At 65.1% G+C, this 54,979-nt stretch carries 57 protein-coding genes and 1 tRNA gene (1 of these 58 only partly in view); 27 read left to right on the forward strand and 31 right to left on the reverse strand.

Annotation, left to right across the window (positions count from 1 at the left end; genetic code table 11):
* From DM806_RS03555 to DM806_RS03590, 8 genes are all read right to left on the reverse strand, one after another.
* A protein-coding gene (locus DM806_RS03555) for a hypothetical protein (RefSeq protein ID WP_179041864.1) crosses the window boundary here: on the reverse strand, positions 1 to 979 show its beginning. 1,001 nt of this gene lie to the left of the window's left edge; 979 of the gene's 1,980 nt are visible here — the first part of the coding sequence; the start codon lies at positions 977 to 979; its stop codon lies beyond the left edge, outside the window.
* A 178-nt stretch (positions 980 to 1,157) separates the two neighbouring features.
* Positions 1,158 to 1,412 (reverse strand): ATP synthase F1 subunit epsilon, encoded by a 255-nt coding sequence (locus DM806_RS03560; protein WP_179041865.1) that lies wholly within the window; start codon positions 1,410 to 1,412, stop codon positions 1,158 to 1,160.
* A gap of 118 nt (positions 1,413 to 1,530) precedes the next feature.
* Complete coding sequence (atpD, locus tag DM806_RS03565; protein ID WP_179041866.1) at positions 1,531 to 2,976, reverse strand: F0F1 ATP synthase subunit beta; 1,446 nt, start codon at positions 2,974 to 2,976, stop codon at positions 1,531 to 1,533.
* A gap of 21 nt (positions 2,977 to 2,997) precedes the next feature.
* The gene (locus tag DM806_RS03570) at positions 2,998 to 3,882 is read right to left on the reverse strand and encodes a F0F1 ATP synthase subunit gamma (RefSeq protein WP_179041867.1); all 885 of its coding nucleotides are present in this window, start codon (positions 3,880 to 3,882) and stop codon (positions 2,998 to 3,000) included.
* A gap of 3 nt (positions 3,883 to 3,885) precedes the next feature.
* Complete coding sequence (locus tag DM806_RS03575; RefSeq protein WP_372859223.1) at positions 3,886 to 4,512, reverse strand: LysE family translocator; 627 nt, start codon at positions 4,510 to 4,512, stop codon at positions 3,886 to 3,888.
* 7 nt (positions 4,513 to 4,519) lie between these two features.
* On the reverse strand, positions 4,520 to 6,049 hold the full coding sequence (gene atpA / locus DM806_RS03580) for a F0F1 ATP synthase subunit alpha (RefSeq protein ID WP_179041868.1): 1,530 nt from the start codon (positions 6,047 to 6,049) through the stop codon (positions 4,520 to 4,522).
* Between the two features lie 10 nt (positions 6,050 to 6,059).
* Positions 6,060 to 6,614: a F0F1 ATP synthase subunit delta gene (locus DM806_RS03585; protein WP_179041869.1), complete on the reverse strand. Its 555-nt coding sequence runs from the start codon at positions 6,612 to 6,614 to the stop codon at positions 6,060 to 6,062.
* A gap of 188 nt (positions 6,615 to 6,802) precedes the next feature.
* Positions 6,803 to 8,362: a S1C family serine protease gene (locus DM806_RS03590; protein ID WP_179041870.1), complete on the reverse strand. Its 1,560-nt coding sequence runs from the start codon at positions 8,360 to 8,362 to the stop codon at positions 6,803 to 6,805.
* A gap of 112 nt (positions 8,363 to 8,474) precedes the next feature.
* Between DM806_RS03590 and ada the strand changes: the two genes are divergently transcribed.
* Together ada and DM806_RS03600 are read left to right on the forward strand one after the other, a co-directional pair.
* Positions 8,475 to 9,572: a bifunctional DNA-binding transcriptional regulator/O6-methylguanine-DNA methyltransferase Ada gene (ada, locus tag DM806_RS03595; protein ID WP_179041956.1), complete on the forward strand. Its 1,098-nt coding sequence runs from the start codon at positions 8,475 to 8,477 to the stop codon at positions 9,570 to 9,572.
* Between the two features lie 68 nt (positions 9,573 to 9,640).
* A complete protein-coding gene (locus DM806_RS03600) occupies positions 9,641 to 11,167 on the forward strand; it encodes a hypothetical protein (protein ID WP_256869083.1) in 1,527 nt (508 codons plus the stop codon).
* On the opposite strand, the gene DM806_RS03605 is transcribed toward DM806_RS03600, so the two are convergent.
* Positions 11,088 to 11,291 carry a DUF1289 domain-containing protein gene (locus DM806_RS03605; RefSeq protein WP_179041871.1) on the reverse strand — a complete coding sequence of 68 codons (204 nt, stop codon included), beginning with the start codon at positions 11,289 to 11,291 and terminating at the stop codon, positions 11,088 to 11,090. The genes DM806_RS03600 and DM806_RS03605 overlap by 80 nt on opposite strands.
* A gap of 178 nt (positions 11,292 to 11,469) precedes the next feature.
* Between DM806_RS03605 and DM806_RS03610 the strand changes: the two genes are divergently transcribed.
* Genes DM806_RS03610 through DM806_RS03620 form a run of 3 tightly spaced genes read left to right on the forward strand, consistent with a single transcriptional unit; the run spans position 11,470 to position 13,720 of the window.
* Positions 11,470 to 11,982, forward strand: a complete 513-nt coding sequence (locus tag DM806_RS03610; protein ID WP_179041872.1) for a YfiR family protein — start codon at positions 11,470 to 11,472, stop codon at positions 11,980 to 11,982.
* Between the two features lie 3 nt (positions 11,983 to 11,985).
* The gene (locus DM806_RS03615; RefSeq protein ID WP_218647344.1) at positions 11,986 to 13,212 is read left to right on the forward strand and encodes a diguanylate cyclase domain-containing protein; all 1,227 of its coding nucleotides are present in this window, start codon (positions 11,986 to 11,988) and stop codon (positions 13,210 to 13,212) included.
* A 16-nt stretch (positions 13,213 to 13,228) separates the two neighbouring features.
* Positions 13,229 to 13,720, forward strand: coding sequence for an OmpA family protein (locus DM806_RS03620; RefSeq protein WP_179041873.1), 492 nt, complete (start codon positions 13,229 to 13,231; stop codon positions 13,718 to 13,720).
* A 3-nt stretch (positions 13,721 to 13,723) separates the two neighbouring features.
* Here DM806_RS03620 and DM806_RS03625 read toward each other — a convergent pair whose 3' ends face one another.
* Both DM806_RS03625 and DM806_RS03630 read right to left on the reverse strand, forming a co-directional pair.
* Positions 13,724 to 15,895, reverse strand: a complete 2,172-nt coding sequence (locus DM806_RS03625; RefSeq protein ID WP_179041874.1) for a primosomal protein N' — start codon at positions 15,893 to 15,895, stop codon at positions 13,724 to 13,726.
* Positions 15,896 to 16,077: 182 nt separating this feature from the next.
* Complete coding sequence (locus DM806_RS03630) at positions 16,078 to 16,731, reverse strand: DUF2490 domain-containing protein (protein ID WP_179041875.1); 654 nt, start codon at positions 16,729 to 16,731, stop codon at positions 16,078 to 16,080.
* 233 nt (positions 16,732 to 16,964) lie between these two features.
* On the opposite strand from DM806_RS03630, the gene fsa reads away from it, so the two are divergent.
* Together fsa and DM806_RS03640 are read left to right on the forward strand one after the other, a co-directional pair.
* Positions 16,965 to 17,618 (forward strand): fructose-6-phosphate aldolase, encoded by a 654-nt coding sequence (fsa, locus tag DM806_RS03635; protein WP_179041876.1) that lies wholly within the window; start codon positions 16,965 to 16,967, stop codon positions 17,616 to 17,618.
* A gap of 116 nt (positions 17,619 to 17,734) precedes the next feature.
* Positions 17,735 to 18,070: an antibiotic biosynthesis monooxygenase family protein gene (locus DM806_RS03640; protein ID WP_179041877.1), complete on the forward strand. Its 336-nt coding sequence runs from the start codon at positions 17,735 to 17,737 to the stop codon at positions 18,068 to 18,070.
* A gap of 106 nt (positions 18,071 to 18,176) precedes the next feature.
* Here DM806_RS03640 and DM806_RS03645 read toward each other — a convergent pair.
* A tRNA-Arg gene (locus DM806_RS03645) sits at positions 18,177 to 18,253 on the reverse strand.
* Between the two features lie 84 nt (positions 18,254 to 18,337).
* Between DM806_RS03645 and DM806_RS03650 the strand changes: the two genes are divergently transcribed.
* Positions 18,338 to 19,057: a queuosine precursor transporter gene (locus tag DM806_RS03650; protein ID WP_179041959.1), complete on the forward strand. Its 720-nt coding sequence runs from the start codon at positions 18,338 to 18,340 to the stop codon at positions 19,055 to 19,057.
* A 62-nt stretch (positions 19,058 to 19,119) separates the two neighbouring features.
* On the forward strand, positions 19,120 to 20,088 hold the full coding sequence (locus tag DM806_RS03655; RefSeq protein ID WP_179041878.1) for a GGDEF domain-containing protein: 969 nt from the start codon (positions 19,120 to 19,122) through the stop codon (positions 20,086 to 20,088).
* Positions 20,089 to 20,093: 5 nt separating this feature from the next.
* On the opposite strand, the gene truA is transcribed toward DM806_RS03655, so the two are convergent.
* Both truA and fmt read right to left on the reverse strand, forming a co-directional pair.
* On the reverse strand, positions 20,094 to 20,837 hold the full coding sequence (gene truA / locus DM806_RS03660; RefSeq protein ID WP_179041879.1) for a tRNA pseudouridine(38-40) synthase TruA: 744 nt from the start codon (positions 20,835 to 20,837) through the stop codon (positions 20,094 to 20,096).
* 18 nt (positions 20,838 to 20,855) lie between these two features.
* A complete protein-coding gene (gene fmt / locus DM806_RS03665; RefSeq protein ID WP_179041880.1) occupies positions 20,856 to 21,764 on the reverse strand; it encodes a methionyl-tRNA formyltransferase in 909 nt (302 codons plus the stop codon).
* Positions 21,765 to 21,817: 53 nt separating this feature from the next.
* Between fmt and recR the strand changes: the two genes are divergently transcribed.
* From recR to DM806_RS03680, 3 genes are all read left to right on the forward strand, one after another.
* On the forward strand, positions 21,818 to 22,414 hold the full coding sequence (gene recR, locus DM806_RS03670) for a recombination mediator RecR (RefSeq protein WP_179041881.1): 597 nt from the start codon (positions 21,818 to 21,820) through the stop codon (positions 22,412 to 22,414).
* Between the two features lie 91 nt (positions 22,415 to 22,505).
* Positions 22,506 to 23,036: a peptide deformylase gene (gene def, locus DM806_RS03675; RefSeq protein ID WP_179041882.1), complete on the forward strand. Its 531-nt coding sequence runs from the start codon at positions 22,506 to 22,508 to the stop codon at positions 23,034 to 23,036.
* A 142-nt stretch (positions 23,037 to 23,178) separates the two neighbouring features.
* A complete protein-coding gene (locus tag DM806_RS03680; protein WP_179041883.1) occupies positions 23,179 to 24,120 on the forward strand; it encodes a hypothetical protein in 942 nt (313 codons plus the stop codon).
* A gap of 36 nt (positions 24,121 to 24,156) precedes the next feature.
* On the opposite strand, the gene phoB is transcribed toward DM806_RS03680, so the two are convergent.
* The 7 genes from phoB to DM806_RS03715 form a co-directional block, all read right to left on the reverse strand.
* Complete coding sequence (phoB, locus tag DM806_RS03685) at positions 24,157 to 24,858, reverse strand: phosphate regulon transcriptional regulator PhoB (RefSeq protein ID WP_179041884.1); 702 nt, start codon at positions 24,856 to 24,858, stop codon at positions 24,157 to 24,159.
* A gap of 3 nt (positions 24,859 to 24,861) precedes the next feature.
* Positions 24,862 to 25,557, reverse strand: coding sequence for a phosphate signaling complex protein PhoU (phoU, locus tag DM806_RS03690; protein ID WP_179041885.1), 696 nt, complete (start codon positions 25,555 to 25,557; stop codon positions 24,862 to 24,864).
* Between the two features lie 17 nt (positions 25,558 to 25,574).
* Positions 25,575 to 26,363, reverse strand: coding sequence for a phosphate ABC transporter ATP-binding protein PstB (gene pstB, locus DM806_RS03695; protein WP_179041886.1), 789 nt, complete (start codon positions 26,361 to 26,363; stop codon positions 25,575 to 25,577).
* Positions 26,364 to 26,371: 8 nt separating this feature from the next.
* Complete coding sequence (gene pstA, locus DM806_RS03700) at positions 26,372 to 27,619, reverse strand: phosphate ABC transporter permease PstA (RefSeq protein ID WP_179041887.1); 1,248 nt, start codon at positions 27,617 to 27,619, stop codon at positions 26,372 to 26,374.
* Positions 27,620 to 27,657: 38 nt separating this feature from the next.
* Entirely contained in the window at positions 27,658 to 29,052 is a 1,395-nt protein-coding gene (gene pstC, locus DM806_RS03705; protein ID WP_179041888.1) for a phosphate ABC transporter permease subunit PstC, read from the reverse strand.
* A 7-nt stretch (positions 29,053 to 29,059) separates the two neighbouring features.
* Positions 29,060 to 30,124, reverse strand: coding sequence for a substrate-binding domain-containing protein (locus DM806_RS03710; protein ID WP_179041960.1), 1,065 nt, complete (start codon positions 30,122 to 30,124; stop codon positions 29,060 to 29,062).
* Between the two features lie 89 nt (positions 30,125 to 30,213).
* A complete protein-coding gene (locus DM806_RS03715; protein WP_179041889.1) occupies positions 30,214 to 31,500 on the reverse strand; it encodes a sensor histidine kinase in 1,287 nt (428 codons plus the stop codon).
* A 133-nt stretch (positions 31,501 to 31,633) separates the two neighbouring features.
* Here DM806_RS03715 and DM806_RS03720 point away from each other — a divergent pair, with 133 nt between their 5' ends.
* The 5 genes from DM806_RS03720 to DM806_RS03740 all read left to right on the forward strand — a co-directional run bounded on the left by DM806_RS03720 (position 31,634) and on the right by DM806_RS03740 (position 35,515).
* A complete protein-coding gene (locus tag DM806_RS03720) occupies positions 31,634 to 32,038 on the forward strand; it encodes a hypothetical protein (RefSeq protein WP_179041961.1) in 405 nt (134 codons plus the stop codon).
* A 121-nt stretch (positions 32,039 to 32,159) separates the two neighbouring features.
* Complete coding sequence (locus DM806_RS03725; protein ID WP_179041890.1) at positions 32,160 to 33,320, forward strand: glycosyltransferase; 1,161 nt, start codon at positions 32,160 to 32,162, stop codon at positions 33,318 to 33,320.
* A gap of 61 nt (positions 33,321 to 33,381) precedes the next feature.
* Complete coding sequence (locus tag DM806_RS03730; protein ID WP_179041891.1) at positions 33,382 to 33,669, forward strand: HPr-rel-A system PqqD family peptide chaperone; 288 nt, start codon at positions 33,382 to 33,384, stop codon at positions 33,667 to 33,669.
* Positions 33,666 to 34,529 (forward strand): HprK-related kinase A, encoded by an 864-nt coding sequence (locus tag DM806_RS03735; RefSeq protein WP_179041892.1) that lies wholly within the window; start codon positions 33,666 to 33,668, stop codon positions 34,527 to 34,529. Before DM806_RS03730 ends, DM806_RS03735 begins: the two co-directional genes overlap by 4 nt.
* Positions 34,526 to 35,515 (forward strand): nucleotidyltransferase domain-containing protein, encoded by a 990-nt coding sequence (locus tag DM806_RS03740; RefSeq protein WP_179041893.1) that lies wholly within the window; start codon positions 34,526 to 34,528, stop codon positions 35,513 to 35,515. The genes DM806_RS03735 and DM806_RS03740 overlap by 4 nt, the downstream gene beginning before the upstream one ends.
* A gap of 6 nt (positions 35,516 to 35,521) precedes the next feature.
* Here DM806_RS03740 and DM806_RS03745 read toward each other — a convergent pair whose 3' ends face one another.
* Positions 35,522 to 36,115 (reverse strand): TetR/AcrR family transcriptional regulator, encoded by a 594-nt coding sequence (locus DM806_RS03745; protein ID WP_179041894.1) that lies wholly within the window; start codon positions 36,113 to 36,115, stop codon positions 35,522 to 35,524.
* Between the two features lie 72 nt (positions 36,116 to 36,187).
* Between DM806_RS03745 and bdcA the strand changes: the two genes are divergently transcribed.
* Positions 36,188 to 36,901: an SDR family oxidoreductase gene (bdcA, locus tag DM806_RS03750; RefSeq protein WP_179041895.1), complete on the forward strand. Its 714-nt coding sequence runs from the start codon at positions 36,188 to 36,190 to the stop codon at positions 36,899 to 36,901.
* Positions 36,902 to 37,028: 127 nt separating this feature from the next.
* Here bdcA and DM806_RS03755 read toward each other — a convergent pair whose 3' ends face one another.
* The 6 genes from DM806_RS03755 to DM806_RS03780 all read right to left on the reverse strand — a co-directional run bounded on the left by DM806_RS03755 (position 37,029) and on the right by DM806_RS03780 (position 44,910).
* Positions 37,029 to 38,396, reverse strand: a complete 1,368-nt coding sequence (locus DM806_RS03755) for an amidohydrolase (RefSeq protein ID WP_179041896.1) — start codon at positions 38,394 to 38,396, stop codon at positions 37,029 to 37,031.
* Between the two features lie 92 nt (positions 38,397 to 38,488).
* Positions 38,489 to 39,589 (reverse strand): DUF2279 domain-containing protein, encoded by a 1,101-nt coding sequence (locus DM806_RS03760; protein WP_256869084.1) that lies wholly within the window; start codon positions 39,587 to 39,589, stop codon positions 38,489 to 38,491.
* A gap of 214 nt (positions 39,590 to 39,803) precedes the next feature.
* Positions 39,804 to 41,312, reverse strand: a complete 1,509-nt coding sequence (locus DM806_RS03765) for a S10 family peptidase (protein ID WP_179041897.1) — start codon at positions 41,310 to 41,312, stop codon at positions 39,804 to 39,806.
* 446 nt (positions 41,313 to 41,758) lie between these two features.
* Positions 41,759 to 42,583: a hypothetical protein gene (locus tag DM806_RS03770; protein ID WP_179041898.1), complete on the reverse strand. Its 825-nt coding sequence runs from the start codon at positions 42,581 to 42,583 to the stop codon at positions 41,759 to 41,761.
* Between the two features lie 345 nt (positions 42,584 to 42,928).
* On the reverse strand, positions 42,929 to 43,720 hold the full coding sequence (locus DM806_RS03775) for a 3-hydroxybutyrate dehydrogenase (protein ID WP_179041899.1): 792 nt from the start codon (positions 43,718 to 43,720) through the stop codon (positions 42,929 to 42,931).
* On the reverse strand, positions 43,717 to 44,910 hold the full coding sequence (locus DM806_RS03780; protein WP_179041900.1) for a DUF3734 domain-containing protein: 1,194 nt from the start codon (positions 44,908 to 44,910) through the stop codon (positions 43,717 to 43,719). Before DM806_RS03780 ends, DM806_RS03775 begins: the two co-directional genes overlap by 4 nt.
* A gap of 144 nt (positions 44,911 to 45,054) precedes the next feature.
* Here DM806_RS03780 and ypfJ point away from each other — a divergent pair, with 144 nt between their 5' ends.
* Both ypfJ and DM806_RS03790 read left to right on the forward strand, forming a co-directional pair.
* Complete coding sequence (ypfJ, locus tag DM806_RS03785) at positions 45,055 to 45,936, forward strand: KPN_02809 family neutral zinc metallopeptidase (RefSeq protein ID WP_179041901.1); 882 nt, start codon at positions 45,055 to 45,057, stop codon at positions 45,934 to 45,936.
* A 61-nt stretch (positions 45,937 to 45,997) separates the two neighbouring features.
* Entirely contained in the window at positions 45,998 to 46,273 is a 276-nt protein-coding gene (locus tag DM806_RS03790) for a hypothetical protein (protein WP_179041902.1), read from the forward strand.
* 76 nt (positions 46,274 to 46,349) lie between these two features.
* On the opposite strand, the gene DM806_RS03795 is transcribed toward DM806_RS03790, so the two are convergent.
* Positions 46,350 to 46,535 (reverse strand): hypothetical protein, encoded by a 186-nt coding sequence (locus tag DM806_RS03795; protein WP_256869085.1) that lies wholly within the window; start codon positions 46,533 to 46,535, stop codon positions 46,350 to 46,352.
* Between the two features lie 89 nt (positions 46,536 to 46,624).
* Here DM806_RS03795 and DM806_RS03800 point away from each other — a divergent pair, with 89 nt between their 5' ends.
* The 7 genes from DM806_RS03800 to DM806_RS03830 all read left to right on the forward strand — a co-directional run bounded on the left by DM806_RS03800 (position 46,625) and on the right by DM806_RS03830 (position 53,305).
* A complete protein-coding gene (locus DM806_RS03800; RefSeq protein ID WP_179041904.1) occupies positions 46,625 to 49,330 on the forward strand; it encodes a bifunctional [glutamine synthetase] adenylyltransferase/[glutamine synthetase]-adenylyl-L-tyrosine phosphorylase in 2,706 nt (901 codons plus the stop codon).
* Positions 49,314 to 49,775: a thioredoxin-dependent thiol peroxidase gene (gene bcp, locus DM806_RS03805; protein WP_179041905.1), complete on the forward strand. Its 462-nt coding sequence runs from the start codon at positions 49,314 to 49,316 to the stop codon at positions 49,773 to 49,775. The genes DM806_RS03800 and bcp overlap by 17 nt, the downstream gene beginning before the upstream one ends.
* Positions 49,772 to 50,581, forward strand: a complete 810-nt coding sequence (locus DM806_RS03810; protein ID WP_179041906.1) for a ferritin-like domain-containing protein — start codon at positions 49,772 to 49,774, stop codon at positions 50,579 to 50,581. Before bcp ends, DM806_RS03810 begins: the two co-directional genes overlap by 4 nt.
* Before the next feature lie 108 nt (positions 50,582 to 50,689).
* A complete protein-coding gene (locus tag DM806_RS03815; protein WP_179041907.1) occupies positions 50,690 to 51,418 on the forward strand; it encodes a M23 family metallopeptidase in 729 nt (242 codons plus the stop codon).
* Between the two features lie 82 nt (positions 51,419 to 51,500).
* Positions 51,501 to 51,827 (forward strand): HesB/IscA family protein, encoded by a 327-nt coding sequence (locus tag DM806_RS03820; RefSeq protein ID WP_179041908.1) that lies wholly within the window; start codon positions 51,501 to 51,503, stop codon positions 51,825 to 51,827.
* Positions 51,828 to 51,939: 112 nt separating this feature from the next.
* Entirely contained in the window at positions 51,940 to 52,716 is a 777-nt protein-coding gene (gene xth / locus DM806_RS03825; RefSeq protein WP_179041909.1) for an exodeoxyribonuclease III, read from the forward strand.
* Between the two features lie 67 nt (positions 52,717 to 52,783).
* The gene (locus tag DM806_RS03830; RefSeq protein WP_179041910.1) at positions 52,784 to 53,305 is read left to right on the forward strand and encodes a DUF2239 family protein; all 522 of its coding nucleotides are present in this window, start codon (positions 52,784 to 52,786) and stop codon (positions 53,303 to 53,305) included.
* 196 nt (positions 53,306 to 53,501) lie between these two features.
* Here the strand turns inward: DM806_RS03830 and DM806_RS03835 are convergent, their stop codons facing one another.
* Positions 53,502 to 54,470 carry a diacylglycerol/lipid kinase family protein gene (locus DM806_RS03835; RefSeq protein ID WP_179041911.1) on the reverse strand — a complete coding sequence of 323 codons (969 nt, stop codon included), beginning with the start codon at positions 54,468 to 54,470 and terminating at the stop codon, positions 53,502 to 53,504.
* 9 nt (positions 54,471 to 54,479) lie between these two features.
* Complete coding sequence (locus DM806_RS03840; RefSeq protein ID WP_179041912.1) at positions 54,480 to 54,974, reverse strand: DUF2141 domain-containing protein; 495 nt, start codon at positions 54,972 to 54,974, stop codon at positions 54,480 to 54,482.
* Positions 54,975 to 54,979: the final 5 nt, after the last annotated feature.

Below are 54,979 nucleotides of genomic sequence, written 5' to 3' on the forward strand. Positions count from 1 at the left end.
CCGGCGCGAGGGTGAATGCAACCCATAACGAAGCGCCGAACATGGTCGCGAAGGCTATTCCGGCCCCGGCCACCAGCCGGTTGCGATGAGCCTCTTCGCTTTCGCCCGCGCGCACGGCCAGCAGCATTCCGGTCCATCCGGCGACCAGCGCGGTGACATGATGCGGCACCCACAGGGTGGAGGTGGCAAGGAAGCGGACCTCCTCATTCCACTGGTCCACCATCGGCTTCACCGTGCCGCTGCCGAGGAAGCGAAACAGCATGAACAGCAGATCCGCGCCGGCGACGAAGCAGAACAGAATCGCCAGCAGCGCGACGCGCCGTTCGCGACCCGGATCGATGAATTTCGCTTCAGCCGCGATCCGCCAGAGCAGGGCCGGCACGGCAATGCCGGTCCAGAAGGCAGTCGCTGCGACGGCCATCGGCGCACTGACGTGCGTGCCGCCGATCCAGCGCACCATGGCGGGCCAGATATAGAAATAATGATAATAGCCGGCGATGCCGCCCCGAGCGAAGAAGGGGTCGGGGAAGGGGATGTCGTGCCGCGCGATCTGCTCCGCTACGGCCGCATGCTTGACCATGTCATAGGCGATCAGGCTTTGATAGAGGCGGCCGCCCTGGTCATAATCGGCATAGCTCCAGGCGCAGATGAGCCACCAGAGGAGCGCTATGGCGAGAGCAAGGATCAACCTCCGCCAGCGCGGCGCGTGCGGGCGAAGGAACGGCACGCCATAAGCGGCCAGCAGGACGGCGACGGCCATTGCCGCAGGGATGCCGGCGAATCGGATGACAAGGGCGTTGACGGCGGGGAGGATGGCGATTGCCAACAAGCTCGCCCATCCCGCCCTCTGCCAGAATGAGATGGCAGCGCAGCGGGGCATGATCAGCCGCAGCAGGCCCGCGCCGGGCAGGTAGAAGATGAACGGGGCGATCAGGGTGCCGAGGGCGAAGCCCGTCAGATCCTGAAGCAGATATGTCATAAGGCCTCCCTCGCAACGAGCGGCCTAAGCGACGAAGTTTAACTTTCTGCTAACCACGATGGCAAGGGCGGCCGGGCGCTCTGTTCTGGAGGTCATGCATGTAGGCGCGGAATCGAAAAGGGGCGACTTGCCGTTGCAAGCCGCCCCTTCGATAACCGGACCTGAAAGTCGCGCTGTGTCAGCCCGCCTTTTCGGCCAATACCGTCAGACCCTTTTCATTCACTTCGGCAAAGCCGCCCTCGACCGGAATGATTTCCGGTGCGGCGCCGGCCGTTGCGAAGATCTGGATCGCGCCGTCGCGGATGGTCGACATGAAGGGCGCATGGCCTTCCAGCACGCCGAAGTCGCCGTCGGTGCCGGGGACGACCACCTGATAGACTTCCTCCGAGCGGAAGAGCTTTTCCGGGGTCACGAGTTCGAAATGCAGTGCCATTTTTCTCTATCTCCCCCCTCCCTTTAGGGAGGGGTCGGGGGAGGGGATGTCTGCGGAGAGCTGTGGTTACACGCCCTCCCCTAGCCCCTCCCGCAAGCGGGAGGGGAACAGGTTCAGCTTACGCCGCCTCAGCAGCCAGCTTCTTTGCCTTCGCGACGGCTTCGTCGATGCCGCCGACCATGTAGAAGGCGTTTTCGGGCAGATGGTCATATTCGCCTTCGACCACGGCCTTGAACGACTTCACCGTGTCTTCGATCTGGACGAACTTGCCCGAGATGCCGGTGAAGACTTCCGCGACGTGGAAGGGCTGCGACAGGAACTTCTGGATCTTGCGGGCGCGGGCGACCGTGACCTTATCCTCTTCCGACAGCTCGTCCATGCCCAGAATGGCGATGATGTCCTGCAGCGACTTGTACTTCTGCAGGATCGACTGGACGGCGCGGGCGGTGTCGTAATGTTCCTGACCCACGGTGCGCGGTTCCAGAACGCGGCTGGTCGAATCCAGCGGGTCGACCGCCGGATAGATGCCCAGTTCCGAAATGGCGCGGTTGAGAACGGTCGTCGCGTCCAAGTGCGCGAAGCTGGTCGCCGGCGCCGGGTCGGTAAGATCGTCCGCGGGAACGTACACGGCCTGAACCGAGGTGATCGACCCCTTGTTGGTCGAGGTGATGCGTTCCTGCAGCGCGCCCATGTCGGTCGACAGGGTCGGCTGATAGCCCACCGCTGAAGGAATACGGCCGAGCAGCGCCGACACTTCAGCGCCCGCCTGGGTGAAGCGGAAGATGTTGTCGACGAAGAACAGCACGTCCTGATTTTCGACGTCGCGGAAATATTCGGCGATGGTCAGACCCGACAGGGCGACGCGCGCACGGGCGCCCGGCGGCTCGTTCATCTGGCCATAGACCAGCGCAACCTTGGAGCCTTCGCTGATCGCATTGCCGTCGGCGTCCTTGGCGATAACGCCGGCGTCGAGGAATTCGTGATAGAGGTCGTTGCCCTCGCGGGTACGTTCACCGACGCCCGCGAAGACCGAGGTGCCGCCATGGCCCTTGGCGATGTTGTTGATCAGTTCCTGGATGAGAACGGTCTTGCCGACGCCGGCGCCGCCAAACAGGCCGATCTTGCCGCCCTTGGCGTAGGGGGCCAGAAGGTCGATGACCTTGATGCCCGTAACCAGGATCGAGCTTTCGGTCGACTGGTCGACGAATTCCGGGGCCTTGGCGTGGATGGGCGACTTGAGTTCGGTCAGAACCGGTCCGCGCTCGTCGATCGGCTCGCCGACGACGTTCAGGATGCGGCCGAGCGTGGCCGGGCCGACGGGCACGCTGATCTGCGCGCCGGTGTCGGTGACTTCCTGACCGCGGGTCAGACCCTCGGTCGAGTCCATCGCGATGGTGCGGACGGTGTTTTCACCCAGATGTTGGGCGACTTCCAGCACCAGGCGCTGGCCATTATTGCTGGTTTCCAGCGCCGAAAGGATCGACGGGAGCGCATCGGGGAAGGTCACGTCGACGACGGCGCCGATGACCTGCGAAATGCGGCCTACATTGTTGGTGGTTGCCATGACTTATGTCCTTGCCTGCACTTAAAGGGCTTCGGCGCCCGAAATGATTTCGACGAGTTCGGTGGTGATCGCGGCCTGGCGGCCACGGTTATACTGAATGTTCAGCTTGTTGATGAGGTCGCCAGCATTGCGGGTCGCATTGTCCATGGCGGTCATCGATGCGCCCTGTTCGGACGCGTTGTTTTCCAGCAGCGCCTTGAAAATCTGCACCGTCACGTTGCGCGGCAGCAGGTCGTCCAGAATGGCTTCCTCGCTCGGTTCATATTCCACCGTCGCGGCGATCGCGTTGCGGTCGGCGTCGGCCGGGATCTTCACGGGGATGATCTGCTGTTCGGTCGGGATCTGGGCAAGAGCCGACTTGAAGCGCGAGTAGAAGAGGTGAGCGACGTCGAACTTGCCGTTCAGATACATGTCGGTCAGTTCGTGCGCCACGGCCTGTGCCTGGGCGAAGCCCGGTTCCTTGGTGCCGGTGGTGTCGTAATTGGCGACGATCTGGCCGGGGAAGGTGCGGTTGATGACCGGACGACCCTTGCGGCCGATCAGGTAGAAGATGACCTTCTTGCCTGCTTCTTCCAGCTCGCGCGCCTTGAGGATCGCGGCCTTGACGATGTTGGCGTTAAACGCGCCGGCCAGGCCACGATCGGAGTTGGCGACGACCAGCAGATGGACCTCGTCCTTGCCAGTGCCGGCCAGCAGCGGGGAGGCGCCTTCGCCCGAACCGCCCGCAATCTTCGATGCCAGCGAGGCGACGACCGCTTCCAGACGGCTGCTATAGGGGCGAGCGGCTTCCGCAGCGGCCTGCGCCTTGCGCAGCTTCGCGGCGGCGACCATCTGCTTCGCCTTGGTGATCTTTTGCGTCGACTTCACTGAGTCGCGGCGGATCTTCAGTTCTTTCAAGCTGGGCATAATTCAGACATTCCGAGCAAGGGCCAGACGGCCCGCGAGACCAAAGAAACCGACGCCCATGGCGCCTTCGAACCAGCGCATCGCGCTGCTTTGACCGACCCTGCGTCCGGCCTTTGTGGCAAGCGCCGCCAGCAGCGCGCACCAGACGAAGCCCAGCACATAGACGATCGCGATCAGCAACATGCCCTGCCACGGCGCGTCTGGGCCGGTGCCGACGAACTGCGGCAACGCGGCGAGGAAGAAGATTGCGACCTTCGGGTTCAGCACGGTGCTGATGAACCCCTGCGTGAAGGGCGATCCGCCGATGCGGACCTTCGCCTCAGTCGATGCCGGTGCGGGCTTGATAGCGCCGCGCAGCAGGCCAAGGCCCATCCATGCCAGATAGAGCGCGCCTGCGATCTTCACCGCCATGAACAGCCCCGGCACCGCGTTCAGCACGCTGAGGAAGCCGAAGCCGCACAGCAGCATGTAGAACAGGCCGCCCAGCTGGATGCCGCCAATCGCCGCCATCCCCGCCCTCAGCCCGCGGCGCGCTGCGTGACCGGCCACCAACATGGTGTCCGGTCCCGGCAGCAGCACCAGACCGATCGACATCACGGTCCAGGCAAGAAGGGAATGGGCGGTCAGCACGTCCTGTTTACGCGAAAGTCTTGCCGAACGAGTCCAGCGCAGCCTTCAGCTTGCTCTTCGCATCGTCGCCCAGATCCTTGCTGTCGCGGATGGCGGTCAGCACGTCGGCATGGTCGTGACGCAGATAGGCGAGCATCAGCTCTTCATAACGGGTCACGTCCTTGACCGCGACCTTGTCGAGATAGCCGTTGGTGCCGGCGAAGATCGACGCGGTCTGCTCTTCGAAGGGCAGGGGCGAGAACTGTGCCTGCTTCAGCAGTTCGGTCAGGCGCGCGCCACGGTTCAGCAGCTTCTGGGTCGACGCGTCGAGGTCCGAACCGAACTGGGCGAAGGCCGCCATTTCGCGATACTGAGCCAGCTCCAGCTTGATCGAGCCGGACACCTTCTTCATCGCCTTGGTCTGCGCGGCGGAACCGACGCGCGACACCGACAGGCCGACGTTGATGGCCGGACGGATGCCCTGGTAGAAGAGGTTGGTTTCGAGGAAGATCTGGCCGTCGGTGATCGAGATCACGTTGGTCGGGATGTACGCCGAAACGTCGCCCGCCTGCGTTTCGATGATCGGCAGCGCGGTCAGCGAGCCATTGCCGTTGGCGTCGTTCATCTTGGCCGCACGCTCCAGCAGGCGGCTATGCAGGTAGAAGACGTCGCCCGGATAGGCTTCGCGGCCCGGAGGACGACGCAGCAGCAGCGACATCTGGCGATAGGCGACGGCCTGCTTGGAAAGGTCGTCATAGACGATCACGGCGTGCATGCCGTTGTCGCGGAAGAATTCGCCCATGGTGACGCCGGTATAGGGCGCCAGATACTGAAGCGGAGCCGGCTCCGAAGCGGTCGCGGCGACCACGATCGAATATTCCATCGCGCCATTTTCTTCGAGCTGCTTGACGATCTGCGCGACGGTCGAGCGCTTCTGGCCGACGGCGACGTAGATGCAGTAGAGCTTCTTGCTCTCGTCATCGCCCGCGTTGATGCCCTTCTGGTTGATGAAGGTGTCGATCGCGACGGCGGTCTTGCCGGTCTGGCGGTCGCCGATGATCAGTTCGCGCTGGCCGCGGCCGACGGGCACGAGGGCGTCGATCGCCTTGAGGCCGGTCTGCACGGGTTCATGCACCGACTTGCGGGGGATGATGCCCGGCGCCTTGACTTCGACGCGCTTGCGCTCGGTATACTGGATCGGGCCTTTGCCGTCGATCGGGTTGCCAAGGCCGTCCACGACGCGACCCAGCAGACCCTTGCCGACGGGAACGTCGACGATGGTGCCGGTGCGCTTGACGACATCGCCTTCCTTGATCTCGGCGTCCGAGCCGAAGATCACGACGCCGACATTGTCGGCTTCGAGGTTGAGCGCCATGCCCTGCACGCCATTGGCGAACTCGACCATTTCGCCCGCCTGGACGTTGTCGAGGCCATGGACGCGGGCGATGCCGTCACCCACGGTCAGCACGGAACCGACTTCGCTCACCTGCGCTTCGGTGCCGAAATTGGCGATCTGGTCCTTGATGACCTTCGAAATTTCTGCGGCGTTGATATCCATGTTCAGCCTTTCAGCCTTTCATCGCGTGGGCGAGCGTGTTCAAACGGGTGCGGATAGAGGAATCGATCATCTGGCTGCCGATCTTGACGACCAGCCCGCCCAGGATCGCGGGGTCGACCTTGGCATCGACCGCGACTTCGCGACCGACACGGGCCTTCAGGCTCTTTTGCAGAGCGGTGATCTGGGGCTTGCTGAGCGGGTGGGCGCTCGTCACTTCGGCGCGGGCCTCGCCCTTATGATTCGACAGCAGCGTTTCATAGGCGCGGATAACCGCAGGAAGCTGGGCCAGACGACGGTTCTGGGCGAGCACGCCCAAAAATTTCGCCGTCAGCGCATCGATCCCCATGGAGGATGCGACGGCGGCAATCGTCTTGCCTGCTGCGTCGCGGCTCAGCACGGGGCTGTTGATCAGCCCTTTGAAATCGACCGATTCGGCCACTGCCGCCTTGAGGGCGCGGAGGCTGTCCGCCACCGTGTCGAGCGAATTTGCATCGCGCGCCAGATCGAACAGCGCCACCGCATAGCGGCCGCTGAGGCTGGCCTGAATACCGCCGCTAGTCTCCACGCGCTTACCGTCCTCCACTTGATTTGCAGATCATGCAAAAAAGAGGGGCGCGGTTTGATGCCGTCCCGAGCCCCTGATGTCGGGCCGGTTAGCAGCGCGATTATGACTATGCAAGTCATGTGACGCGATTCCATCGATAGTGTGAAATCGCGGCTATTTGCCTGAGTATTTACGCTGCGACGAATCGGTTATTCGGCAGGATCGGCCGGGGCAAGCCGACCCTTCTGGCAATGATAGATGATCCGTTCATTTGGCTGGGCCGGAAGCAACGCTGTCATGTCGCTCTGGAGCGTCGCGATCCGCGCCAGCAGGTCGGATTCGCTGCCGCAGCCCCTGACCGGCTTATCCTTCAGGAGGGCACGCGCCTTGTCCATGGTGTCGATGTCGGGCAGCCAACGCTGGACGCGCAGCGTGCCGGTCGCCGGGTCGAACTGGCTTGTCGATACATAATTGGCGTCGTCGGGGACGGTGGGGCGCTGCCACTGGGTGCCGACCGACACATATTGGCTGTCGCCATTGACGCAGCCGCCCTCCGACCAGTTGAAGCCGACGTCATTTGGCTGCGACACGGTGAGGCGGCTGCGGTTGATATCGACCTTGCAGACATTGTCGCCGGTCCAGGCGAAGGCGCCATTAGCGGTCACGCCCTTGTCGTCGGGCAGCTTGATCCGCTCGTCGATGCTGGAAAAGCTGGGTTTCAGGAAGAAGAGGCCGAGCGCCAGGAACAGCAGCACGCCGCCGCTCGCCAGGAACCAGGTCGCCTTCTTCTCCTTGCCTTGGGTGTAGAACAGGCCGCCAGCGCCCAGGCCCAGCACCGCGAGCGCCAGGAAGACCGCCGCGCCCGCCATCGCATTTTCGCGGGCGGTGATGACGTCGCGCTCGGCATCGTCGCGCGCCTTGGTCAGCGCCTGTTCGCGCGCATCGGCGCTGGCGCGGGTCTTCTGCTCGCTAGCCTGCGCCTCGCGCTGGGTGAGGGCGGCGTCGGCGGCGTCGGCCTCCGCCATGGAACGGCATCCGACCACGGTGTGGAGCGAGGACACGCCCGCCTGTCGCAGGAAGGAGGCGACCTCGCGCCAGGACACGGCGAAACCGAACTCGGCGTCATTGCCGTCCGACACGGAGCCGAAGCTGTTCACGCCCAGCACCCGGCCGCAATCGTCGACCAGCGGGCCGCCGCTATTGCCTGCGGCGAGCGGTGCGGTGTGGAGAATCGTGTCGAAGCTCTGGCTCGCCCGCCCGGAGGAGATGTTGCCGCTGGTCTTCACCGTCGCCAGCGGCTCGACCAGCTGCTTGAGGCCCAGCCCCTGTGCCCGGTCGACCGTGCCGGGATAGCCGATCGCGGTTACATGCTGCCCGTCGGTGACGGCGCCGGCGTAAAAGGTGCTGACCGGCAGGCGGCCTTCTTCCAGCTGGATGAGGGCGAGGTCGTTGCCCGGCGAATAGGCGATGATTCGCCCGCCATAGGTCTTGGTCCCTTCGGACGGGATCACGCCGATGACGAGATTCTTTTCCTCACGCGCCAGTTCGACGACATGGGCGTTGGTCAGCACCTTGTCCGGCGCGACGGCAAAGCCGCTGCCATGGCCGACGAAATAGGCGTCAGACCCGTCGGTCGCGACCAGCGCGACGCGCACCACGCCGCGCGCCGCAGCGGCGATATCCTGTTGTTCGGCATGCAGCGATGCGGGCGCGATCAGCGCCAGGGTGAAGCCAAGGATAGGGGCGAAGCGGCGGAGGAAGGGGACCATCGTGGCGCATTCATATGCAATGGCTGGCGCGGCGCAATCGGGAAAAGCCAAAATGCTTTGAGGGCAAGGCGCGGGAAGCATGGCGGGCGGCCGTCATCTATCCCATATGATCATGAACCAGATGACTCGCCTTTCGACCGTAACGCCGGCCCAGACCCCTGCGATGCCCCCCGCGATGCCCGATGCCGATGCGTGCTGGGACGCTTTTCTGCGGCGCGACCGGGCGATGGACGGGCGCTTCGTCGGCTGCGTCGCCACCACCGGCATCTATTGCAAGCCCAGCTGCGCCGCGCGCCACCCGAAGCGGGAGAATATGTCCTTCCTGCCCGATCCGGCGGCGGCGCGGGCGGCGGGGTATCGTGCTTGCCTTCGCTGCCGCCCGGACGAGATCGGGCGCGATCGGCTGGCGGTCGGGAAGGCCATCGCCCTGATCGAGGCAGCAGAGGAGGCGCCCCGGCTGGACGAGATCGCCGATCATGTCGGCTATGCCCCGCATCATTTCCATCGCCTGTTCAAGCGTGAGACCGGCCTGACCCCCGCCGCCTATGTACGCGGTCTTCGCACCGAAAGGCTGAAGGCCGCGCTGGACCAGGGCGGCAGCGTGACGGAGGCGATTTACGAGGCGGGCTATAATGCGCCCAGCCGCGCCTATGCCGATGCGGAAAAGCATCTGGGCATGACCCCCACGGCATGGAAGGATGGCGGGCGCGGTGCGACGATCCGCTGGCGCATCATCGACAGCAGCCTTGGCCCGGTGCTGGTGGCGGCGACGGACAGGGGGCTGTGCCGCATCAGCTTTGGCGAGGGCGAGGCGGAATTGCGCGGTCGTTTCCCTCATGCGGATATCCGCCCGGCCGATCCGGCGCTCGACGCGATGGCGCAGCGGGTCGCGGCGCTGGTCGACGATCCCGCCGCTGGCGCGGACCTGCCCATCGACGTGCGCGGGACGGAGTTCCAGCAGGCGATCTGGGCTGCCTTGCGCGCCATCCCGCCCGGCGAGACGCGCAGCTATGGCGATATCGCCGCCGCGATCGGTCGCCCCGGCGCGGTGCGGGCGGCGGGCACGGCTTGTGGCGACAATAACCTCGCCATACTCATTCCCTGCCACCGCGTCGTGCGCAGCGACGGCAGCATGGGCGGCTATGCCTGGGGGCTGGACCGCAAGCAGGCGCTGCTCGCCCGCGAAGGCGCCCAAGTAGCTGGCAAGTAGCGGGAAGATAGCCTCTTTTCTTCCGTTCCCGGCTCGGTCAGAACGGTCCGGGGTCTATGGGGGACAAGATGCGATTCTGGATGAAGGCGCTGGCCGGGCTGGGTCTGGCTGTCACGGGCATGGGCATGAGCATGGGAACGGCGCAGGCGGCCTGGTATCAGGCGCAGACGCGCCATTTCACCGTCTATAGCGAAGGCAATGACGCGAAACTGCGCAGCTTCGCCGAGCGGCTGGAGAAGTTCGACTATCTGCTGCGCGTCGTGACCCATGTCACCGACCCGGAGCGCGGCAGTCCGGTCAAGGTCTATCTCCTGTCGAGCGAATCCAAGGTGAAGGCGCTTGCCCGCAATCCCAATGTCGCGGGCTTCTACACCACGTCGGACAGGACCGCCTTTGCCGTCCTGTCGCGCGAGGCCAAGGCCAGCCAGTTCGATTTCGGGGCGGAGGAAATCCTTTTCCACGAATATACCCATCATTTCATGCTGCATCATTTCCCGGCAGCCTATCCCGCCTGGTATGTGGAGGGATTTGCCGAATTCTTCTCGGTGGTGAAATTCCCGAAGGATGGGTCGATCGAGTTCGGCCATGTGCCCATGGCCCGCGCGCCGGGACTGGTGCTGGGGTCGCCCTATCCGGTGAAAAATCTCTTTGCGCGCGACACGGACGGCCTCAGCCTGCGCGACGGCGACCGCTATTATGGCACCGCCTGGCTGTTGACCCATTATTTCCAGTACAAGCCCGATCGCCGCACGGAAATCGCCCGCTATCTGAAGGACGTGGCCAATGGCGTGAAGGATATCCAGCCCGACAGCTATTTTGCGGGTGGCCTCGCCGGACTGGAAAAGGATCTCAAAATCTATTTGCGTCACCGCCTGACGGCCTCGGTGCTGACGCCCAAGGAGTTAAAGATCGACGCGATCATCGTCAGCCCGGTCGATCCGGCGCAGGGCGCGCTGATCGAGGACGAACTGCGGTTGATCAACCATCCCAAAACCGAGGAACTGCCCGGCATCGCGACCGCGATCCGCCGCATCGCCGCCCAATATCCCGCCAGCGCCCACGCCCTTGCCCTGCTTGCCGAGGCCGAATGGGCTGCCGAGCAGAAGGATGCCGCGCTGGCCGATGCCGACCGGGCGATCGCGATCGACCCGAAATCCTCCCGCGCCTATGCGGTGCGGGCCGAGGCGTTGCTGGAAAAGGCGCAGGACAGCGACAGCGACGCAGACTGGAAGGCGGCGCTCACCTCCATCGTCCGCGCCAACCGTGCCGATACCGAAGACCCGGTGCCGCTGGCGCTCTTCTACCGCTATCATGCCATGCGTGGCGGCAAGATGCCCGATCTTGGCTATGACGGCCTCTACAAGGCCTTTACCCTGTTGCCGCAAAGCCCCGACTATCGCTTCAACCTGTCCCATGCGATGGCGGCAAAGGGGGAATATAGGATGGCGTCGGTCCTGCTCGATCCCATCGCCTATTCGCCGCACGGGTCGGACATGCGTGAGGCGGCGCTGAAGCTCAAGGCGGCATTCGACGCGCAGGCGGCGGAAAAGGAGACGAGCGCGGCGAAGGCTGGAAGTCGCGCACCCGCGCTATGACGGTGGCGCGCACGGCATCGGTCAGTTCACGCCAATGGACGATCTCGCCGATCGTCCGGCCGCACCCCGTGCAATATTCGCCCTCCCGGTCGAGCGCGCAAAGGTTGCGGCAGGGACTGTCCATCCGCCCTTTCTAGCCTTTCCCGGCCGACCGGTCAGCCGCAAAAGACAGCGGGCGGGACGAAAGCGATGCCTGCGTAACGATTTCTGCTGTATTTTACGGACGGTTAATTATAACGGCCCGATGCCTTGGGGCGAGGGAAGCGGCGTCGGTCTTGCGTTGGTTTTTATTCTGGTTGCTGATGGCAATGCCCGTAGCGGCTCCGGCAGGGCCGCTGGTTCAGCCTGCCATGCTGCCGCTCGGCCCCGGTTCGGATTCGCTGGCGGTCGGTACGTCCCGGATGGTGGGCGCGATCCTCGAATATACGCGCTGGCCTGCTCCGCGTCCCATTGTCCGCCTTTGCGTCGTGGGACAGGCGCGCCATGCTGGCCGCTTGTCCGACATCCACCTGTCCAATGGTGCGGCACTGCAATTGTCGACGCTGGATGGACAGCAGGATGGTCCGCCGGAACAATGCGACGCGCTCTATCTTGGCAGCCTCGCCGTAACGCCGATGCAACGGATGGTCGCCGGCGCCCGCGGCCAGCCCGTGCTGACGATCGCCGAGGATGACCCCGATTGCCGCAGCGGCGCGATGGTATGCCTGCTGTATCGGCCGAAAATCCTGTCCTTCCAGCTCAGCATCGATGCGGTGTCGCGATCAACAGTGCGGATCGATCCGCGCGTGCTGCGCCTGTCGAAAGGAGGCTATTGAGCCATGACGGCGTCCTCCCAGCCCGCCATGCCGACGCTCCGCCAGGTGCTCGCCCGCGTCCATATGCGTCTCATCCTCTGCGCCGTGCTGATGGCCGGCGTGACGTTGATGGTGACGGGCGTGCTGGTCATCCGCGGCTATGCCGACCGCAATCTCGCCCTGATTGCCCGGACCGTGGCCTATACGGTCGAACCGGCGCTGGTGTTCGATGACATGGACGCCGCCCGGCGCGGCATGGCGGCGGTGGCTGCGTCCGAAAGCGTCCACCGCGTCGATGTGCGCGACGGCCGGGGCCGGCTGCTGGTGGAGTGGCGCCGCCCCAGTGCCGGCGTGATGACGGTGATCGAGCGAGGCATTGCCGAACTGGTCGCGCCGTCACCGGCCCGTGCGGACGTGCGGCGCGGCAGCATCCTGGTCGCGCAGGTCCGGGTCTATGGTGGCGCGGACGGGCTGGGGCGCTTCATTCTTTCCGGCGTGGCGACCGCTCTGGCCTGCCTCGTCCTCACGCTGCTGGCCACATGGACGCTGGCGCGCCGGTTGCAGCGCGACGTGACCGAACCGCTCGCCCATATTGCGGAGGTCGCCCATGCGGTCCGCGCCGACCGCCAGTTCGACCGGCGCGTGCCCACGTCGGACATTCACGAAGTCGACCAGCTGGGACGGGACTTCAATGCGCTGATGGACGAACTGCGCGACTGGCACCGGGGGGTGGTGTCGCATAACCGCATGCTGGAGCGGCAGGCGACGCGCGACACGCTGACGGGCCTTGGCAACCGGGCGATGTTCGAGCAGGCATTGCCCGCCACCATCGCGCAGGCGGACAGGGATCGGACGCCCTTCGCGGTGTTCTATATCGACGTCAACCGCTTCAAGCAGGTCAACGACACCCATGGCCATGATGCCGGCGATGCCCTGCTGATCGTCATCGCCGCGCGGTTGCGCGCAGTGCTGCGGCCGGACGATCAGGCCTTCCGCCTGGGCGGCGACGAATTCGCCCTGGTCCTGGCGCCCGGCATCGCGCCGGCCGAACTCGACGCGATCAAGGCCCAGATCGCCGAAAGCATGGAGCAGCCGATCATGGTGCCCAGCGGCGAGAGCATCGACGCCTCGCTCAGCATCGGCAGCGCGCGCTACCCTGACGACAGTGCGGATGCGCGCGACCTGCTGCGCCATGCCGATGCCGCCATGTATGCGGCCAAGGCGGGCCGCGCCGCCATCCAGCACCGATGACGTGATGGGGATCAAGATGCGTTACCCTTGCCTTCTGCCTGCCATTTTCGCCCTGGCCGCCTGCCAGACGGTGCAGCCGGTGCGTCCGGCCGGTTTCACGCCGCAGCAGGTGACGACGCTCCGGCAGCAGGGCTTCGAACCGGCAGGGGAGGACTGGCAGTTCGGCATGGCCGACCGGCTGCTTTTCGCCACCGATGAAAGCATCTTGATCCCGGCGCAGAAGGCCGCGATCGGCCGCATTTCAGGCGCGCTGGTGGCGGTCGACATTCATGGCGCACGGGTCGAAGGCCATACCGATTCGACCGGATCGGCCAGCTATAACGAAGCGCTGTCGATGCGGCGTGCGCAGGCGGTGAGCGACGCGCTTGTTTCGGGCGGCATGGCGCGGCCGGCGATGCGGGTCGTGGGCATGGGCGCTCGCGTACCGATCGAAAGCAACCGTTCGGCGGACGGGCGGCGCGAAAACCGCCGGGTGGTCATCATCGTCTCACCGGCGGACGCATCCTGACCGTCACATGAAGCTATAGGGGTCGACGTCCACCGCCACGCGCGTCCCCGACTTCCAGGCGAGGTTGCCCAGCCATTCGCGGATCGCGCCCTGAATATCCACCTGCCGCGTGGCGTGGATCAGCAGCCGGTGCCGGTGTCGCCCGCGCAGCACGGCGAGCGGCGCAGGGGCCGGGCCATAGACCCGCATCCCCTCGATCAGCGGCGCCGACTTGCCGATCAGCCGCGCGGTCTGCACCGCCTCGTCGGCATTCTCGGACGAAATGATGATCGCGGCGAAGCGGCCGAAGGGCGGGGCGTTGGCGCGCCGCCTGTTCTCCGTCTCCACCCAGTAGAAACGCTCGGTATCGCCGTCGATCAGCGCCTTGATGACCTCGCTGCCCGGCATCCGCGTCTGGATGAAGACCTTGCCCGGCTTCTCCCCCCGTCCCGCGCGCCCCGCCACCTGCACGATCTGCTGGAATGTCCGTTCGGCTGCGCGCAGGTCGCCGCCCTCCAGCCCCAGATCTGCGTCGATCACGCCGACCAGCGTCAGGTTGGGGAAATGATAGCCCTTGGTGATGAGCTGGGTGCCGACGATGATGTCGATATCGCCTCCCTCCACGGACTTCACGAACTCGGCGGCGCGGGCGGGGGAACTCAGCGTATCGGACGTCGCGATGGCGGTGCGCGCCTGCGGCCAGAGCGCCTTTACCTCGTCCGCGATCCGTTCGACGCCGGGGCCGCAGGCGACCAGGCTATCCTCCTCCTTGCACTCCGGGCAGCGGCGCGGGGCGGGGATGACATGGCCGCAATGATGGCAGGCGAGCCGGTGCGTCAGCCGATGTTCGACCATCCAGGCGGTGCAATTGGGGCACTGGAACCGATAGCCGCAATGGCGGCACAAGGTCAGCGGCGCATAGCCGCGCCGGTTGAGGAAGAGTAGGCTCTGCTCGCCCTTTTCCATATTCTCGTCGATCGCCTTGACCAGCGGCGGCGCGATCCAGCGGCCGCGCTCCGGCGGATCGGTCAGCAGGTTGATGCCCTCGATCGCCGGCATCTCCGCCCCGCCAAAGCGCGAGGGCAGCTTGATTTCGGCATAGCGGCCCAGTTCCACCTGATGCCGCGTCTCGATCGCCGGGGTCGCCGACGCCAGCACGACCGGGAATTTTTCCATGAGGCCGCGCATCACCGCCACGTCGCGGGCGTGATAATGGACGCCTTCCTCCTGCTTGAAGCTCGCTTCATGCGCTTCGTCCACGACGATCAGGCCAAGGTTGGGATAGGGCAGGAACAGGGCCGAGCGCGCGCCGACGACGACCTGCGCCTGCCCGCTGGCGATGGCGCGCCAGGCCCGCCGCCGCTCGGTCTGGCGCAGGCCGCTGTGCCAGTTGACCGGCACCGTCCCGAACCTCTTCTCGAACCGCTCGAGGAAAGGTTCGGTCAGCGCGATTTCGGGCAGCAGCACCAGGGTCTGCCGGTCGGCGCGGATGGCGGCGGCGATCGCTTCGAAATAGACTTCGGTCTTGCCCGATCCGGTGACGCCGTCGAGCAGGAAGGGCGCGAAGTCATGCGCGCGCACCGCGTCCGCCATGATCGTCGCCGCGTCCCGTTGCGCCTCGGACAGGGCGGGCGGGGCATGGTCGGGATCGGGCATGGGGAAGGGCGTGTCGACGCTCACCTCCACCGCCTCGAATATATCCTGCTTGATGAGGCCGCGGATCACCGCGTCGCTGACCCCGCCGATCATGGCCAGCTCGCGGATCAGCCCCTGCCGCTCGCCGATCCGTTCGAGCGCCTGGGCGCGCTGCTCGGTCATCCGGTCGGGCGCCGCGCCGGTCGCCCGATATTCGATCACCGTCCGCGCGCCCTCCAGCGCCGCCATCGACGACAGCGCCATGCGCAGCACCGCGGCGGGCGGGCTGAGATAATAGTCCGCCGTCCATTCGATCAGCCGGCGCAGCGGTTCGGGCAGGGGCGGGGCGTCGATCACTTCCAGCAGGTTGCGCAGCCGGTTGTCGCCCACCGTTTCGATATCGGGGAAGCTGTTTTCCTCCCACACCACGCCGATCAGCTGGCGCGGCCCCAGCGGCGCGACGACGATGCTGCCCGGTTCCACGCGCATTCCATGGGGCACGCGATAATCGAGCGGACCGAGGGCGGCATTGAGGATCAGGACACGGGCGCGCGAAGACATGGCCTCTGTCCTTAAAGCGCTGGACGCGCGGCGCAATGCTGTCTCGCCTGGATCGAGATGACCTCACGACCTCCGTTCGTTTCGAGCGTAGTCGAGAAACGAGGCAGAGCTGAGGCCGGCGAAGCTGAACGCATGTGTTGCGCTATTCGCTTCTCGACTCGCTCGAAGCGAACGGGTCTGTTCTACAGCCGCCAGCTGAGGGTGAGCCAGGGAATATGCGATACGACATCGGGTCGCCCTTCGCGGAAATTCTGCTGCCGCATATAGAGCAGCTGCGCGTCCACCGCCCTGGCGATCGGATGGCGGATGCCGATCTGGTGCCGCATCATCGCCAGCCCCGTCCTGTCGCCCGGTCGCGCGCGGTTGAGGTGGAAGAAGAATTCGCCCGCTGCGATCAGCGTCCATTGCTTCGCCCGGTCGACTGGCACCGACGCCTGCACCCGCTGCCGCAACCGCCAGCTTGCCTCACTGGCATTGTCGAAAAAGCGCTGCTCGACCCGGGTGCGGCTGAGCCACAGACCCCTAGTCAGCGTTAGCTGCTGATACAGCCGCATTTCCTGATCGACCTCGCTGTTCAGATAGGCGACGCCGCCGCCCAGTTGCACGGCGGGCGTCATTCGATGGTCGATGCCGATACGGGCCAGAAACTGTTCGCCGCCGCTCCTGCCGTCGGATCGGGCGCGCTGGCTCGAATCGATCGAGACGAGATTGTCCTGATCTGCGCGGATCGTGACATGCTCGGTCATCCAGGCCTGGCTTTCCTCGGTCGCTGCCCAGGCCGCAGATGTGCCGCCCATGGCGAAGGATATCGTCAGCAGACGGGCGGCGCGGTTCATGCTTGGTCCTTTGGAAAGGTGCCTGCGGCTTAATCGCGATGACGGTGCGGCGCAATTGTCAGTGCCGAAGATGGCGAATCCGCTCGTGAGCTCGGATTTTTATTTTGTCGCCTTTTCCGAGTCAGCAGGTGGATGGCTTCGCCGAACTTCGTTTGCCTTCGGCGAACTCCGTTTCCACCTGCTTGGAAAACGCTTTAAAGGGGCGCGATTCGCTTATCCCCGGAGTCCGTTCCATGAAATTCTTCGTCGACACCGCCGACACTGCCGAAATCCGCGATCTGGCCGCCACCGGCCTGCTGGACGGCGTCACCACCAACCCGTCGCTGATCCACAAGTCGGGCCGCAAGTTCCTGGAAGTGGTGGAGGAAATCTGCGGTATCGTCGACGGCCCGGTTTCCGCCGAAGTGGTCGCACTCGACCATGAGACGATGATGAAGGAAGCCGAAGTGCTGCGGAAGATCGCGGACAATGTATGCATCAAGGTGCCGCTGACCATCGACGGCCTCAAGACCTGCAAGGCGCTGACCGATGACGGCACGCTGGTCAACGTGACTCTTTGCTTTTCGGCCAACCAGGCGCTGCTCGCCGCCAAGGCCGGCGCCAGCTTCATCTCGCCCTTCGTCGGCCGTCATGACGACAATGGCTTTGACGGCATGGCGCTGATCGGCGACATCCGTCTGATCTACGACAATTATGGTTTCGACACCGAAATCCTGGTCGCCAGCGTCCGGCATCCGATCCATGTGCTGGAAAGCGCCCGCATCGGCGCGGACGTGATGACCGCGCCGCCCGCGGTCATCAAGATGCTGTCCAAGCATGTGCTGACCGACAAGGGCCTTGAAGGCTTCGCGGCCGACTGGGCCAAGACCGGCCAGAGCATTCTCTGATGTAGCGGCGCCAGCCCACTCCCTCATCCGAGTGGGCTGGTGCGACCCTCTACGGAGACGCCACTGGAACCGTCGCCCGATCCGGCTCATTCTCTTGCTGCAGGAGGAGAATGCCGATGTTCGTCGCAGTCTATTGGTGGCGGGTCCATCCCGGCAAAGAAGAACAGTTTCGCGCGGCCTGGCGGCGTGGCACCGACCTGATTCGGGAAAAATATGGCAGCTATGGCTCCCGCCTCCATCGCGACGCGGACGGCCGTTTCGTCGGCTATGCCGAATGGCCCGACGAGGCGACATGGCGCGCGGCGTTCGACCGGAAGATGGTCTATGACGATCCCGAAACCCGAGCCGCCTTCGTCGACGCCATCGCCGAAGTGCCGACCGATGCCGACCCGATCTTCACCATGACCGTGACCGACGATCTTCTGGTGCGGTGCACGCAAAGACAGGACTGAACGATGCGCGATCCCGACAAGCCCGACTTCGGCTTCCTCTGGTTCTCGCTGCTGCTCACGATCGTCGGCCTGCTTTATATGCTGTTATATGGCTGAGGCAGGAACGTGGCGACCCCGGCAGGATTCGAACCTGCGACCATTCGCTTAGAAGGCGAATGCTCTATCCAACTGAGCTACGGGGCCGTGCGCCTGCCGCGATAGCGGGCGACCGACCCGCTTGCAACAGGGGCGCTTGCAATCATGCGGCCGCACGATAAGCATGTCGCCATGCACGAGGGGGCGGTTCACAAGGTCGATGCCGGGGCGCTGGGCACGCGTCCGCTGCGCTATTTCGACTTCTTCATGGCGGCGTTCGTCGCGATATTGCTGCTGTCGAACCTGATCGGTGCGGCCAAGCTCTCCTCGCTCGGTGGATTCACTTTCGGTGCCGGCATCCTCTTCTTTCCACTTGGCTATGTGCTGGGCGACGTGCTCACCGAAGTCTATGGTTATGCCCGCGCGCGCCGCTGCGTCTGGGCGGGTTTCGCCGCGATGCTGTTCATGGCGCTGATGAGCTGGGTCGTGGTCGCCCTGCCGCCTGCCGAGGGCTGGCCCGACCAGAAGGCTTATGAGGCGGTGTTCGGCAGTACCTGGCGCATCGTCTTCGCGTCGCTCTGCGCTTTCTGGGCGGGTGAGCTGGCCAACAGTTTCGTCCTCGCCAAGATGAAGCTGCTGACCGACGGCAAGCATCTGTGGATGCGGACCATCGGCTCGACCGTGGTGGGGCAGGGGGTTGACAGCCTGCTCTTCTACCCGCTGGCCTTCTACGGCGACTGGACCAATGCGCAGGTGATGACGGTGATGATCACCAACTGGGGTATGAAGGTCTTCTGGGAATTTCTGCTCACCCCTGTCACCTATGCCGTGATCGGCTTCGTCAAGCGGCGCGAGGGGCTGGACATTTATGACGCCGGCACCAACTTCACGCCGTTCCGGACCAGCCTCTGAGAAATTGCGTCCGGTCGCGGCATGGTAAAACTCTGTTTACTCTTTACCTTCCATTAGGGGGCATGAGCAGGCAGTCGCACCGCCATTTTACCGAATCGCTGTTTCGCAAGGCTGCGTCCAAGCCCGCGACGTCCAATATCGTCGCCCTCGATTCCACCATGGCCGCCGCCCTGTCGCTGGCGCAGCGCCGGTTCGAGGCGACCTTCCTCCATGCCCCGATCGGCATCGCCCATGTCGGTCTCGACGGCGCCTTCCTGCTGGTCAATCCGCGCTTCTGCGCCATCAGCGGCTATGATGCCGACACGCTGATCCGCACCGGTTTCCAGCAGATCACCCACCCCGATGACCTCAACGCCGACGAAGCGCTGCTGGTCCGGCTCAATGCGGGCGAGATATCGCGCTATTCGATGGAAAAGCGCTACATCCGCGCGGATGGCACGGTCATCTGGATCAACCTGACCGTCGCGATGGTGCGGGACGAGGCGGACCAGCCCGAATTCTACGTCGCCGTGGTCGAGGATATGTCCGACCTGCGCCAGGCCAGTTTCGAGGCGGTGCATGATCCGCTGACCGGCCTGCTCAATCGTCGCGGCTTCGCCTGCCGGGCGCGGGACATGCTGGCCGACACGGCGCGCGCGGGACGCAGCGCCAGCCTGTTCTTCCTCGACCTCGACGGCTTCAAGCAATTGAACGACGGCCTGGGCCATGCCGCTGGCGACAGCTGCCTGGCCGATGTCGCGCAACTGCTGAAGGATCAGGTCCATCCCGGCGATATCGTTGCGCGCATCGGCGGCGACGAGTTTCTGCTGCTGATTTCCGAACGCGACGATCAGGCGTCTCCGGTCGTGGCGGAAGCGGTTCGGGAAAGCATCGCTGCCTATGGATCGGGCATCAGTTGCAGTCTGGGCCTCGTTACGGCCGTATCGCCCGATACGGCCGACCTTGACCGGCTGATCGCCTGCGCCGACGATGCGATGCGCGCGGCCAAGCGCGCCGGCAAAAACCGGGTCTGCAACGCCGCCTTCATCTGATGGGGTTATTCGGGGTAGGTCGCCGCAACGAAATACAGCCCGTCCGGTGGGGCGTTGAGGCCGAGCGCCGCACGATCCTTCGCCTCCAGCGCAGCGCGCAGATCGTCCGCGCTCCACCGCCCCATGCCGACCATGGCGAGGCATCCGACCATCGATCGCACCTGATGATGCAGGAAGGATCGCGCCGCCGCATGGATGGCGATCCGGTCGCCGTCGCGCTCCACGTCGAGCCGGTCGAGCGACTTGACCGGGCTTTCCGCCTGGCAATGGGCGGACCGGAAGGTGGTGAAGTCGTGCTTTCCGACCAGTATCTGGGCCGCCTCGTGCATCGCATCCGTATCCAGCGCCTGCACCACCCGCCATACCAGCCCATGTTCGAAGGTCAACGGCGCGCGGCGATTGACGATGCGATAGACATAGGACCGCCCGACGCAGGAAAAGCGCGCATGCCAGTCGTCGGCGACCGTCTCGCACGCCAGGATCGCGACCGGATCGGGCCGCATTTTCGCGTTCAGCGCTTCCATCAGGCGGAAGGGCGCGATGTCCTTCCCGATCTCGGCATGGGCGCGCATGGCGAGGCCATGGACCCCCGCGTCTGTGCGCCCGGCGGCATGGATCACCGCGCGCTCGCCGGTGACGGCGAAGATCGCATCCTCGATCGTCTGCTGCACGCTCGGCCCGTGCGCCTGCCGCTGCCAGCCCATGAAGGGACGCCCGTCAAATTCGACGGTGAAGGCGAAGCGTGTCATCGCTGCCCCTCGCTCTGATCAGCCATCCACCCGGCTCCCCACGGGCATATCGTAACCGCGCAGCAGTTCGCCGGGCGTCATCGCGCCCTTGCCCGCGCGCTGGATCAAGGTCGGGCGGATCGCGTCATGGCCGCAGCCGATCAGCAGGCTGTCGTCCAGAAATTCACCCGACGTTCCGCCATGATGTTCGACATGCGCCGCGAGGATGCGGAAGCGCTCGCCGCGATATTCGAAAAAGGCGCCGGGGAAGGGGTTGAAGGCGCGGACCTGCCGCTCGACCTGATGCGCATCCTTGGTGAAGTCGATGCGCGATTCCGCCTTGTCGATCTTGGCGGCATAGGTGACGCCTTCCTCCGGCTGAGCCATGGGCGGGTGGAGCGCGATATCGTCCAGCACCTCGACCATCAGCTCCGCGCCCGCCTGCGCCAGTTCGGCGGTCAGGTGGCCGGCGGTCTTGTCCTCGATCGGGGTGACATGCTTGGCGCGCATCGGCCCGGTGTCGAGGCCCGCCTCCATGTCCATGATCGTGACGCCGGTGACATTGTCGCCGGACAGGATCGCTCGCTGGATCGGCGCCGCCCCGCGCCAGCGCGGCAGCAGCGAGGCGTGGATGTTCATGCAGCCATGGCGCGGCGCGTCCAGCACGGCACGCGGCAGGATCAGCCCATAGGCGGCGACCACCGCGACATCGGCGTTCAGCGCAGCGAATTGCGCCTGCACCTCGGCATCCTTGAGCGATACGGGCGTGCGCACCGCGATCCCCAATTCCTCGGCGCGCTGATGCACGGGGGAGGGGCGCAAGGCCTTGCCGCGGCCGGCGGGGCGGGGCGGCTGGCTGTACACCGTAACGACGTCATGACGCGCCTTCACCAGCGCGTCGAGCGCGGGAACGGCGAAATCGGGGGTGCCCATATAGATGATACGCATGGCGGATGCTCAAACCCCTTGTCTCTCCCAGTTGCAACCCCTTATCTCACGATATGGCCTCACCCGAAATCGACGCATTGACCCAAGCCCTGTCTCGCCTGCCCGGCCTCGGCCCCCGATCGGCGCGGCGTGCGGTGCTGCATCTGCTGAAACGCCGCGAGGGCGCGCTGGAGCCGCTGCTGCGCGCGCTGGAGGCGGTGAACGATCGTCTCGTCACCTGCGCGACCTGCGGCAATGTCGACACGATCGATCCCTGCGGCATCTGCGCCGATCCGCGCCGCGATCCGCGCGCGCTCTGTGTGGTGGAGGATGTGCCGGATCTCTGGGCGCTCGACAAGTCGCGCCTCTTCCCCGGTCGCTTCCACGTGCTGGGCGGTCGGCTCTCTGCGCTGGAGGGCGTGCGTCCCGAAGATCTCACCATCGACGCACTGGTTGCGCGGGTGGAGCAGGGCGACATCGACGAGGTGGTGCTGGCCATGAACGCCACGCTGGAGGGGCAGACCACCGCCCATTATCTGGCCGAGCGGCTGGAGCGTTTTCCGATCCGCCTGACCCAGCTCGCCCATGGCGTGCCGGTCGGCGGCGAGCTGGACTATCTGGACGAAGGCACGCTGGCGCAGGCGCTGCGCGCGCGGCGGCCGATAGGGTAGGCGGTTCGCAAAGCCGCGCTGGAGAGGGCTGGGCGCGCTGCGGAACGGCGCCTCGCTTGATATTTCGCCCTGTTCCATCTATGTTCGGCACATGGCAATTCTTCCGATCCTTGAGGCGCCCGATCCGCGCCTGCGTACCATTTCGACCCCGGTCGAGGCGATCGACGACGATCTCCAGCGGCTGATCGACGACATGTTCGAAACCATGTACGACGCCCCGGGCATAGGCCTCGCCGCGATCCAGGTCGGCGTGCCGAAGCGCGTTCTGGTCATGGACCTCCAGGAACCCGAATCGGAAGAGGAAGGCGCGCCGCCGGTCAAGAAGCCGATGGTCTTCATCAATCCGCAGATCCTCAAGGGGTCCGACGAGCTGTCGGTCTATAATGAAGGCTGCCTGTCGGTCCCCGATCAGTTCGCCGAAGTGGAACGTCCCGCGCTGATCCGCGCCAGCTGGATGGACCGCGAAGGCCGTATCCACGAAGAACAGCTCGAAGGCCTGCTCGCCACCTGTCTCCAGCATGAGATGGATCATCTCGAAGGCATTCTCTTCATCGACCACCTCTCCCGCCTGAAGCGCGACATGCTGCTCAAGAAACTGAACAAGGCGCGCCGGGCGGCCTGACAGAGCTGACCGTGATGCCAAGGAAAAGGGTCCCGGCCGTGAGGTCCGGGGCTTTTCCTTGTCAAAAAGATTTGGGTCGAAAGCGAATTTTCATTCTTGTGTCTGATAGGGGACGTCTGTTCGACTGCCTTGGGGACATGCCATGAAAAAGCTGCTTCTGTCCGTCTGCCTTCTTGCGCTGTCTCCGTCCATTGCCGAGGCGGGCAAGCAGAAAACGTCGATCCGGATCAGCAAGAGCGTGCCCGAGATGGAAGCGACGGCGATCTGGCTGGCGCCTCGGGTTGAGACGTCCTCGGCAAGTGCAACCGTTGCTGCGGCTGACGACGCACTATTGTATAGCGAGAGTGTGACCTTCAAGCAGCTGGCAGGGACGATAGCGGCGCCCCTGTTAGTTCCCGGTGTGCCCCCGGTCACGGCGCCGGCGGGAACGATCTTTTCCGCATGGTTGGTGGGGGATCAGCGCCTGGCCTGCGCATCGGCGGGACAGGATAGCGCGCGACCCGACAAGGCGGCCTATCAGCTCTGCCTGATGTCGAGCGGCGGGCGGCAGATGGATAGGGCGAGCATACGCAAGTTGGGCGAGGGCATGGATCGTGCTATCGTGGCGCCGCTTCCAGAAGCCGTGACGCTCAAGGGCGAAGCTGGCGCGTCGTCGACGAGCGGCAGGTCGTGGCCTGCGGCGCATGTCTTCACCTATCGGCAGGATGGTGGGGTCGGCATCATCACCGAATATGGCGACCTGCTGCTATCGCCGGAAATCCAGTTCGAGCGCCGCCTGATCCTGCGGAAATCCACCCCCTCGGCCACGACCTTGCGTTGCGAGGAAAGTCGTCGCGACGATCTGTCCAGGACTTTGGCTGGACAGTCGCCGTCGAGCTACAAGGTCGCGGAAGCCAACGTTGATCTGGCTTCCGGGCCTGCTTCGGTCAGCCTGTGCGGCGGGCAGTTCGACATTGCCCGGAATGGCGACAGGCTGACGATGAACATGCGCGCTCCTTTTGCCCGCTGGTGGACATTCGATGCCGTTCGCGGGCAATTCCTCATCGATGGAGAGGCATTCGCCTATGGCGCCCAAGCGCGATGAGGTGAGGCATCGCGCTAGCCGACGGGGTAGAGGCCCTTATGCCATCCCCTCGGTATCCAGCGCATAGCCCGCCGACCGCACGGTACGGATGATGTCCTGATATTGGCCGTCCGCGTTGATCGCCTTGCGCAGTCGCCGGATATGGACGTCGACGGTGCGCAGTTCGATGTCGCTGTCCTGGCCCCACACGCTGTCGAGCAGCCGCTCGCGCGAGAAGACCCAGCCCGGATGCTCCAGGAAATGCTTGAGCAGGCGGAACTCGGTAGGGCCGAGCGGGATCACCTGGCCGCCGCGACGGACCTTGTGGCCGACCGTGTCCATCTCCACGTCCGCAAAGCTCAGCGTCTCGCCGGCCAGCGCCGGACGCACGCGGCGCAGCACCGCGCCCACGCGCGCCACCAGTTCGCGCGGGGAGAAGGGCTTGGTCACATAATCGTCCGCGCCGGTTTCGAGACCCCGGACGCGATCCTCTTCCTCACCGCGGGCGGTGAGCATGATGATCGGGATGTTCGCGGTGCCGTTCATGCGGCGCAGGCGGCGGCACACCTCGATCCCCGACAGGCTTTCGACCATCCAGTCGAGCAGCACGATGTCGGGCACATTTTCCTGCGCCATCAGCAAGGCTTCCTCGCCGTCGACCGTATGGGCGACCTCGAAATCCTCGCGCTTGAAATGCCAGATGAGCAGTTCGGCCAGCGCCGCGTCGTCCTCGACCAGCAGCATCTTCGCTCGCGCCATGGTTCAGTCCTCCGGCTGGATGTCGGCGCCGCGTTCGCGCTCGGGCAGGGTCTGGCCGGTCGCGGCATAATAGACCATCTCCGCGACATTGGTCGCATGGTCGCCGATCCGCTCGATATTCTTGGCGATGAACAGCAGATGCGCGCATTCGCTGATCGTCTTGGGATTTTCGACCATGAAGGTCACGAGCGTACGGAAGACGCTGTTGTAGAAATCGTCGACCACCGTGTCGCGCTCCACCACCGCCAGCGCCAGCTCGGCGTCGCGCGCGGCGAAGGCGTTGAGTGCGTCATGCACCATCTCGCCCGCGACCTGCCCCATGGACGGGAGGAGGGAGATAGGCTCCAGCGTATGCCGGTTGCTGGCGACCAGCGGCACGCGCTTGGCGATATTCTTGGCATAATCGCCGATGCGCTCGACCACGCTGACGATCTTGAGCGCGGCGATCACGTCGCGCAGGTCATTGGCCATGGGCGCCCGGAGCGCGATCACCTGGATCACCAGCTTCTCCACCTCCGCCTCGATCGCATCGATGCGCTTGTCGCCTTCCACCACTTCTGCGGCGAGTATCTTGTCCTGCCGCTGGAGGGCCAGCATCGCATTCTCGATCGCCGCTTCGGCGCGACCGCCCATTTCGGCGATCAGGCCGCGCAGCCGGTCGATTTCCTCGTCAAACGCCTTGATCGTATGTTCAGCCATGTCTGTCTCTCCCGCGATCAGCCGTAGCGACCGGTGATATAATCCTTGGTCCGTTCCTGCCGCGGATTGGTGAAGATGTCCGACGTCACGCCATATTCGACCAGTTCGCCCAGGTGGAAGAAGGCGGTCCGCTGCGACACGCGCGCGGCCTGTTGCATGTTGTGCGTGACGATCACGATCGCGTAGCGACCGCGCAGTTCGTGGATCAGTTCCTCGATCTTGGCGGTGGCGATCGGGTCGAGCGCCGAACAGGGTTCGTCCATCAGGATGACTTCCGGTTCCACCGCGATGGCGCGGCCGATGCACAGGCGCTGTTGCTGGCCGCCTGACAGGGCGGTGCCGCTGTCGTGCAACCGGTCCTTCACCTCGTCCCACAGGCCCGCGCGGCGCAGCGACTTTTCGACGATGACGTCCATGTCCGTCTTCGACGCGGCCAGCCCGTGGATGCGCGGGCCATAGGCGATATTTTCGTAGATCGACTTGGGGAAGGGATTGGGCTTCTGGAACACCATGCCCACGCGCGCGCGCAGCTGCACCACGTCCATCGAAGGCGCGTAGATATCCTCGCCGTCGAGCGTGATCTCGCCTTCGACCCGGGCGCTGGCGACCGTGTCGTTCATGCGGTTGAGAGTCCGCAGGAAGGTCGACTTGCCGCAGCCCGACGGGCCGATGAAGGCAGTGACATTGTCCATGTCGACGTCGATGGAGACGCCCTTGATCGCCTGCTTCTCGCCATAGAAAACTTTGACGTCACGGGCCGACATCTTCGGATTTTCGATGGTCAGGTTGGATTGTGCTTCTGTCATGGGGCTGATTACCACCGTGTTTCAAACTTGTTGCGCAGGTAGATGGCGAGGCCGTTCATCGCGAGCAGGAAGATCAGCAGGACGATGATCGCGGCGGATGTCTTTTCGACAAAGCCCTTGGAGACTTCGTCCGACCAGAGGAAGATCTGCACCGGCAGGACCGTCGCCGGATCGGTGATCCCGCCCGGCGGGGTGGCGATGAAGGCGCGCATGCCGATCATCAGCAGCGGCGCCGTCTCGCCCAGCGCGCGGGCCATGCCGATGATCGTGCCGGTCAGGATGCCGGGCAGGGCGAGCGGCAGCACATGCTGGAACACGACCTGCACGGGCGAAGCGCCGATGCCGAGCGCGGCGTCGCGGATGCTGGGCGGCACCGACTTGATCGCGTTGCGGCCGGCGATGACGATGACCGGCATGGTCATCAGCGCCAGCGTCATGCCGCCGATCAGCGCGGCCGATCGCGGCAGGTGCAGGAAGTTGAGGAAGATCGAGAGGCCGAGCAGGCCGAAGATGATCGACGGCACGGCGGCGAGGTTGTTGATCGACACTTCGATAATGTCGGTCCACCAGGCCTTGGGCGCATATTCCTCCAGATAAAGGGCGGTCGCCACGCCCACCGGGAAGCTCAGCACCAGCGTGACCAGCATGGTCAGCAGAGATCCCTTGAACGCACCCCAGATGCCGACCTGGGTCGGGTCGGTGCCGTCGCTGGCGGTCAGGAAATTCCAGTTGAACCCGGTCGACAGCACGCCCAACTGCTTCAGCCGCGCGACCTCGGCCTCGGCCTCCGGCGAACCCTTGCTCTTGGCGGCCAGGTCGATCGCGGTCGATGCGGGAACGCGGATCGTCTCGGTGCGGCCGAGGATCTTCGGATCGGCCTTGATCGCATCGCGGATGCTGATCCAAGCCGTCGGCGACAGCAGCACATCGGCGTCGCCGCCCAGCGCCTTCTTCGCGACCGCGCCCGTCACCATCGGCAGATTGGCCTGGCTCAGCGCCTCGTCGGTGATGGTGGCGGGATCGAGCAGCAGCGGCGAGGCCGGGAAATCGACCTTCAGCGCGATCTCGGTCCGGGTGAAGCCGCGCAGGCCGTTGCCCATCATGGTGACGAGCAGAAAGGCGAGGAAGGCGGCGGACAGCAGAACCGCGCCCATGCCCAGCAGGCGGAAACGGCGCTCGGCGGCATAGCGCCGGGCAATCCGCTTGCGCATGACGTCCGACTTCCAGTCGGTGGGCAGGCGGGTGGGACGGGACATAGGATACTCCGGGTCGGAGATGGCTTGCGACAGCAGGCTCATTCGTAAGCCTCGCGATATTTTTTCACGACCCGCAGGGCCACGATGTTGAGCAGCAGGGTGACGACGAACAGCACCAGGCCGAGCGCGAAGGCGGCCAGCGTCTTGGCGCTGTCGAACTCTTGGTCGCCGGTCAGCAACTGGACGATCTGGGTCGTCACGGTGGTCACGCTGGCAAAGGGGTTGAGGGTGAGGTTGGCGGCAAGGCCAGCCGCCATCACCACGATCATCGTCTCGCCGATGGCGCGGCTGACGGCCAGCAGCACGCCGCCGACGACGCCGGGCAGGGCGGCGGGGATGAGGACGCGGGTGATCGTCTCGCTGGTGGTCGCGCCCATGGCGAGGCTGCCGTCGCGCATCGACTGCGGTACGGCGGCGATGCTGTCGTCGGCCATCGAAGAGACGAAGGGAATGATCATCACGCCCATGACGAGGCCGGCGGCGAGCGCGCTTTCCGACGATGCGCCATGGATGCCGATCATCACCGCAAAGTCGCGCAGGGCAGGGGCGATGGTCAGGGCGGCGAAATAGCCATAGACCACGGTGGGCACGCCCGCGAGCATCTCCAGCGTCGGCTTCATCCACTTGCGGACCGTGGGAGTCGCATATTGGGTGAGATAGATCGCGCTCATCAGGCCGAGCGGGATGGCGACGATCATGGCGATGATCGCGCCGATGAAGATCGTGCCCCAGAAGAGGGGGACCGCGCCGAACGCATCGTCATTGCCATAGCCCATGGCGGCCGACTGCGGCGACCATTTCAGGCCAAAGAGGAAGTCGAGCGGGTTGACCATCGAGAAGAAGCGGAAGCTTTCCCACAGCAGCGACGCGACGATGCCGAGCGTTGTGACGATCGCCAGCAGCGATGCGACCAGCAGGGTGGTCATCACCAGTCGCTCGACCCGCGTGCGCGCCCGGAAGTCGGGACGGATGCGGGTGAAGGCATAGGCGCCGCCGGCAAAGGCCAGGATCAGCGCCAGCGCCGCACCGGCCACGCCATAGGTGCTCGTCGCCTGCGCATAGGGTTCGACCAGCGCCTGCGAAGCCGGGTTGAAGGCGCCGGTCTGCAATCCGGTCGCGATCGCCCGTGCTTCGCCCAATATGGCGGAGCGGGAGAAGGCGTCGGCGGGCAGGCTTTGCGCCGCCGGATCGGCAAGCACGGCCTGCGTCACCAGTCCCGGCGACACATTGGCCCACACGGCCAGGAAGATGCCCGCGGGGATCAACGTCCACAGCGCGACATACCAGCCATGATAGCCGGGCAGCGAGTGGACGGCGTCGCGCCGCCCGGTTTCGCGCGCGGCGGTCTGCAACCGCAGCGCGCGAGCACGGGCGCTGACCCAGGCGATGGCGCCCAGGCCCGCGAGCAGCAAGAGGATGGCAGGTCCAGTCATGTCGCCCTTACTTCAGCTGCGAACCGTCGAGGACGGTCAGCGCCTTCACCGTTTCGGCGCTCTTCTTGCGCACATCTTCCGGCGCCGCGACCATGCCGCGCTTGGTCAGCGCGCCGTCGGGATTCCAGTTGGCGGCGAAGGTGTTGAGGAAGTTCTGAAGGCCGGGGATGGCCGTCATATGCGCCTTCTTCACATAGATGTAGAGTGGACGGGCGCCCGGATACTGGCCGGTCGACACGGTTTCATAGGTCGCCTCGACGCCGTCGATCGGCACGTCCTTCAGCGTGTCCTTATTTTCCTCAAGGAAGCTGTAGCCGAAGACGCCGACCGCATTGGGGTTCGCGCCCAGCTTCTGGACGATCAGATTGTCATTCTCGCCCGAGTCGACATATTTGCCGTCTTCGCGGACGCGGGTGCAGGTCGCCTTATACTCGTCCTCATTCTTTTCCTTGAGCGCCTTCATCGCCTCGTCGCTCTGGCAGCCCTTTTCCAGGATCAGTTCGGCGAGCGAGTCGCGGGTGCCGCTGGTGGATGGCGGGCCGAAGACAGAGATGGCGATTGCGGGCAGGCTGGGGTCCACATCCTTCCAGGTCTGGGCCTTGTTCGGACCCTTGCCATAGGGATTGGCGGCGAGCGCCTCATAGACGATCTTGGGGGTCAGCTTCAGGCCCGGACCCTGCTTCGATTCGGCGAAGGCGAGGCCATCGACGCCGACCTGCACTTCGATGATGTCCTTCACGCCATTGGCCTGGCACTGGTCGAACTCGGCCTTCTTCATCCGGCGCGAGGCATCGGCTATATCGGGATGCTGGGCGCCCACGCCCGCGCAGAACAGCTTCATGCCGCCGCCCGTGCCGGTCGATTCGACGATCGGCGACTTCATGCCGGCATTGCCCTGCACGAACAGTTCGGCGACGGCGGTCGCGAACGGATAGACGGTGGAGGAGCCGACCGCGCGGATCTGGTCGCGGGTGGCGCCGGCGCCGCCGGACTGGTCGCCGCAGGCGGCAAGGCTGAAAACACTCGCGGTCGTGGCGGCGAGCAGGGCGAACTTCTTCACGGGAACCTCCATCATCAGGGCCGCGAGTCGCATGTCGCCACCCCCTTGGAGAGCGCCCTAGTCGCGGACCATCGCGCCTTTGTGACAGTCAGGTTTCATTTTCATGACACCGTGTCCGAAAGCGCCGATGGACGTCTTTTTTCGTCAAATTTTCCTTGGGTTTCTTCCAGCGGCGGTGGAAGCAGGACGGTAATCGTCGTGCCCTTGCCCAAAGTGCTGGCGATGTCGAAGCGGCCGCGATGCCGTTCGACGATATGCTTGACGATGGCCAGGCCAAGGCCCGTGCCGCCCATCGCCCGGCTGCGCCCCGAATCGACGCGATAGAAGCGCTCGGTCAGGCGGGGGAGGTGGTCCGGGCCGATCCCTTCGCCCTCGTCGGCGACGATCAGCCGGGTCATGCCGCTCGGCCCCTCGTTCAGCGTGACGCGAATCGGCGTGCCCGGGCGGCCATATTTGACCGAATTGCCGATCAGATTGTGCAGCAGCTGCGACAGCTGCGCCCGGTCGCCCTGCACCACGGGCAGTTGCGGCGTAATCTCCATCTCCACCTCGCGCCCACGATCGCCATGGCTGGAGCGGAACACGCCGACCACCTCGGCCGCCAGTTCGGACAGGTCGACGCGTGCGTCGGGCAGGCGATATTTTTCTGATTCGATCCGGCTGAGCGAAATCAGGTCGTCGATCAGCCGCTGCATTCGCCGCGCCTCGCCATCCATGATCTTCAGGAAGCGCTGGCGGGTTTCGGTGTCCTTGCCCAGTTCCGGGTCGGCCAGCGTCTCGATAAAACCCAATATGCCCGCCAACGGCGTGCGCAGCTCATGGCTGGCATTGGCGACGAAATCGACGCGCATCCTCTCGGCCGCATGGGTGCCGCTATGATCGACCAGATGGACGAGGCGGCGCATGTCGCGCACCGCGCCGACCGGCGCCACGCGCATCTGCCAGCGCTGGTCGCGGGTGCCCAGGCCCACCAGTTCGATCATGATCGGCTCGGCCAACGGGGCCAGGCTGGCCAGACGTTCGGCAGCGGCAGGGTGGCGGATCGCGATGCGGGCATCTTCGCCCTCGATATGCGCGCCCAGCAATCGCTGCGCGGCGAGGTTTGCGCGCGCGATCCGGCCCTTTTCCACCAGCATCAGCGGATCGGAAATCCCTTCCAGCAGGCTCGCGAAGTCGGGATGGGCGGTGAGGTCGGGCTGGTCCAGCGTCACCGTCGGCGCGGTCGGGCGCAGGCCCGCATCGCCCGATGTGATGATCAGGACGATGACGCCCGCCAGCACCGGCAAGGCGATGCTGACCGGGTTGCCGCCCAGCATCAATGCGCCGCCGGTGCCCAGCATCAGCATGGCGAGGGAAGCGGTAATCTGCGAAATGCTCAGTCGATTCATGTTTACCGTGCTGGATTTGTCGCGCATTTGCTGCGATGTCTTGCCGCAATAGCGTGCAATCTTTACGCTTTGGCAAGCGTGAGATGCGAAACAGGAAAAGATGACCAAAGCGACGCCCGATCAGGACGGCCCCATGCCGCAGGACGCCCCCGCGCCGGAAAAGGCGGCGGATGGGCTGGTCGCATCGCGTCGTCAGTTGCTGATGGGCGGCGCGGTCGCCGCCTCGGCGATCGTCTCGATCCGCCCTGCGCTCGCCAATACCGCCGCCTCGGTGCTCAATTGCACCATCCCCGTGCCGGATCAGGCGCGCGCGGGCAATTATGTCGCGCCCAATGGCCAGCTCGTGCCGTCCAGCACGCCCGGCGCCTTTCCCGGCGGGCGCAGCTATACCGGGCAACAGGTGAAGCAGGCGCTGCGCGGCGGCCGCCTGCCGGGCACCGGCTATGAGCAGAACCAGGCCTATCTGAACTATATCCGACGGCTCCAGCAGGGGACGAGCGGCTTCACCTGCTATGCCTCGCTCCAGATGCCGCGTTGATCCGGCCGGTTTTCGCGACGACTTTCTCGCATATTCGGCCCAAGGAGTAGAACCCGATACGGCTTGTCCGCGTTGATGCCGTCGAACCTGCAACGGTTCGCATCAACGGCAGACAGGGTATATGGGTCATCAGTTCGCGTCACCGGCGCCCGGTCTTTCGGTAGCGGTCTATCTCTATCAGCCCGGCGATGGCGGCCTTGATCGCGTCGCCATCCTGCTCGCCAACCATCTGCTCAGCCGCGGGGTGGCGGTGGAATTGTGGATGACCCGGATCGACGGGAAGAATGCGCATCTGATCGACCCCGATCTTGTCGTCCGGCGCGTGCCCGCGCCCGGCGGCGAGCGCCGCCTGTCGATGATCGGGCAGTTTCCGGCACTCCACGCCATGGTCCGCCGTCACCGCCCGGACATTCTCTACTCGGCCGGCAACCAGAGCAACATGCTGGCCGCGCTCGCCTGCCTTGGCACCAGGACGCAGGCGGTGGCGCGCATTTCCAACCCGATCGTCCGGCCCACCCAGCCGGCGCTCAGTGCCTGGGCGCGGCTCAAGCGGTTTCGCGCGATCACCCGTCTGTCGGCGCTGACCATCGTCATGGGCGAGCATGATCGGGCCTTGCTGACCGACAGTGGCGACGTGCGCCTGCTACCGCGCCCGACGGTGACGCCGGCGATGGAGCGCGCCCGCGCAACGCGTGGCACGCGCGATCCGCTTGCGCCCATCCGGTTGCTGATGGCCGGACGTCTCGCGCCGCAGAAGGATCAGGCGACTGCGCTCGCCGCGCTGGCGCTGCTGCCGCATCTCGACTGGCGGCTGACGATCGCGGGATGCGGACCGCTGCGCGACAGGCTGGAGCGGCAGGCTCGTACTCTGGGCATTGCCGACCGGGTCGATTTCCTCGGCTATGTGGGCGATCCCGACCGGATCGCGGCGCTGATGGGCGAGGCGGACCTGCTGCTCCAGCCGTCGCGCTGGGAAGGGCTTTGCGCCACCTTGATCGAGGCGCTGGCCTGCGGCGCGGGCGTGGTCGCGACCGACTGCACGCCCAATATCGGGCCGATCCTGGCGGCGGCGGGCCAGCATCGCGCCGTGCCGGTCGGCGACGCCGCTGCCTTCGCCCGCGCGATCGAGCGGGCGCTGGCGCGTCCCGCGACGCCCGCCCTGATGACACACGCCGTCCGTGACCATGGCGTGACCTCGGCGCTCGACGCCTATCTGCGCGCCTTCGCCTCGGTCGCGCGGCAGCCGGAACGATCGCCGATACCGTCGCCTGCCTTCCCATGATGCGTTAGGCACTTGGCTACTCTCCCGCGCTAGAAGAGGGTGAGCAGCAGGAGTGCCGGCAGTGGGAATAACGGGCTATTATCGTCTCGATGCACGCGATGCGACGCACGCTTGCCTGCTCGACGACCTTGTTCTCCTCTATCATCCGCGTTCGGGCCAGACCCATATGGTGATCAGCCCGGTGCCGGAAATCCTCGATCAGATGTGCATAGACGAACGGGTCAGCGCCGCCGACCTGCATGACCGGCTCGCGCAGCGCTTCGACCTTGGCCCGCGCGCGGCGGCGCTGCCGGAAATCGCGGCGCATCTCGACGCGCTGGTGGCGCTCGGTCTGGTGCGCCCGGCATGAGGCACGACCTGACCCTGCGCATCGGCCCGGCGACCTTCCGCATCGGATCGGCATGGGCTGGACCGATCGACCAGCTCGCCCGCCTCTATGCCGCCTATCCGCAGGTGGAGGGCGCGATCGCCGACTTCACCGTCCGGCTCCAGCCGACCAGCCTTGCGCGGCGCTGGGTGCGGCCGTCCATCTTCATCACCGGCGACCATGGCCTGGCCGACGCCGCGCCGATGAGCCTGTCGCACGGGCTGCTTGCCGCCGAAATGGGCATGAACCTCCAGATGGCGCTCGGCTGGCGGCGGCATCTGCTGCTCCATGCGTCGAGCGTCGAGAAGGATGGCCGGGTGCTGGTGATGACCGGCGAATCCGGGTCGGGCAAATCGACGCTCGCGGCCCTGCTGGGCGAGCGAGGCTGGCGCTTCATGGGCGACGAATTCGCCCTGCTCGACCTCGACAGCGGTGCGATCCTGCCCTTCCCCCGCCTCGTATCGCTCAAGAATCGCGCGATCGACGTGGTCGAGGATGCGGTGGGCGACGTGCGCATGGGACCGATGCTGCGCGCCACGGCCAAGGGGGATATCCGCCACATGGTGCCGCGCGCCGACGCCGTCGCCCGCATGGACGAAGGCGGAAAGCCGGCCCTGCTGCTCTTCCCGCGCTTCGGCCCCGACACGGATATACGCGCGGTAGGGCAGGGTGAAATCTTCATGCGCCTGACGCAGGCCTCGACCAATTATGTGGCGCTGGGCGAGCCGGGCTTCGCCGCGCTGACCCGCTTCGTGCAGTCCGTTCCCGCGCGGGCGATCGACTTCCCCTCGGGCGAGGCGGCGTTCGAGATGGTCGACCGGCTCTGGGGAGAAGTGGCATGAGCGCCGCCCTGCTGGTCGACACGCTGCGCGATCCCGCCAGCGTCGGGGGGCTGGATGCGACCGGCTGGAACCATCTGATCGCGGCGGCGCGCGCCGAACGGCTGATCGGCACGCTGGCGCATCGTCTGGCGGGCATCGCCGTGCCGTCGCCCGTCACCCCGATCCTGGCCGATGCCGTGCGCGACGCCGACCGGGAAGCCCGACAGGCGCTGTGGGAAGCCGATCGCTGCGTCGATGCGCTGCGCGGCACCGGCGTGCCGACCATATTGCTCAAGGGCACGGCCTATGTCGCGGCGGGGCTGCGCGCGGGGCAGGGGCGCTTCATCGGCGATCTCGACATTCTCGTGCCGCGCGACGCCATGCCGGTGGCGGAAAAGGCGATGATGGCGGCGGGCTGGGAATGGGTGAAGCCCGATCCCTATGACGACGCCTATTATCGCCAGTGGATGCACGAGCTGCCCCCGCTCATCCATCGCGAGCGGGACCGGATGATCGACGTCCATCATACCGTGCTGCCGCTGACCGCTCGCCAGACGCCCGATGCCGCCGCGATGATCGCCGACGCCGTTCAAATAACCGATGGATTATATATCCTCTCGCCAGAAGACCGGATCATCCATTCGGCTGCGCATATGCTGGCTGACGGCGATTTGCAGGGCGGCCTGCGCAACCTGTGGGACATTTATTGTCTGCTGCCCGATGTGGACCCGGCGGCCCTGGAGGCGCGTGCGACCCGGCACGGTCTGTTGCTCCATGTCCGGCAAGCGCAGCGGCTGGCCGCCGCGATCTATGGCGATGGGGCGCGGCTTACCCTTTGGGACCGGCTGGTGCGGGCGCGGCTGCTTGCCCGCAATGGCTGGGGGCAGGAGGTGCGCAAGCTTCTGGTCTTCGGCTTCTATGTCCGCTCGCACTGGCTGCGCATGCCGCCGATGATGCTGGCGCGCCACCTCTGGACCAAGTGGCGCAAGGGGCATCGGCCGCAATAACGCCTTTCAGCCTCGCGCCAGCATGGCCTCGACCGCCAGCCCCGCCATGTCGGCCACGGCGATCAGCCGCGCCACCGGCATCCCGCCGCGCGCGTCGGCGGACATGCCCGACATGATCGCGACCATATAGTCGGCGACGACATCGGCCTGCCCCGGATGCGCCTGGCGCAGATAGTCGCGCACCCTTTCCCGGCTCGCCGCCTTCCATGTGCAGGCCAGGCCCGCCGCCTGCCGGTCCGCGCCGCGCGCGCCTTCCAGCACCAGGCACCCCGGCGCCTGCGGATCGGCGGCATAGATGGTCGCGGCCTCGCGCAGCAGGCGCGTCAACGCCCTTGCCGGATCGCAGCCGGACGCGAGCAGTTCGTCGACCGGCAGGGCGCTGCGGGCGTAGCGGCCCAGCACTTCCTCGAACAGCTCCGCCTTGCTGCCGAAGGCCGCATAGAGGCTGGGCGGGTTGATGCTCATCGCCTCGGCCAGCGCGGCGACGCCTACCCCTTCATAGCCATAAGCGTGGAACAGCGCCTGCGCTTGATCGAGCGCGGCATCGCGATCAAATTGCCGCGGCCTGCCACGGCTTTTCGATTTATCTTTATCGACCACTACAAAAATCCTTGAACCAATCTGCTGACGATATATATAGCGATCATTACAAATATCTCAAGGACACCGGACATGACCGATTTCACTTCCAGGAAGACTCTCGTTCTGGGCGGCAGCCGCGGCATCGGCGCCGCCATCGTCCGCCGCTTTGCCGGCGATGGCGCGCAGGTCGCCTTCACCTATGCGGGATCGCATGACGCGGCTCAGGCACTCGCGAAAGAGACTGGCGCCGAAGCGATCCAGTCCGACGCTGCCGACCGCCAGCAGGTGATCGACGTGGTGGCGGGGCAGGGGCCGCTCGATATCCTGGTGGTGAATGCCGGCGCGCTGGTGCTGGGCGATCCGCTGACGCTCGACGCCGATGCGGTCGACCGGATGATCGACATCAATGTCCGCGCGCCCTACCATGCTGCCGTCGAAGCCGCGCGGCAGATGCGCGACGGTGGTCGCATCATCGTGATCGGATCGGTCAATGGCGACCGCATGCCGTTCGAGGGCGGCGCGGCCTATGCCCTCACCAAATCGGCGCTTCAGGGCATGGCCCGCGGCCTCGCCCGCGACTTCGGTGCGCGCGGCATTACCGTCAACATCATCCAGCCCGGCCCGACCAATACCGACATGAACCCGGAAGACGGGCCGATGGCCACCACGATGCACGGCTTCATGGCGATCAAGCGCCACGCCACGGGGGAAGAAATCGCCGGCCTCGCCGCCTATCTCGCCGGACCCGAAGCGGGCATCATCACCGGCGCCCTGCACACGATCGATGGCGGTTTCGGCGCCTGATCTGTCCTATTTGCACAGGGGACGCTATGATGGTCGCCGGCCGATACGCCGGCGACCGTTAATTTCCAACATTGGTAAGAAAATGTCGGAATGTACGGGAAATGTGCGAAGTTAAGCGCTGGCGCGCTCAATCCTTCTTCAGGATATCCAGCGCCAGTACCGTCATCGCCTCGCTCGCGGTCGCGATCACCTTGTCGGCCTGAGGCGCCCAGAAGGGGCTGTGGAGCGAGGGCAGGCTGGTCTGGCCCGCCTTGGCCGCAGCCAGCTTGTCCGCCGGCACGCCGCCGACCCAGAAGATGAAGCTGTTGATGCTCTTGTCGGCGCGATAGAAGCGGCCGAAATCCTCGCCCCCCATCACCGCGGGAGTCTTCACCACACGACCTTCGGGGAAATGGCTCTTGAGCAGGCCCGCCATCTGCTCGGCAAATTCGGGCGGATTATAGGTGGACGGCGTGAATTCATCCTTCACCGTCACCACCGGCATCCGATCTTCCGGCACGCCCGCCGCGATCGCCTCGCCGCGCGAGATGCGCTTGATTCCTTCGATCAGCCTGGCGCGCGTCTCGTCCGAATAGCTGCGGATGGTGAGCAGCAGCTTCGCCTCGTCGGGGATGATATTATGCTTGGCGCCACCTTGGAAGCTGCCGACGGTGACGACCGCCGGATCCTGCGGATCCTGCTCGCGGCTCACCAGCGTCTGGAGCGACGTCACGATCCGGGCGCCCAGCACGATCGGGTCGCGTGTCGTCTGCGGATAGGCGCCATGACCGCCAAGCCCCTTCACGACAATGTCCACGCTGTCGACATTGGCCAGCGCATAGCCCGGCGTATAGCCGACCACGCCTGCCTCCAGATTGGCGGCGTCGTGGAAGGCGATGGCATGGGTCGGGCGCGGGAAACGGGTGTAGAGTCCATCCTCCAGCATGTCGCGCGCGCCCTTGCCCACTTCCTCGGCGGGCTGGAGGATCATGACCAGCGTGCCTTTCCACTGATCCTTGCGGGCCGCGAGCAGCTTGGCCGTCTCGATGAAGGCGGTCATGTGCGTATCATGGCCGCAGGCGTGCATCACGCCCGTCTCGACGCCTTCGGGCGTCTTGGTGCGGACCTTGGACGCGAAGTCCAGCCCCGTCTGCTCGACCACCGGCAGGCCGTCCATGTCGGCGCGGATCAGCAGCACCGGGCCGGCGCCATTCTTCATCACCGCGACCACGCCGGTGCCACCGACCTTCTCGCTCACGTCGAACTTCAGCGCCTTCAGCCGCTTCGCGAGCTTGGCGGCGGTGTTGACCTCCTGAAGCGACAATTCGGGATTGGCGTGCAGGTCGCGGTAGAGCGTCATCAGCCCGTCCATGTCCTTGGCGACCACTGCCCCGATCTCGCTCTGCGCGGGCGGCGCGGGCGGCGTTTCGGCCGGGGGTGTCCCGGTCGGGCTTTGGGCAGCGGCGATGGACGTGAAGCTGACGGCGGCCAGAAAGGCCGTGAGCGCGTGGCGCATATGCGTGAATCTCCCTTGCTGCGCCGGAGCATAGGGCGATTTGACGCGCGTTAAAGAGGGATTGTTGCGGGGCGGTTCAGACCATGTCCACTTCAATAATAATCATAGACGCCGGTATAGGGCAGCTGGAAATAGTTCAGTCCGCTGCCGATGGCGCGGCCGATGCGCGACCGGCTGTTGCGGAAGAACAGCTCCTTGATGTTCAGCGCGACGCCGAAGAAGATGTCGCGCCGGGGGCGGATGCCGGCAGCCCGGTCGGACGCCAGGAAATTCCTGCCGCGATAGCCGACCTGCAATTCCACGAAGCGCAGCGGGCTGGTCTTCAGCTTCTGGAAGCCTGCCAATTCCAGCGAGAACAGGAAGTGCTGCTGCTCATAATGGCGTTTGCCCTTGAAGCTGTAGACCTGGGAATTGGGCATCACCATGAGCCGGAAATCCAGCTTCTCTTCCAGCCCCGGCACATTGTGGCGCAGCACGGAAAAGGCCGCGCCGGCCGTGTTGAAGACCACGTCCTGATAGGAAAAGCCGCTGTCGCTCTTATGCCCGTCCCATATTTCGCCATAAAGTTGCAGGCCGGTCGACAGGATCGCCGCAGGCAGGGCCGCGGCCGCCCGGTCGCCGGTCTTCCGCGCGATCCGCGCGCCCAGAAATTCGGCGAACAGATAGGCGTTGAAGGCGTGGGTCAGCTTGTCGATGCCCAGATTGTTCGTGTTTCGGCCAAACCAGCCTTCATCCTTGAAGTGGAAGCTTGTCGTGTCGTCGGTCCAATAGGCCTGGGTCGCGGTGATATAGGCGAACAGGCCCAGCGTCTCCCATTTGGCGGCCCCGATGCGGCTGCCGAGCGAGCGATAGCGTTGCGCGGACTCCGGCGATGGCGCCGGCGGATCGCCCGGCTCCGGCCCGATCGGCATTGCCGGAGCGTCCCGATCAGGCAGCGTCGGCGACAGCATCGCAAGGTCGAAATCGCTTTCGATCGGCCGGCCGTCCGCGACCGGAAAGATCGGCGAAGGGGCGGGGGATGGCGCGCTCCCCATTTCGGCCACGACGCCGCCATCATGGAAAAGGGGGATGGACGATGCGTCGATGGCCTGCGCCTGCGCCTGGACCATGGCGAGCGCCACCAGCAGCGATGGCGGCGCACAATATTTCCCGGCGCGCCTGATGACGCGACGGCACCCTCTTCCTGCCGGCATTGAGAGGCCCCCCTGTGGAAGAGCGTTGGACTGTAACGACCGTCATCGACGAAGAGGGGCACAGTAGCATTGCATGGCAAAAGCGGGGCCTGCCATTTTGGCGTATTTCAATTGGGTACGGCGTCTTCACCCCTATTGCGTATGCACAGTGGGGTAGGTGAAGGGCGGCGGCGGCACCTTGCAGGCATCACCGCCACCCCTTCCGTCAGGCGTTTCAGCGCGCCGAAATGAACGCCCTGATGTCCGTGCTCAGCTTGCGCAGGTCATCGGGGCGGACATACATCATGTGGCCGGCATCATAATAATGATAGTGGATGCGAGCCGGGTCGAAGCCGGTCCGGCTCATCGCATATTCCGCGCCGAAGAAGGGCGTCGCGAAATCATACCAGCCTTGGCCGACAAAGACCTTGAGGCCGCTATTCTCGCGCAGCGCCTTGCCCAGATAGGGGGCGACGCTGCCATAGACTTCGCTCGCCCGGCCGCTCTTGCCGTCCAGCTTCCAGTCCCATCCGCTGACCCCGCCGATCGTCACATAGGAGCGATCCGTCTTGTAGCCGAGGTCGTCGCGGGCATAGCTGTTCATCGCGGCGGTATAGGCGCCGTCGATCGCGTAGAAGCTGGGATCATTGTCCGGTTCTTCGCCCGCCGCGTCATAATCCTTGCCGGTATAGCGGGTGTCGAGGCGACCGATCGTCGCACCCCGGTCCCGCAGCAATTCCTTGTAGAAACGGCCCGGCGTAATGCGCAGGTCGGCGCGGTCCACGAAGGTTTCCGACAGGCCGGTCAGCCGCGCCAGTTCGGCGCGCACGCTGGCGCGTTCATCGGCGGATAACTGGTTGCCCTTGAGCAGCGCGGCGGCATAGGGACCGATGGCGAAGGCGCGGGCCTGCTGCGCCGCTTCGGCCACGGTCGCGGGCGGACTGCCCATCTTCTTGTGATACCAGGCGGTCGTCGCCATCGACGGCAGGTTGATGATATAGGGCATTTCATTGCCCTGCACCTCGGCCGTGGCGCCGAAGTCGAGGATGGTCGAAATCAGGATGATGCCGTTGACCGCGACATCATTATAGCTGCCCTCCAATTCGTTGATCAGCGCCACCGAACGGGTCGTGCCATAGCTTTCGCCGCCGATATATTTGGGCGAGGACCAGCGGCCATTCTCGTTCAGCCACAGGCGGATATACTCGGCGATCGACTTGGCGTCGGCCGACACGCCCCAATAATCCTTGGGATCCTTCTTGCCGATCGCGTGGGAAAATCCGGTGCCCACCGGATCGATGAAGACGAGGTCGGTGACGTCGAGCAAGGATTCCGGATTGTCCACGACCGGATAGGGCGGCGCGCCGTCATCCTGGGCATCGGGCAGCACCACCCGCTTGGGACCGAAGGCGCCCATGTGCAGCCAGAGCGATCCCGACCCCGGACCGCCATTGTAGAGGAAGGTGATAGGCCGCTTCCTGTCGCCGCCATCCTTGACATAGGAGGTGGCGTAGATCGCCGCGAGCGGCTTGCCGTCCTTGTCCTTGAGATAGGTTTCGCCGGTGGTCGCGGTGTAGCCGATCGCCTTGCCGCCGAACACGCCCTTATGCTTCGTCACCGAGACATTGGGCGCGGGGACGGCGCTTTCGGCGACTTCATCCTTCTTTTTGCCGTCGTCCTGGGCCTGGGCGGCGGTGGCGGACAGGACCAGCGCCAGAACGGCGAGGCTGGTGGTGAAGCGCATGTCATTCCCCTTGTTTTACGGACGTCTGGCTAGCCGAGAGAGGCTGCGGCGGGAAGGGGGATTGACGTGGCTGGACGCGACAGTCGCGTCACAGTCGCGAAGTTCACGATGTCGTCGACGCATTTTGCCCGATTGCGCCGGATTCGCGCCTGCGAAGCGACAGGTACGCGCCGCCGAGGCGCCATCATGGTCATGGCGATGCGTCACCAACGCGACGGTCGCGCGACACGGATGGGTCACTGACGCGCCTGATACGTGTCGACTGCGTCGCAGCGTGCGGGAGAAGAGCGGGGTGGACGGCGCGGATTGCATCGCGAAGGATAGATCAGGGAAAATCCTACATTGGAAGATATTTGTGCGACACGATATGGCAGGTGGGTGGGTCAGCGGACAGGCAGCTTCCGCTAGGCGAGCAAACCATCGACGCTATCAAATGAACGGAACTACTAAAGGTCCAAACTTCCCTGCTCTGCATTTTCCTCAGCGCGGCGCACCGCCTTGGCTTGATGCTCAGTTGTCAACACGATCATATCATTCGTCGTCGAGAAACTGGTGATGGCGACATTGAAGCGTGATGCAAGAGCCGGGTTTTGCTGGTTCGGCACTACCTCATAAGAGATTGAATGTAGGCACGGAAGGGCCTTGTCCGTTCGAAGGCTGTGGCTGCGGCATTCTCCATAGCTTGTATTGCCGTTAGCCATCCGCTCGCCATCTCGCGAACGCACAATCCAGCCTGAACGCTGATTACCATAGCCGGTATCGTCGAACGTGCCATATTTGCCGGTTACTTCCTGTGCGATGTTTGCAATCGGAAGCTCCTTGCCGCTTGGATATTCAATGGTGCGATCTATGTGGACCACCTTTTCCCCGCCGGGAGGACCGAGCAACCAGACATTAACTTTGTCGAGTCCGGTGTCGGCATTCAAGTTGATCTGAGACATTTGACCACCGGTAGGGATCGAAACATTATTTTTGTTTGTATTGATCGCATAGCTGGGGTTCTTACACAAAAGGACGCCACGAACCTGCGCCTCGGTCATTCCCTGCCTAAGCCCTCCTACATCATCGGCTGGTTGCCCTCGTTGCGCCGACTGCGGTTTGAATTGCCCGCAATTTAGATCGACCGTTTGAACAGCAGGGGCCGCAGTCAGGCTATCCGCCTGAGGCGCGAGTGAGGACTCGTTCGAAGAACTGATGTTGCCGCCTGACTCGCCGCTTCCACATCCGCCAACAAGGATGAGACCTGCGATCAATACATGCCCGCCGCGCATATGTTCACCTTTCCTCGTCTGTGGAAGATGTCCGGGCGACTATGTCATGTTCCTTACATGTCGGCAACGCAATGGCATCGACGCAAAAGGATAGCCCACACAAGACATCGCACCCGACAAAAGGCGCGCCGCGCAGGGTCGATGCGTATCGAACGTCAAACCGTCGGCAGAAGCAGAATGCGCATTCTCGCACGCGAACCAGACCGCCGAATGTCCACCTATGGTCGTCAGCCGACGAGCAAGAATTGCACCCACATCCAGTCCGACCGGGCGCATATCTTCTTCGATATGGACCGGAAACATATGCCTCCGGTTCATATCAATGACAGGGAGCCACTTCGCCGCCTATTGCGCCGTCCAGCCCCCGTCGATCGACAGGTTCGCGCCCGTCACCTGCGCCGCCGCATCGCTGCACAGATAGAGGGCGGTCGCGGCGACCTGTTCGGCGGTGACGAACTGCTTGGTCGGCTGACCGGCCAGCAGCACGTCGTTCATCACCTGCTCGCGCGTCATGTTGCGCGCCTTCATCGTGTCGGGAATCTGGTTTTCGACCAGCGGGGTCCAGACATAGCCGGGCGAAATGCAGTTGGCGGTGATGCCGAAGGTCGCGACTTCAAGCGCCACCGTCTTGGTGAAGCCGGCAAGACCATGTTTGGCGGTGACATAGGCGCTCTTGAAGGGGGAGGCGACCAGCGAGTGGGCCGATGCGGTCTGGATGATCCGCCCCCACTTCTTTTCCTTCATGTGCGGGATGGCGAGCCGCGTGGTGTGGAAGGCGGCGTTGAGGTTGAGCGCGATGATGAGATCCCATTTGTCGAGCGGGAAATCCTCGACCGGGGCGACATGCTGCATGCCGGCATTGTTGATGAGGATGTCGACGCCGCCGAACGTGTCGGCCGCTTCCTTCATCATCGCCTCGATCTGGTCGACCTTGGTCAGGTCGTGGCCCGAATAGAGCGCCTTTGCGCCCGACAGCGCCTCCAGCCCCTTGCGCTCCTTCTCGATCGCATCTGCATCGCCGAAGCCGTTGATCACGACATTCGCGCCTTCGCCGGCCAGCGCCTTGGCATAGGCAAGCCCGATGCCCGAGGTCGATCCGGTGATCAGTGCGGTCTTGCCGGCGAGGGAGGTGCTCATGCCTTTTTCTCCTTGAGATGATCGGGTTCGTCGAGGTCGAAAGTGGAACTCTTGCCGTCGAGGATGTTGCGGGCGATCAGGTCGCCCTTGTGCATCACTTCCTCCACCGCGTCGCGGCCCTGCGCCCAGTGATCGAGCATGGTCGAGCGGGAAAATTCGAAGTCCTTGGCGCCGCTTTCCCAGTTGCGCGACCGGTAGATCAGGTGGACGATGTTGACCGATCCCTGATCCAGGCACTGGCGCAGCGCCTGCGCCTCCGCGCTGTCCTGCAATTCGGAAGGCAGTTTGGCCAGCAATGCCTCGATCGCGCCATGCTCACGGCGCAGGCGCAGATACTGGTCCGTCACCTGACGGGTGCGGCTGCTATACTGAATGTCCTTCATCCGCGAATAGACGTCGGTCATCTGCCGCGGCATCGGCCCTTCGGCGGGGAACAGGTCGACCTGGAAGACCAGCATGTCCTCTGTCTGATGGTTGAGCACATGGGCGAGCGGCGTGTTGGACACGATGCCGCCGTCCCAATACCAGCGGCCGTCGATCTCGATCGGCGGCAGGCCGGGGGGCAGGGCGCCCGACGCCATGATGTGGCGCGCGTCGATCCGCGTGTTGCCGCCGGGGCCACGCGTGTCCCAATAAGAAAAATTGCCGGTTTCCACGTCCACCGCGCCCACCGACAGGCGGACGGGGCCGTCGTTCAGCAAATCCCAGTCGACGCAGGCGTCGAGCGTGTCCTTCAATGGCCCGCTATCATAGAAGCTGATCGCGCCGGGCGTGCCTTCGGGCATCAGGGGCGCGGGCCAGAGGCGCGGGCGGAACATGCCCGGCACGCCGAAGGTCGCGACCACGCCCGCAGCGCCCAGATGCGCGGCTTCGCGGATATGGTCGATTTCGGGCAGGATCATGTTGGGCATCCCACCCGACACGGTGTACCAGAATTTCTTGAGCCGGCTGATGCGGCGGTGCGGCGGATTGCCTGCGATGATCGCGGCATTGACCGCACCGATCGAGATGCCTGCGACCCAGGTGACGTCCACGCCCAGTTCGTCGAGTCGCTCATAGACGCCCGGCTGGAAGGAGCCGAGCGCACCGCCGCCTTGCAGCAGCAAGGCGATCTCGCGGGGGAGGGATAGCGGCGTCCTTGCGCGGCGCAGCGGTTTCGCCTCGGAGGGCTTGGGTTCGATGTCGGCCATGTCGCAGTGCAATATAGTCTTTGGCGGCGGCATTCCAACTTAATGTCTCGTAACAAATCACGATCCGCCGCAACCTGGGCCTGTGCGGACGGTTTCCCGCCTTGATGGATTCGCGTAGGCAATGACAAGGAAAGGGAGGGCGTCATGCGGCTCGACGACGAACAGGAAAGCAGCCATTTCGAAGTGCAGGAAGGGCGGGGTGGCGGCGGTGGCGGCGGGCTGGGCGGCGGCCTTGGCATGTTGTTGCCGCTGATCGGCAGCCGGTTCGGTTGTGGCGGCATCGCCGTCGTGCTGATCATCATGGTCGTGATGGGCGTCAACCCGCTCAGCCTGGTCGGCGGCGGCGGGCAGCAGCAGGCGCCGGTGCAGGGCGAGCGGCCCTCCACCAACGAACTGACCGACGTGCAGCGCGTGTCGCTCAAGGTGCTGGGATCGACCGAGCGGCGCTGGGCCGACATCTTCAAGGCGGAAGGACAGCAATATCCGCCGCCGACGCTGGTCTTCTACAGCCAGAACGGCCAATCGGGCTGCGGCGCGGCGCAATCGGCGATGGGGCCCTTCTATTGCCCCGCCGACCAGCGCATCTATCTCGACACCGATTTCTTCCGCGAAATGGAAACCCGCTTCAACGCGCCGGGCGACTTCCCGATCGGCTATATCATCGCGCATGAGGTCGGCCACCATATCCAGACCATCACCGGCGAGGCCGACCGCATCCGCAAGGCGCAGCAGCGCGCGTCGGAGGCGGACGGCAATGCGCTTCAGGTGAAGATGGAGTTGCAGGCCGACTGCTATGCCGGCGTCTGGGCGGCGCGCGACACCAATCTGATGGAAGCGGGCGATCTGGAGGAGGGCATGCGCGCGGCCGAGGCGATCGGCGACGACACGCTCCAGAAGGCGGCCGGCCGCCGGCCGGTGCCCGAAAGCTTCACCCATGGCACCAGCGCCGAGCGGATGGCGTGGCTCCGCAAGGGGCTGTCGACCGGCGACCCCGCCCAATGCGATACTTTCAAGGGTGCGATCTGACGATCAGGGTTCCGCGTTCGGCGATCCGGCCGGCGCCGTGCCGGGCACATAGGATTGGCCCATGGCCGAGGACCGCGCGGGGGCAGCCGGCAGGCCCATGCCCGGCGCCAGCGTCGGCCTGGCGTCCTCCATGGGCTGCTCCGGGTTCGACGGAATGCTGATGGCGGAAAAGGATGTGGGAGGGGCGATGGGCGCCGTCGCCGGTGCCGACGGCGGCGGGGCTTTTGCGACCGGTGATGGTTGCTCGGTTGGCACCGATGACCTGGGCGCGAAATTCTGCGCGACCAGAGCAATCAACGGTGCAGCGATCAGCGTGGCGATGGCGAAGTTACGATAGAGCATCGGACGGCGGACTCTTTGCGACTATTTTCTCGCGTCAAGTTCGCAGAAACCGGTAAACAAAGCCTTGGCAGCTAGAAACGATCCAGTTGCATCAGCAGTGCCATCATGTCGTCGGGGATCGATTCCTGTGGCGGCCTGTAGGTGGACCGCAGCGCATCACCGACGCCCTCATAGGGCGTGGGCAGGCCGACAGTGACGATGCGGGCGCGGTCGCTCCCCCGCCCCGGCGCCGATCGGCCAAAAGATTTAGGCTGCATGTCCATATCCTCCCAAACGGCCATCTGGCTCAAAAGTTTCTGGCATTCGTCGCATCCCGGCGCGATAGGCCGCAGGACGAGGAGAGACGATGGTGACGGACTGGCAGGCAACCGAGGCGCGCATCCGGGCGCATTCGCCCTTTCTGGCGCGCGCGCTGGATCGTTTCCCGGCTGTGACCGAGCGGCTGGCGGCGGGCGATTTCGATGGCGCACTGGCCGTGGCGCAGGCGGCGGGCAGCCCGGAGGATGGCGTCGCCCGGTCGCTGCGGCGGCGGCGCGGGGCGATCGCGCTGGCGGTGGCGGCGGCCGATCTGGCGGGGGCATGGGACATGGACCGCGTCACCCGCACCCTGTCCGATTTCGCCGACCAGGCGCTGGAGGAAGCGCTCGCCGCCGCGATGCAGGAACGCTATCCCGACGCCGAGCACAGGGGTTTCGTCGTGCTGGCGCTGGGCAAGCATGGCAGCCGCGAACTCAATTACTCGTCCGACATCGATCCGATCCTGCTCTACGATCCCCGGACCCTGCCGCATGGCGAGCGGGAGGATGTCGCCGACGCCGCCGTGCGGATCGGCCGGCGGGTCAGCGAATTGCTCACCGCGCGCGATGGCGACGGCTATGTCTTCCGCGTCGACCTGCGCCTGCGGCCCTCGCCCGAGGCCACGCCCATCGCCCTGCCGGTGGAAGCGGCGATCGGCTATTATGAATCGATGGCGCTTGGCTGGGAACAGGCCGCCTTCATCCGCGCCCGCCCGGCGGCGGGGGACAGGGAAATGGGCGACTATTTCATGCGCCAGATCCGCCCGTTCGTCTGGCGTCGCAGCCTCGATTTCGGTGCGATCGACGCGATCGTCGACATATCGCGCCGCATCCGCGACCATTATGCGCAGGGACAGGCGTTCGGGCCGGGCTACGACCTGAAGCGCGGGCGCGGGGGCATTCGCGAGGTTGAATTCTTCGCCCAGGTCCACCAGCTGATCCATGGCGGTCGCGACCCGTCGCTGCGGTCGGGAAACACGCGTGAGGCGCTGCGCGCGCTTGCCGCCGCCAATGTGATCGAACCCGACGTCGCCGCCCGGCTGGACGAGGCCTATATCCTCTTCCGCACCATCGAGCATCGGCTCCAGATGGTGGAGGATCGCCAGACCCACGAACTGCCCAAATCCCTCGACAGCCTGGACAATATCGCGCGCCTCCATGGGCTTCCCGACAGTGCGGCGCTGCTCGACCTGCTGCGTCCCCATGTCGAATGGGTCGGGCGCAACTATGACAGGCTCAGCCCGGAGAAGGAGGATGCTTCCCTTTCGCATGACGAGGACCGGCTGAAGGAGCAATTGATCGAACTGGGCTTTGCCGATGCCGACACGCCGCTGGCCCGCATCACCCGTTGGCGCGCCGGCACGATCCGGGCGCTACGCAGCGCGCCGTCGCGCGAGGCGCTGGAGGAACTGCTGCCCGGCCTGATGCGCACGCTGGCGAAGGCGCCCGATCCATCACGCGCGCTCAACCGCCTCGACGACATGATCGCGCGCCTGCCGAGCGCGATCAATTTCTTCAAGCTGCTCGCCGCGCGTCCCGCGCTGGTCGAATTGCTGGCGGAGATATTGAGCCATGCGCCCACGCTCGCCGATGCGCTGGGCCGCCGGGCCGAACTGCTAGACGGGCTGATCGACGCCTCCGCCTTCGATTCCCCGCCGCCGGTCGACCAGCTGGCGCAACAGCTCGGCGCGCTCGAACCGGGCGAGGATTATCAGGCGCTGCTCGACCGGGTGCGGCAGCGCGTGGGCGATCGGCGTTTCGCACTCGGCGCGCAGATCATTCGCGGCGGCGATCCGCTGGAGGCGGGCAGGGGCTATGGCCGCGTCGCCGAAGCCGCGATCGAGGCGCTCGCCAGCGCCACCGTCACAGAGTTCGAGACCGCCCATGGCAAGGTGCCGGGCGGCGAATTGCTGATCCTGGCGCTGGGGCGCATGGGCGGCGGCGTTCTGACCCATGCCTCCGACCTCGATCTCGTCTATCTCTTCACTGGCGATTTCGCGACCGAATCCGATGGCGCGAAGCCGCTGGGGGCGACCCAATATTTCAACCGCCTTGGCCAGCGCATCACCAACGCGCTGTCGGTCCACACCGCTTCCGGCCCGCTCTACGAGGTCGACACAAGGCTGCGCCCGTCCGGCGCGCAGGGACTGCTTGCGGTCAGCCTCGACAGTTTCGCCCGCTATCAGCGCGAGGAAGCCTGGACCTGGGAGCATCTGGCGCTGACCCGCGCCCGCCCGGTCTTCGGTTCGGCGCGGGCGCGTGGCGCGATTGACGCCGTCCTTGCCGAAACGCTCCGGCGACCGCGCGACTTCGACGAACTGGCGGCCCAGGCCGTGAAGATGCGCCGCGACATCGCCAAACATAAACCGCCGGCCAGCGACCTCGACGTCAAACTCGTCCCCGGCGGCCTCGTCGATCTGGAATTCCTGATCCATATCACCCAGTTCCGCCATGGCATGGCCTTCGATCCCGATCTGGGCAAGGCGCTGAGCGAACTGGTCGCGGCAGGCCATCTGCCCGCCGGCTTGATCGCGGCGCATGACCTCATCACCCGCTATCTGGTCGTCTCGCGCCTCGTTTCGCCCAAATCGACCGAGCCGCCCGAGGCGACCCGTGCCCTCGTCGCGCGCGCCTGCGGGATAGCGGACTGGGACGGGCTGCTTGCAAGCTACGCCAAGGCGCGGCAATGCGTGCAGGAAGCCTGGGCTGCGCTCGCCGCGCCCTATCAGGAGGATGAAGATGCTGGAGCAGGGTGACACCATTCCCGCCGTGACGCTCAAGGATGCCGACGGCACGGATTTCACGCTCGAAGCCTATCGCGGCAAGCCGCTGGTCGTCTATTTCTATCCCAAAGCGGATACGCCCGGCTGCACCAACGAAGCGAAGGATTTCACCGCGCTGGCCGACGAATATGCCGCCGCCGGCGTGCCGGTGGTCGGCATTTCCAAGGACAAGCCAGCCAAGCTGAAGAAGTTTGCCGAGAAATATGGCCTGACCGTTATCCTGGCTTCCGATGAACCGGGTGCGGCGTGCGAGGCGTTCGGTACCTGGATCGAAAAGTCGCTCTATGGCCGCAAATATATGGGCATCGAGCGGGCGACCTTCCTGGTCGGCGCGGATGGCGCGATCCTGCGCGTCTGGCCCAAGGTCAAGGTGAAGGGCCATGCCGCCGACGTGCTGGAGGCTGCACAAGCGCTTTGACCTTGCCGATTTATATCACGACGGTGGGCGCGGCCTGCGCCCATGTGTTGCTGACGCCCGATCCTCATGAAAAGCTCATGGCGGCCCGCGCGGTGGCGCGCGGCTGGCGTCTGGGGCGGTTGGCGCCTCGTTTCGACGTGGCGATGCCGGACCGGCCGGCACGCCCGGCCGCGCCCGAACTTTTGCCGCCCGGCAGAATGCCCAGGCGGGGCAAGATCGGATCGGAACGCTCGCGCATCGCGATGCTCCATGCGCTCGCCCATATCGAATTTGTCGCCATCGACCTGGCCTTCGACCTGATCGGCCGCTTCGGCGCGGAATTTCCGACCGAATTCACCGACCAGTGGATGCAGGTCGGGGCGGAGGAGGCGATGCACTTCGCGCTGCTCGACCGGCGGCTGCGACAGGCCGGCAGCCATTATGGCGCGCTGCCCGCGCATGACGGCCTGTGGCAGGCGGCGGAGGAGACGGCGGGCGACGCGCTGGCCCGGCTCGCCATCGTGCCGATGGTGCTGGAGGCGCGGGCGCTCGACATCACGCCGGCGACCGTCGAACGCTTCGAGGGGGCGGGCGACATGGTCTCCGGACGGATGCTGCGGCGGATCATGGCGGACGAGATTCGTCATGTTTCGGCGGGGACAAAATGGTTCGCCTGGGCGACGAATGGACTGGGGCTGGACGCCCCAAATCATTACCAACTGCTTGTGAAACAGCATTTTCGTGGCAGCGTTAAGCCACCGTTCAACGACTCGGCGCGTCGACAGGCCGGTTTGACCGAAGAATTTTACACGCCGCTTGCAACCTGATCCGGGATCGGCACTGTGCAGCATCAGCGGGGGCGATTTAGGTCGCCAAACATAAAACACGGGAAGCACCGCAAGGCATAAGCCTCCGGTGGTCAAGTCGGGGTTTGCATGTCGGTTCTTCAGTCGGTGAATGCGCGCGGATCGCAAAAGTTCCGGTCTGCGTCGAAGTTTATGAAAATTTTTGGAGCCATCGGGATCGCTGGCATGCTGTGCGCCGCAGCCCCGGCCCAGGCGTCGACCGACGATGACGATCCCTATGGCGAGGTGCCCGCCGCTGCCGCTCAGGCTGGCAAGACCGACCTCGATTTCTCCGACCTGTTCGCCAGCCTCCAGCGCCTTGACGGCCAGCCCAAGGCATCGGCCTATATCCCGTCGGGCCGTCCCGTGGCCAAGCTGTCGCTGACGTCGAACTTCGGCGTCCGCTCCGACCCGTTCAACGGCGGCGCGCGGATGCACAAGGGCATCGACATTCCCGGTCCCGTTGGTACGCCGATTTATGCGACCGCCGATGGCGTCGTCAGCCGCGCCGGCTGGGCCAGCGGCTATGGCAATCTGGTCCAGATCACCCATGGCGGTGGCATGGAAACCCGCTACGGCCATATGTCGAAGCTGCTCATTGCCGCCAACTCCTATGTGAAGCGCGGCCAGCTGATCGGCCTGATGGGGTCGACCGGCCGCTCGACCGGCAGCCATCTCCATTATGAAGTCCGCGTCGACGGTGCGGCGATCAACCCCATCCCCTTCGTCGCCGGTCCCGACTATCTGGTCGCGATGAACACCAAGCCCCCGGTCGCCATGGGCGGCCCGACCAAGGCGCAGGAAAAGGCCGCCGACTGATCCGGCATTTCCCGACATTCGCAAAAGGCCCGGCGCCCCATGGGTTGCCGGGCCTTTTGCTTGACCCTATCTAAGGCGCATCATGGCCGACATTGACCTCACCCCCTCCGCCGCCGCCCGTGTCGCGGCGATCGCCGCCAAGCAGGGCAAGCCCGCCATCCTTCGGCTGTCGGTCGAAGGCGGCGGCTGTTCCGGTTTCCAATATCGCTTCGGCCTGGCCGAAGGGATCGAGGCGGCGGATCTGTCGGTCGAGCGCGACGGCGTCACCCTGGTGGTGGACGATGTCAGCATCGACCTGGTGCGGGGCTCGGCCGTGGACTTCGTGTCCGATCTGGGCGGGCAGGCGTTCAAGGTGACGAACCCCAACGCCACTGCCGGATGCGGCTGCGGCACTAGTTTTTCGGTCTGATTCCCACCGCCCTTTTCCTACCTCCGTTCGGCCTGAGCTTGTCGAAGGCCATTACTTCTTTAAAGAGCAGGCAGGGCGTTGGCAGCCCGAACTGTTTGGATAAGGAAGTCGGATGCGCATCGCCACCTTCAACATCAACGGCATCAAGGCGCGTCTGCCGCGCCTGCTGGAATGGCTGGACGAAACGCGCCCCGACATCGCCTGTCTTCAGGAAATCAAGACCAGCGACGAGACTTTCCCGGTCAAGGATATCGAGGCCGCCGGCTATGGCGTAATCTGGCACGGGCAGAAGGGATTCAACGGCGTCGCCATCCTCGCCCGCGGCGAAACCCCGGTAGAGGTGCGCCGCGGGCTGGAGGGCGAGCCGGAGGACGAGCATAGCCGCTATCTCGAAGCCGACGTGAAGGGCGTGCGCGTCGCCAGCATCTACCTGCCCAACGGCAATCCGCAGCCCGGCCCCAAATTCGATTACAAGCTGCGCTGGATGAAGCGGCTGCGGACCCGTGCCGCCGAAATCTGGGCGGAGGAAGTGCCCGCGATCCTGGCGGGCGACTATAATGTCATCCCGCGCGACGTGGATACCTTCTCGGTCAAGGCGATGCAGGACGATGCGCTGATGCAGCCCGAAAGCCGCGCCGCCTATCGCCGGCTGCTGGGCGATGGCTGGACCGACGCGATCCTCAGCCGCCATCCAGCCGGGGGCGTGTGGACCTTTTGGGACTATCAGGCGAACAGCTGGCCGCGCGACGCCGGTTTCCGCATCGACCATCTTCTCCTCAGTCCTGCCGCCGCCGACCGGCTGATCGATGCGCAGGTGGACAAGGCGTTTCGCGGCCGGGAAAAGGCGAGCGACCATGCGCCGACCTGGGTGGAGCTGCGCGACGTCTGATTATTACCCGGATAATATTGACTGAATAATATCCGGGTAATAATAACCGTGCCGAAGGAGATTCGGCATGGAACGGACATTCACGGCTTTTGCAGGCGACCTGTGGATCGCCACCGGCGATGAGGATGAGATGCGGGAAGCCCTGCGCGCCGTCGGCGACGTTGCGCAGAATATCCTGCTGTTCGACGACAGCACGGGGAGGCAGATGGACATCGATCTGCGCGGCCCGGCGGCGGAGGCGTCGCGGGGCAGGGGACGGCCGAAACTGGGCGTCCAGCCGCGCGAGGTGACGTTGCTGCCGCGCCACTGGGACTGGCTGGCGGCGCAACCCGGCGGTGCATCGGCGACGCTCCGACGCCTCGTGGAAGCGGCGCGCAAGGAAAGCAGCGGCGCGCCCAGCCCGCGCGCGGCGATGGATGCGGCCTATCATTTCGTCACCGCCATGGCGGGCGACCGCCCCGGCTATGAAGCCGCGATCCGGGCGCTCTACGCAAAGGACGAGACATTGTATATTTCGCTGTCGGAAGACTGGCCGTCGGGTATCCGCGACCACGCCCGCGGCTTGGCGGCGCCGGCCTTCTCAGCTTGAGCGGGAATTGGGAAGGGTCGGAAACGGCGACTTTCTGTCATGCTAGCGAAAGCTGGCATCTCACTTCTTCTGGCGATGCGCTTGAAAGAAAAGAGAGATCCCAGCTTTCGCTGGGATGACGGACAATCGTAGATGATCGTCAACCCACCCCAATCAGCAGTTGCGCCGATCCGGCCCGTTCCGCCTTGCCCTTAGCTTACGCCGCCAGCCGCAGGAACGGCACTGGCTCGGTCGAGCGCAGCACGATCGGCTTGCCTTCCGACGCCTCGAACAGTTCGCCGTCCAGGATGACGCTGCTATGGTCGCCCTCAATGCGGATGACGTCGCCCTGTTCCAGGTGGATGCCCTGCATCTTGTGCTTGCCGACACGCTTGAAGAGGCTGCCCCACAGCAACCGCAGCAGCGCTGGCAGACTCTGTTCCACCGCCATCAGCTTCATGTTACCGCGCCGGCTGTCGCCCGGATCCACGCCCAGCAGCAGCCGTTCCAGCGTGGTGACGATCAGTACCGAGAAACGCCCAGCTAGCTGACCCTCGCGGATCAGCGAGATGCTGACCGGCTTGCTTGACGGCGGCAGGAAGCGGGCGCGGATGCCGAACAGCAGCGACACGATCACCGCCAGCGCAGTAATGACATGGCTCAGGCCATTGGACAGACCCAGCGGATAGATCTGGTTGCGGCAATAAAGCATGTAGTCGGCCAGCCCCGCGCCGCCGAGGAACATGCCCAGCACCGGCCGCGTCTCGGCCTGCCCGTCGGACAGGGCGATCAGTTCGCGCGCCACGACATGGTCGCCGACGCCCGACTTGGCGATCTGGACGATACGCTCCAGCGCCTTGATCGGATCGCCATGGATGCCCAGGTCGAGCGCGATCAGGTTGGTCTTGCCGTTGGGCAGCACCGCGATCGGCGGCACGCGACCCTTGAAATGCTCGCCCTGATAGAGTTCGGTCAGCGACGCCTGCACCGTGCCGTCGCCGCCATTGATGACGATGACGGTCGGATCGACGCGGGCGATGGTCTGGAACGCCCGGCCGATCTGGTCGACATGCTCCACTTCATAATGGAAGATGTCCGGATTGCTGGCGCAATAGCTGCGCACGCGCGGAAGCGTCTGCCGGTTGCCCGTGGACTTGGGGTTGGACAATAGCGCGACGCAGACCATGGTTTTGGATCACATATATTTGAGGTTGATCGTGATTTTCGTCACGCCGGGGCCGGCATAGAAGGCGGCCTTGTCCACACCCGGCTTGCCCAGGTTGAAGATGCTGATCGACGGATTGTTGGAAAAGCCGCCGCCATCGCGCGAAATGTCGGTCTTGCCATTGCCGTCGCGGTCGTGCCGCACGGCGATGCCATATTTGCCCGGCTGGGGCACCGGCACGCAGAAGCGCATCGCGCCATTGGCTGGCTTGACCGCAACGTCGATTCGATTGAGCCATTCGCCCTTTGCCAGCCAGGCGTCCTTGGTGCCCGGATAGGACTGGATGCGCACCTTGCCGGTTGCGGCGACGAAGCCGCGCACATCGACCAGCACCACCGGACCCTTGGCCCCGGCGCTGCAACGCTCCATTTCATTGGCGATTTCCTGCCCATGGGCCAGCGCCGGGACACCCGCGACCAGCGCAGTTACCGACATCAGACCCAGTGCAACTTTCAACATGACCATCAGAC

This window comes from Sphingobium lactosutens (genome assembly GCF_013393185.1).
Lineage (GTDB): Bacteria > Pseudomonadota > Alphaproteobacteria > Sphingomonadales > Sphingomonadaceae > Sphingobium > Sphingobium lactosutens_A.

What these genes read in the sequence shown, in the direction of transcription:
- DM806_RS03560 (WP_179041865.1), bottom strand. Translation starts at nt 1,412, where the DNA reads ATGGCACTGCATTTCGAACTCGTGACCCCGGAAAAGCTCTTCCGCTCG.
- atpD (WP_179041866.1), bottom strand. Translation starts at nt 2,976, where the DNA reads ATGGCAACCACCAACAATGTAGGCCGCATTTCGCAGGTCATCGGCGCC.
- DM806_RS03570 (WP_179041867.1), bottom strand. Translation starts at nt 3,882, where the DNA reads ATGCCCAGCTTGAAAGAACTGAAGATCCGCCGCGACTCAGTGAAGTCG.
- atpA (WP_179041868.1), bottom strand. Translation starts at nt 6,049, where the DNA reads ATGGATATCAACGCCGCAGAAATTTCGAAGGTCATCAAGGACCAGATC.
- DM806_RS03590 (WP_179041870.1), bottom strand. Translation starts at nt 8,362, where the DNA reads ATGGTCCCCTTCCTCCGCCGCTTCGCCCCTATCCTTGGCTTCACCCTG.
- ada (WP_179041956.1), top strand. Translation starts at nt 8,475, where the DNA reads ATGAACCAGATGACTCGCCTTTCGACCGTAACGCCGGCCCAGACCCCT.
- DM806_RS03600 (WP_256869083.1), top strand. Translation starts at nt 9,641, where the DNA reads ATGCGATTCTGGATGAAGGCGCTGGCCGGGCTGGGTCTGGCTGTCACG.
- DM806_RS03605 (WP_179041871.1), bottom strand. Translation starts at nt 11,291, where the DNA reads ATGGACAGTCCCTGCCGCAACCTTTGCGCGCTCGACCGGGAGGGCGAA.
- DM806_RS03610 (WP_179041872.1), top strand. Translation starts at nt 11,470, where the DNA reads ATGGCAATGCCCGTAGCGGCTCCGGCAGGGCCGCTGGTTCAGCCTGCC.
- DM806_RS03615 (WP_218647344.1), top strand. Translation starts at nt 11,986, where the DNA reads ATGACGGCGTCCTCCCAGCCCGCCATGCCGACGCTCCGCCAGGTGCTC.
- DM806_RS03620 (WP_179041873.1), top strand. Translation starts at nt 13,229, where the DNA reads ATGCGTTACCCTTGCCTTCTGCCTGCCATTTTCGCCCTGGCCGCCTGC.
- DM806_RS03625 (WP_179041874.1), bottom strand. Translation starts at nt 15,895, where the DNA reads ATGTCTTCGCGCGCCCGTGTCCTGATCCTCAATGCCGCCCTCGGTCCG.
- DM806_RS03630 (WP_179041875.1), bottom strand. Translation starts at nt 16,731, where the DNA reads ATGAACCGCGCCGCCCGTCTGCTGACGATATCCTTCGCCATGGGCGGC.
- fsa (WP_179041876.1), top strand. Translation starts at nt 16,965, where the DNA reads ATGAAATTCTTCGTCGACACCGCCGACACTGCCGAAATCCGCGATCTG.
- DM806_RS03640 (WP_179041877.1), top strand. Translation starts at nt 17,735, where the DNA reads ATGTTCGTCGCAGTCTATTGGTGGCGGGTCCATCCCGGCAAAGAAGAA.
- DM806_RS03650 (WP_179041959.1), top strand. Translation starts at nt 18,338, where the DNA reads ATGCACGAGGGGGCGGTTCACAAGGTCGATGCCGGGGCGCTGGGCACG.
- DM806_RS03655 (WP_179041878.1), top strand. Translation starts at nt 19,120, where the DNA reads ATGAGCAGGCAGTCGCACCGCCATTTTACCGAATCGCTGTTTCGCAAG.
- truA (WP_179041879.1), bottom strand. Translation starts at nt 20,837, where the DNA reads ATGACACGCTTCGCCTTCACCGTCGAATTTGACGGGCGTCCCTTCATG.
- fmt (WP_179041880.1), bottom strand. Translation starts at nt 21,764, where the DNA reads ATGCGTATCATCTATATGGGCACCCCCGATTTCGCCGTTCCCGCGCTC.
- recR (WP_179041881.1), top strand. Translation starts at nt 21,818, where the DNA reads ATGGCCTCACCCGAAATCGACGCATTGACCCAAGCCCTGTCTCGCCTG.
- def (WP_179041882.1), top strand. Translation starts at nt 22,506, where the DNA reads ATGGCAATTCTTCCGATCCTTGAGGCGCCCGATCCGCGCCTGCGTACC.
- DM806_RS03680 (WP_179041883.1), top strand. Translation starts at nt 23,179, where the DNA reads ATGAAAAAGCTGCTTCTGTCCGTCTGCCTTCTTGCGCTGTCTCCGTCC.
- phoB (WP_179041884.1), bottom strand. Translation starts at nt 24,858, where the DNA reads ATGGCGCGAGCGAAGATGCTGCTGGTCGAGGACGACGCGGCGCTGGCC.
- phoU (WP_179041885.1), bottom strand. Translation starts at nt 25,557, where the DNA reads ATGGCTGAACATACGATCAAGGCGTTTGACGAGGAAATCGACCGGCTG.
- pstB (WP_179041886.1), bottom strand. Translation starts at nt 26,363, where the DNA reads ATGACAGAAGCACAATCCAACCTGACCATCGAAAATCCGAAGATGTCG.
- pstA (WP_179041887.1), bottom strand. Translation starts at nt 27,619, where the DNA reads ATGTCCCGTCCCACCCGCCTGCCCACCGACTGGAAGTCGGACGTCATG.
- pstC (WP_179041888.1), bottom strand. Translation starts at nt 29,052, where the DNA reads ATGACTGGACCTGCCATCCTCTTGCTGCTCGCGGGCCTGGGCGCCATC.
- DM806_RS03710 (WP_179041960.1), bottom strand. Translation starts at nt 30,124, where the DNA reads ATGGAGGTTCCCGTGAAGAAGTTCGCCCTGCTCGCCGCCACGACCGCG.
- DM806_RS03715 (WP_179041889.1), bottom strand. Translation starts at nt 31,500, where the DNA reads ATGAATCGACTGAGCATTTCGCAGATTACCGCTTCCCTCGCCATGCTG.
- DM806_RS03720 (WP_179041961.1), top strand. Translation starts at nt 31,634, where the DNA reads ATGCCGCAGGACGCCCCCGCGCCGGAAAAGGCGGCGGATGGGCTGGTC.
- DM806_RS03725 (WP_179041890.1), top strand. Translation starts at nt 32,160, where the DNA reads ATGGGTCATCAGTTCGCGTCACCGGCGCCCGGTCTTTCGGTAGCGGTC.
- DM806_RS03735 (WP_179041892.1), top strand. Translation starts at nt 33,666, where the DNA reads ATGAGGCACGACCTGACCCTGCGCATCGGCCCGGCGACCTTCCGCATC.
- DM806_RS03740 (WP_179041893.1), top strand. Translation starts at nt 34,526, where the DNA reads ATGAGCGCCGCCCTGCTGGTCGACACGCTGCGCGATCCCGCCAGCGTC.
- bdcA (WP_179041895.1), top strand. Translation starts at nt 36,188, where the DNA reads ATGACCGATTTCACTTCCAGGAAGACTCTCGTTCTGGGCGGCAGCCGC.
- DM806_RS03755 (WP_179041896.1), bottom strand. Translation starts at nt 38,396, where the DNA reads ATGCGCCACGCGCTCACGGCCTTTCTGGCCGCCGTCAGCTTCACGTCC.
- DM806_RS03760 (WP_256869084.1), bottom strand. Translation starts at nt 39,589, where the DNA reads ATGCCGGCAGGAAGAGGGTGCCGTCGCGTCATCAGGCGCGCCGGGAAA.
- DM806_RS03765 (WP_179041897.1), bottom strand. Translation starts at nt 41,312, where the DNA reads ATGCGCTTCACCACCAGCCTCGCCGTTCTGGCGCTGGTCCTGTCCGCC.
- DM806_RS03770 (WP_179041898.1), bottom strand. Translation starts at nt 42,583, where the DNA reads ATGCGCGGCGGGCATGTATTGATCGCAGGTCTCATCCTTGTTGGCGGA.
- DM806_RS03775 (WP_179041899.1), bottom strand. Translation starts at nt 43,720, where the DNA reads ATGAGCACCTCCCTCGCCGGCAAGACCGCACTGATCACCGGATCGACC.
- DM806_RS03780 (WP_179041900.1), bottom strand. Translation starts at nt 44,910, where the DNA reads ATGGCCGACATCGAACCCAAGCCCTCCGAGGCGAAACCGCTGCGCCGC.
- ypfJ (WP_179041901.1), top strand. Translation starts at nt 45,055, where the DNA reads ATGCGGCTCGACGACGAACAGGAAAGCAGCCATTTCGAAGTGCAGGAA.
- DM806_RS03790 (WP_179041902.1), top strand. Translation starts at nt 45,998, where the DNA reads ATGGCCGAGGACCGCGCGGGGGCAGCCGGCAGGCCCATGCCCGGCGCC.
- DM806_RS03795 (WP_256869085.1), bottom strand. Translation starts at nt 46,535, where the DNA reads ATGCAGCCTAAATCTTTTGGCCGATCGGCGCCGGGGCGGGGGAGCGAC.
- DM806_RS03800 (WP_179041904.1), top strand. Translation starts at nt 46,625, where the DNA reads ATGGTGACGGACTGGCAGGCAACCGAGGCGCGCATCCGGGCGCATTCG.
- bcp (WP_179041905.1), top strand. Translation starts at nt 49,314, where the DNA reads ATGCTGGAGCAGGGTGACACCATTCCCGCCGTGACGCTCAAGGATGCC.
- DM806_RS03815 (WP_179041907.1), top strand. Translation starts at nt 50,690, where the DNA reads ATGTCGGTTCTTCAGTCGGTGAATGCGCGCGGATCGCAAAAGTTCCGG.
- DM806_RS03820 (WP_179041908.1), top strand. Translation starts at nt 51,501, where the DNA reads ATGGCCGACATTGACCTCACCCCCTCCGCCGCCGCCCGTGTCGCGGCG.
- xth (WP_179041909.1), top strand. Translation starts at nt 51,940, where the DNA reads ATGCGCATCGCCACCTTCAACATCAACGGCATCAAGGCGCGTCTGCCG.
- DM806_RS03830 (WP_179041910.1), top strand. Translation starts at nt 52,784, where the DNA reads ATGGAACGGACATTCACGGCTTTTGCAGGCGACCTGTGGATCGCCACC.
- DM806_RS03835 (WP_179041911.1), bottom strand. Translation starts at nt 54,470, where the DNA reads ATGGTCTGCGTCGCGCTATTGTCCAACCCCAAGTCCACGGGCAACCGG.
- DM806_RS03840 (WP_179041912.1), bottom strand. Translation starts at nt 54,974, where the DNA reads ATGGTCATGTTGAAAGTTGCACTGGGTCTGATGTCGGTAACTGCGCTG.